Below are 55,000 nucleotides of genomic sequence, written 5' to 3'. Positions count from 1 at the left end.
GACTGCCCGACGGCGCGTCGGGCAGGCTGGGCCTGGGAACCGGGCCTGTGGTCAGGCCGTGGTGGGCCGGTCGGCAGCGCCGGTGACGTGGCCCAGATCGCGAAGCGGATGTTCATACCGGCTCGGTGGGCGACAGCGGTCATCAGGTGTCGGCGGGGCCGGAAGTGGGGCGAGATGCCGCTGAACGCGGACAGGAACCGCTGGGCCCCGCCCACGGAGCGAAAGCCTGTCATCGCCCGTTCACGCTGCCTCGTTGGCTGGCGGCTGTCCTCGGCCCGGTTGTTCAGGTACTTCGACTGACGGTGCTCGACGGAAGGCATGACCTCGCGGCGGGCGGCGCCGTGGGAGCGGAACTTGTCGGTGACGATCACCCGCGGCACCGTGCGGGTCTTCTTCATCAGGCGGCGCAAGAAGCGCCCGGCCGCGGCCTTGTCCCGGCGGTCCTGCACCAGGGTGTCCAGGACGTTGCCGTCCTGGTCGACCGCCCGCCACAGGTACTTCCTCGGCAGGGCGTTGTGACGATGGTTGACCGGGTGGGACGATTTTCGGGTTGATCAAGCTGCGAGGGGTCGTCTGTGGCCGGCGCACCGTCGCGCAGGGGTCACCGGTACCCGGTCGAGATCATTGCCCACTGTGTGTGGTGGTACTTCCGCTTCCCGCTGTCGTTCCGCGAGGTGGAGAAGCTGATGCTTCAGCGTGGTGTGCTCGTCTCGTACGAGACGGTGCGGCGATGGTGTGGGAAGTGGGGCCAGGTCTACGCAAACGGACTACACCGTCGCCGGCCCCGGCCCGGCGGCACACGGCACTTGGACGAGGTCTTCATCAAGGCCAACGGCGAGCGGAAGTACCTGTGTCGGGCCGTCGACCAGGACGGCAACGTGCTGGACATCCTCGTGCAGAACCGGCGGGACACCGCTGCGGCCAGGCGGTTTTTCCGCCGCCTGATGACGAAGACGTGTTCGGGCCCGCGGGTGGTCGTCACCGACAAGCTCCGCTCCTACGGCGCTGCCCACCGCGAGGTCATACCCTCCGTCGAGCACCGGCAGTCGAAGTACCTCAACAACCGGGCGGAGAAAGGCCACCAGCCCACGCGACGGCGTGAACACGCGATGAAGGGCTTTCGAAGCACCGGTGGGGCACAGCGATTCCTGTCCGCGTTCAGCGGCATCTCACCCCACTTCCGGCCCCGACGCCACCTGATGACAGCCTCCGGCTACCGCGCCGAGATGACCATCCGCTTCGCCATCTGGGAACCAGATCACCGGCGCCAGCCGGCCCACCACGGCCTGAACACAGCCCCGAGCCGCAAGCCCTTACGCCCCGCCCCGACACACCTTCAGGCAACGACCCACCCGACAACGTGACAGCGCCGTGCAAAGGTCAGCCTGCTGTCGGGCTCTGCGGGACCTGCGCTCGCGTGAACCCGTGACTCCGCTCCACTTTCGCCACATGCAGCGTGTAGCTCTGGTACCACTCGGCTTGCCCGCGCTTTTGCGCCGCGCGGTGCTCGGCGTTGCTCCGCCACTCGGTGAGGGCATCGGCGTCGCGGAAGTACCCGACGGTAATGCCCAGCCCGCCAGGAGTCTGCGCGTGGTCCATCCCCAGGAACCCAGGGACGTCCTTCACCAGGTCTTCCATGTGTGCGTTGGTCTCGCTGTAGCCGCTCTGGACCTCAGTTCGCACCGTAGTGAAGACAGCCACGTAGTAGGGGGGTTCATAGGCCTCGACAGGTGCGACAGGCGCTTCCGAGTGATCGCTCATGGCGCCACCGTAAGGCTGGATGCGCCCAACGATCCAGCGTCTTTCCTGAACGGGATCAAGGGATCGGGCCTTGTCCAAAGCTATCTGAGCTCTCCTCCAGCTCCTCGGAAACGGCCACGAGCCCACCGGCTCACAGAACGGCGCGAGGGGCGGGGAACACCAGGGCGAACCCTGCCTGATGCGGCGCTAGGGCGCGTATCGAGTCGTGATCAGGCTAGTGCCGCATCAGGCAATGTTCGCCCTGTCCCCGTCCTCCGGTGCCGGCGCGGTTGCGATCAGTCGGTTCCTGATCCCCTCGGCGGTCAGCACGAGTGTGAAGCCTTTGCGCAGGACGGCGAGTTCTGGTTCCTGGCGGGACTCGTCGTCGGTGGCCGTGGTGTCGGATCCGAAGACGACCTTGTAGCCGCGTTCGTATGCCTGCCGGGCCGTGGTGCCGCAGCAGTAGTTGGTGAGGGTGCCTGTGACGATGACCGTGTCGCGGCCGAGGTTGCGCAGCATCGTGTCGAGCGGGGTGTCGTAGAACGCGCCGTAGGAGGGCTTGCGGATCAGGGCCTCGTCGGGGCGGCGGCCCATCGGAGCCCACACCTCGACGGGTCCCGGCTGCTGGCCCTGTGGGAGGACTCACGGCTGGAGGCGCTGGGCCTACCGAGGCCGGACACGGCACTCGCGGAGGCGGTGGACCCGTCCCGCACCGACAGCGGGGCGTAGGGGCTCACGAGCCGGCACGGAAGCCCGCGGCCCGCGGCTCGCGCGGCCAGCCGACCGGCCCGACGACGCCACCACGACCGGCAGCCCCGCCTCCGGGACCGACGCGGCCCGGCCGCTTCCGCCGTCGCGCGCGGGTCCCGGTGGAGGTCTCCGTCTCGCCGCTCCCTCGCGGGCTCCGGAATGCGCGACGGCGCGTGCCGCGGCACGTCGTGGAGGGCCGCGGCGCGGAGCCGGTGAGCGGCGGCCGTATCCCGCTCGTCACACAGGCTCGACGGCAACGGGCATCGCGTGCCCCCCCCGGACTTCCGGCATACCCCCCCAGGGTATATAGTCGATCCTGTCGGGAGGGGCGGATCGAGCCCCTCCGGAAGCGACCCGTGCATCGACAACCGAGGAAGACGCCATGACCGACCTGAAGAACTCCGACTCCTGCTGCTCCACCGACGGCTCGTGCCACTCGGGCGCCGCGACCGGCACCCGGGACGGCGCCGTCACCACCGTCTACCGGGTGTCCGGCATGACCTGCGGACACTGCGAGGGCGCGGTCTCGCGGGAGATCTCCGCACTCGACGGCGTCACCACGGTCACGGCGGTCGCCGGGACCGGTGAGGTCACCGTCACCTCCGCCGCCCCGCTCGACGAGGAAGCCGTCCGCGCCGCCGTCGACGAGGCCGGTTACGAGCTCGCCGGCGCGGCATGAGCCCGTCCGGGGCCCGACGGCCCCGGAGCACGCGCATTCCTCCCCGCCGGGGCGTGCCGCTCCGCTGATACGGACGCCGCACGTCCCGGCCCTCCCCAGGAGTACCTCCATGACCAGCACGGCTCCCGACAAGACGCTTCCCGACCGGGCGCCCTCGCCCGTCTCCGAGGTCGAGCTCTCCATCGGCGGCATGACCTGCGCCTCCTGCGCGGCCCGCATCGAGAAGAAGCTCAACCGGATGGACGGCGTCACGGCGACCGTCAACTACGCCACGGAGAAGGCGAAGATCTCCTATCCGGACGGGATCGAGGTCGCCGACCTCATCACCACGGTCGAGAAGACCGGCTACACGGCAGCGGCGCCGCCCCCGCCCGCTCCCCCGGGCGACGGGGGCGACGCCGGGAGCACCGCGCCCGCCGCCGACCACGAGCTGCTCACCCTGCGGCAGCGCCTGTTCGTGTCGCTGGCCCTCTCGGTGCCCGTGGTGCTGATGGCGATGGTCTCGGCCCTGCAGTTCGAGAACTGGCAGTGGCTGTCGCTGACACTGGCCGCTCCGGTCGTGGTCTGGGGCGCGTCGCCCTTCCACCGGGCCGCCTGGACGAACGCCCGGCACGGCGCGGCGACCATGGACACCCTGGTGTCGATCGGCACGCTCGCCGCCCTCGGCTGGTCGCTGTGGGCCCTGTTCTTCGGCACCGCCGGCATGCCGGGCATGCAGCACGGCTTCGAGTTCGCCGTCTCCCGTTCCGACGGCTCGTCCTCCGTCTACCTGGAGGCCGCGGCCGGCGTGACGACGTTCATCCTCGCCGGGCGCTACCTGGAGGCGAGGTCCAAGCGCAAGGCCGGCGCGGCGCTCAGGGCACTGCTGGAACTGGGCGCGAAGGACGTCTCCGTGCTGCGGGACGGCACCGAAGTACGCATTCCTGTCGCCCAGTTGGTGCCGGGCGACCGCTTCGTCGTCCGCCCGGGCGAGAAGATCGCGACCGACGGGACCGTCGTCGAGGGGATCTCCGCGGTCGACGCCTCCCTGCTGACCGGCGAATCCGTACCGGTGGACGTGGGCGTCGGCGACACCGTGACCGGGGCGACGGTGAACGCCGGCGGCCGACTCGTCGTCGAGGCGACCCGGGTCGGCGCCGATACGCAGCTGGCTCGCATGGCGAAGCTGGTCGAGGACGCCCAGAACGGCAAGGCCGAGGTGCAACGCCTCGCCGACCGGATCTCCGGAGTCTTCGTCCCCGCCGTCCTGCTGATCGCGGCGGCCACCCTCGGCGCCTGGCTCGGTGTCACGGGTGACGCGACCGCCGCCTTCACGGCCGCCGTGGCCGTCCTGATCATCGCCTGCCCCTGCGCCCTCGGTCTCGCGACGCCGACCGCCCTCATGGTCGGCACCGGCCGCGGCGCCCAACTCGGCATCCTGATCAAGGGCCCTGAGGTCCTGGAGTCCACCCGCCGGGTCGACACGGTCGTCCTCGACAAGACCGGCACCGTCACCACCGGCCGGATGAGCCTCCACGACGTGTTCACCGCACCGAATGTGACCGAAGGCGAACTGCTGCGCCTCGCGGGTGCGTTGGAGCACGCCTCCGAGCACCCGATCGCCCGGGCGGTCGCCGCCGGTGCCGCGGACCGGGCGGGAAGCCTGCCGGTCCCCGAGGACTTCCAGAACGTCGCCGGTCTCGGCGTCCAGGGCGTCGTCGACGGACACGCCGTACTCGTCGGCCGCGAGAAGCTCCTCGAGGAGTGGGCGATCGAGCTGCCGCGCGAACTGGCCGACGCCAAGGCCGCCGCGGAGGCCGAGGGGCGCACCGCAGTGGCCGTGGCCTGGGACGGCGAGGCCCGCGGTGTCCTGACCGTCGCGGACGCGATCAAGGCGACCAGCGCCGAGGCCGTGGCCGAGCTGCGCCGACTGGGGCTGACACCGGTCCTGCTGACCGGGGACAACAGGCTCGTCGCCGAGTCGGTCGCTCGGAGCGTCGGCATCGACGAAGTGATCGCCGAGGTGCTGCCGCAGGACAAGGTCGACGTCGTCAAGCGGCTCCAGGCGCAGGGCCGCACGGTCGCCATGGTCGGCGACGGCGTCAACGACGCGGCCGCCCTCGCCACCGCGGACCTCGGTCTGGCGATGGGCACGGGCACGGACGCGGCGATCGAGGCGGGCGACCTGACCCTCGTACGGGGCGACCTGCGGGTGGCGGCGGACGCGATCCGTCTCTCCCGCAAGACCCTGTCCACCATCAAGGGCAACCTGTTCTGGGCCTTCGGCTACAACGTCGCGGCCCTGCCGCTCGCGGCCTTCGGGATGCTCAACCCGATGATCGCGGGCGCCGCGATGGCCTTCTCGTCGGTCTTCGTCGTCACCAACAGCCTGCGGCTGCGCTCCTTCAGGTAGCCGCCCGCGCCGTACGGGCCGCCGCCCGGTCGCCGTCCGCGAGGACAGGGGCCGGGCGGCGGCGCACCGGGACGGGCGCGGGCCGGGCGGCGGGCGCCCCGGTTCGGCGCCCGCACCTCAGCGGCAGGGCGTCAGCGGCGGCAGCAGATGCTCGATCTCCTCGAAGCAGCTGCCCGTGCGGTCCCGCAGCAGCGCGTGGAAGCGCCGCTCCAGCGCCTCGGGAGGGGCGGGGAGGCGCCGCACCACGACCGGCTCCAGCAGCTCCAGCAGACGCGTGTGCCCCGATCGCGCGCGATGTCCACGGCGCGGCGCCCGTCCCGGGTGCGCTGCGTGCGCCAGGCGCCGTGCGCGATCAGCCGGGACACGACCGCGAAGTCCGCGCCGTGCCAGGCCGCCTGGCGCAGCGGGGCGAAGCCGCTCCGGTTGCCGGGCAGCGGGGGATCGACCCACTCCGGACGGCTCCCCGACTCCTCGAAGAGGCCGTTCCAGTCGGCGTCCCGGGCCATGTCCGCGAAGCGGTCCCGCCCCTGGAGGCACCGGTCGCCGAAACGTTCGCGGTCGGTGAGGCCGTCCCGCTCCCTCCTGATCACGCGGACACGGTAGCCGACCGCGCCGGGGCCGGTCCCGGCGCGGAAATCAGCCGTCCCGTCCCGGACCGCGGCAGCCGGGGAACACGTCCGCCCCGCTGACGACGAGGCGGTCCCCGGGGCCGTCGCCGACGGGCGGCGAAAGTCTCCGCCCCACCCTTGCCGCATACCCCCAGGGGGTATACAGTCGACGACTGTGGGGCCCGGGAGGACGGGCCGCACTCGACGGGAATGGGGATGACGGTCATGGACCACACCGCTCACCGCACGACGACCGGGCACCACCCCGCGCCGCACGAGGAGCACCACGGCCACGCGGGGCCGGGAGCGTCCTGGGGCACGGCGGTCAGGGCGACCCTGCACTGCCTCACCGGCTGCGCCGTCGGCGAGATCCTCGGCATGGTCATCGGCACCGCCCTGATGTGGGGCAACGCGGCCACCATGGTCCTGGCGATCGCGCTGGCGTTCCTCTTCGGCTACTCGTTCACCCTTTTCGCCGTCGTCCGGGCCGGACTCGACCTCGGGAGCGCGGTCAGGGTGGCGCTCGCCGCCGACACCGTGTCCATCGCCGTGATGGAGCTCGTCGACAACGGCATCATCGCCCTCGTCCCCGGCGCGATGGACGCCCACCTCTCCGAGGGGCTGTTCTGGTCGTCCCTGCTCGGCGGCTTCGCGGTCGCCTTCCTGATCACCACCCCGGTCAACAAGTGGATGATCGGCCGCGGCAAGGGCCACGCCGTCGTCCACGCCCACCACTGACGATCAGCCGGCGAGGACGTCGGCGCCGACGGTTTCAGCCGTCCGCGCCGACGTCCTCGCCGGCGAGCGCACCCATCCGCAGGTTCCAGCGGCCGCTCCGGCCGGTGAGACGCACCGCGGACAGCGGCGGGACGTCCACGCGCCAGAACGACGACAACGGCGCGTCCAGTGCCCGCAGTACCGCGGCCCGCGCCACGGCCTGTTCCACCACGGCCAGCACCGGTCCCGCGTCCGGCGGCAGCCCGTCCAGCCAGGCGGTGACCCGGCCGCAGGCGTCCGCCACGGATTCCCCGCCGTGGGGAGCGGCTCCGGGATCGGTCATCCAGGCCGCCAGCCCGGCACCGTCACCGGCCGCCACCTCGTCGAGCGTCCGGCCCCGCCAGTCGCCCATGTCCAGGTCCCGCAGAGCCGGTTCGACGACGGCGTCCCAGCCCAGGGCCCGTGCCGTCCGCCGGCATCGCTGCGAGGGCGCCGTACGCCGGGCGGCCGTGGCGGGCAGGACCGCGGCGACGGTCGCCGCCACCGCCCGTGCCCGACGCAGCGCCGGCTCGTCGAGGCGGGTGTCGCCGAAGCGTACGTCGCGGCCCGTGGGGGCGGCGGCGCACAGCAGGGTGAGCCGTACGGTCATGACGGTCCCTTCGCCGGATTCCGCCCGGTGGGCGGTTCATCGTGGGTGGCGTACGCCATGTTGGCCGACGGTCGCGGTGCCCCTACCATCAGGGGCGACAAGGACGACGGCGCCACGGAAGCCGGTGCAAGCCCGGCACGGTCGCGCCACTGTGTGCCGCCCCTCCCCCGAGGTGGCGGTGAGTCAGACCCGACGCCGTCGTCGCGTGCTCCACACGATGCGGGACGCGATGTTCCCGAGGAGGTCTCGCCATGGCGCAGTCCACCGCCGCCCCCACGCCCACCGTCCAGACCCTCACTCCGCTGCCGTTGCGGGCGATCGCCCCCTGGGCGGTCTTCGTCGGCGTCCTGATGCTCGTCCTGCTGTACTTCGTCGGCGCCGAGCAGGGCGCCACCGCACTGGTCTCGGGTGAGGGCGTGCACGAGTGGGTGCACGACGCCCGCCACCTCCTCGGCTTCCCCTGCCACTGACGGGGCGCCGCTGCCATGAACTCCGCCACCGTACGCACCCTGCTGGTACGCGGCATGCTCGCCGGCCTGGGCGCCGGCGTGCTCGCCTTCGTCTTCGCCCGTTTCGTCGGAGAGGGTTCCGTGGACGCGGCCATCGCGTTCGAGGAGTCCCGCTCCCACGAGCACGGTGAGGAACTGGTCGGCAGGTCCCTCCAGTCGACGGCCGGGCTCGCCACGGGCGTGCTCGTCTTCGGCGTCGCCATCGGCGGCATCGCGGCGCTCGCGTTCTGCTTCGCGCTGGGGCGCATCGGCCGGTTCGGCGCGCGGGCGACCGCCGCGCTGACCGCGCTCGCCGGCTTCCTCCTCGTCTATCTGGTACCGATCCTGAAGTACCCGGCGAACCCGCCGGCGGTCGGCGACCCGGACACCATCGGCAGGCGCACCGGCCTGTTCGTGCTGATGATCGCCCTGAGCGTGCTGCTGGGCACGGCCGCCGTCCTGCTGGGCCGCAGGCTCGCCCCGGCCTGGGGCAACTGGAACGCCTCCATCACCGCCGGCGTCGCCTTCGTCACGGTGGTCGGGGTCGCGATGGCGGTCCTGCCGCCGGGGGACAGCATCCCGGCGGGCTTCCCCGCCGCCGGTCTCTGGGAGTTCCGGATGGCCTCGATCGGCATCGAGGCCGTGCTGTGGTCCGCCTTCGGGCTCCTCTTCGGCCACCTGGCCGAACGCGTCCTGGAACCGGGAGCCGTACGCGGCAGGGTGGCCGGCCTGGCCGCCTGAGACGACGACACGGCCCCACTCGACGGGGGCTGCCGGGGGCGCGCCCGGCAGCCCCCGTCGGGCATGGTGCGCGCCGGCTCGCATCGGCCGACTCCGGCGATCGGCTGACGGAGCCCGTCCGGCCGACGGCCGTGAAGGCCTCCAGGAACTTCCGGTGCCTCCGGATCCCGCACGGGGCCCGCTGCTGCATCCGGGTGGTTCCGGCGGCGTACCGCAACCGGGACCCCGGGCCGAGGAGTCACTCCCGGCAACCTCCGCGACCCCTGCACGAGAGGAAACCGCCATGGCCCACCTCACCACGACGCACAGCCGGCCCTCCTGGGCGAGCGAGGACTTCCTCCTCGCGCCGCCGGACCCCGCCCGCCGTTTCGAACCGGCGCTCGACCCCCGGGACGTGCGCCGCCTGGAACTCCACGCGGTCCTCACCACCGCCGGGATCGCCCCGATGCCCGGTGACCGTGAGGCCATCGAGCAGCTCAGCGCCCTCCCCCACGGCGTGCAGTCGACGCTGCACCGCTGGCTCACCCACGCCCTGGCGTGAGCACCCCGCATCCCCGAGGCCGGCGGCCCTTCCCGACACACGGCGCGAGGAGGGCCGCCGGCCTCAGTCCGCCACCCGTACGACGGACCCCTCACCGCCGCGCGCGCACGCGTGAGCCGGCCGGTGGGGCAGGAGCGGTTTGCGGATCAGGATCAGCGCCGCGTCGTCGTGCAGGTGGCCGCCCACATGGGCGAGCAGATCGTCGTGGAGCGCGGTGAGGGTGCGTACCGGCTCGTCGGTCAGCGTCCGCGCCAGCCCGTCGTGGAGGGGATAGAACTCGCGGTCGCCGTCGCGGGCCTCGGTGACGCCGTCGGTGTAGAGCAGCAGCTGGTCGCCGTCGGTGAACGGCAGGACATCGAGGTCGGGGGTCTGGTCCGTGAGGGCGCGCAGGCCGAGCGGCGGGGCCGGACGCGGCGGATCCACCGGGACGACGCCGCCGGACGCGCGGACCAGCAGCGGGGGCGCGTGTCCGCAGTTGACCACCTCCAGCTGCCCGGGACGCGGGTGTCCGGCTACCACGGCGGTCACGAAGTCGTCGGGACCGAGGTTGCGCGCCAGGCTGCGTTCGATCCGGTCGACGACCGCGAGGAGGTCGGGTTCGTCGTGCGCGGCCTCCCGGAAGACACCGAGCACCAGCGCGGCCGTGCCCACGGCCGGCAGCCCCTTGCCCCGCACGTCGCCCACGATCAGGCGGACGCCGTACGGGGTGGACACCAGGGCGTAGAGATCGCCGCCGATCCGGGCCTCGGCCGCGGCGGCGCTGTAGCGGACGGCGACCTGGAACGGGCCGACCGTGGGCGGCACCGGCACGAGCAGCGCGTGCTGGGCGGTCTCCGCGACCGAACGCACGGCGGCGAGGACCCGTTCCCGGCGCCCGCGCAACACGCTGGCCAGGCCGCTCGCCAGGGTGACGGCGACCAGGACGGAGAGCACGGCGGCCAGGTCACCTCCCGGTACGCCGTGCCGCAGGCCGTGGACGACGCCGAACGCCGCGGCGAGCAGGCCGACGCACAGGACACCGCGCGGACCGTTGGTGGTGGCGGCCAGCGCGGGCCCGGCCGCGAGCAGCGGCAGCCAGATCACCCCGGCCCCGCCGGCGAGGTCCAAGGCCAGCACCACGACGGTCACGAGCAGCACCGGCAGCACGGCCGTCGCCGCGGCCGGCCACGCGAGGGCCCGCCGGACCGCCGACGCCCCGGGGACGCGCGCGCGTCGGTGGAAGGGCCGCACGGTCCGGTGGCCGTCACGACGGTCTCGGGCCTGGCTCATGGGGTGTCCGCAGTCCTCGTCTGTGCAGGGGGATCTTGCATGGAGATCCGTGCGTGGGGGATCGCCCCCGGAACTCCTGTTTCCTCCAGGAATACGGGTTCGACCCGCGCGTCACAAGGAGAGGGTTTTCAGATAGTGAGCGACAGGCCCCTGGTCACCCGGCTCGCCGTCGGGATGAGCCGCTCCCTGATCTGCCGCAGCCGGGGCAGCCGGTCCGCCGGCAGGGACACCCCGAGCGAGCCGAGGGTGTCCCCGCTGTAGACGGGGACGGCGACGCAGACCGTGCCGAGGATGTACTCCTCCAGGTCGGTGACGGCCGGGGCCATCGGCGCGGCGTCCAGGCGGCGCAGCAGCTCGGCCGGGCTGGTGATCGTGCGCGGGGTGAGGTCGCGGAGGTGGTGGCGGGAGAGGTACTCGCGGCGGGCCTCGTCGTCGAGCTCGCGCAGGACGGACTTGCCGAGCGCGGTGGCGTGCCCGGCGTCCTCGAAGCCCACCCAGAGGTCGACGCGGGGTGTCCGGGGGCCGTCGACGATCTCGGCGACCCGGATCTCGCCGTCCTCGTAGAAGGTGAGGTAGGCGGCGGTCGTCAGCTCGTCCCGCAGCGCGGCGAGCGCCGGACGGACCCGGTTGAGCAGCTCCTGCCCGCGGCCCGTCGAGTGCAGCGTCCGGAGCCTGTCGCCCAGGACGAAGCCGCCGTCCTCCAGCTTGCGCACGTATCCGTCGTGGACCAGCGTCCGCAGCAGGTGGTAGGCGGTCGCCAGGGGCAGGCCGGTCTCGCGGGCGAGTTGCTTCGCCGGGGCGCCGTTCTCGTGCGCGCCGACCGCCTCCAGCAGGCGGAAGGCCCGCTGGACGGACGTGATCAGCGTCGGCCCGCCCTGCGCACCCATGCGTCCAGCGTGCGTCAGGGGCGGGGAACGGGCAAGGCGGGCGGAGGAAGCGTCGCTTTCGGGGCACCCGGTCCGACGAACGACGTGAAGGACACGAGCGGCGCGTACGACGCGAACGCGATGACGGGCACGAAGGGCGCGGAAGGCGTGAAGGGAATGAGCGGCATGAACCACGCGAGCGGCACGAACGACGCGGACCGTGAGGGCTCGCGGCGGGTCCCCCCGTCCGAGGAGCGCGACACCGTGGAGCGGCTGGTTCCGGCCTGGCTGGCGGAGACCGAGCGGCACGACCCGGCGGCGGCCCGCCGGGCCCGGGCGGAGTGGGAACACGGTTCCCTGTCGGCCCACACGGCGGAGGACCTCGCCACCTGGGTCACCGCCAGGGTCACCGACACCGGCTTCAACGAGGACGAGGGCCCGCGCGTCGACGGGCCGGCCCGCATCACCCCGGCCGACAAGGACGCCGTGCACCGCTGGCTCGCGGGGCAGGGGCACGGCGTCTGAGGCCCGGGCCCGGCGGGCACTCGTGTCGACGGCGTCACGCCGGGTACCCGGAGATCTCGACGTCACGGTCCTCCGGACCCGGCCCGCCGGACGCGCCGGGTGACGGACCGTCCAGGAGAAGGGGGCAGCGATGACGCAGCACGCGGACGACGACGCTCTGGACCAGCCCGCGGGCGTCGCGGAACTGCGGCTGGCGACGGGAGAACCGGATCCCGCCCCGCCGAACGACGTGCCCGCGCAGGAGCTGCCGCTCGACCGCAACCAGGCGATCCTCCAGGCCGCCAAACAGGTCGGTTCCCTCCTGAAGCGCAAGGGCCACCCGTTCGCCCTGGCGGGCAGCGTCGCCGTGTACGCCCACGGCGGCACCCAGAACCTCCAGCACGACGTCGACTTCGCCATCCGCCCCGAGGACGCGGAAGCCGTCGCGGAGACGCTGCGGGAGGCGGGGCTGACGGTGTACGAGCCGCCGGAGGACTGGCTGCTGAAGGCCGGCTGCCTCGGTCAGCAGGTCGACCTCATTTTCGAACTGGCCCACCGGCCGGTCGGCACGGAGCTGCTGGAGCGGGCCGAGCGGCTCTCCGTCGACTCGGTCCTCATGCCGGTCCTGTCGCCGACCGACCTGGTGCACAGCCGGGTGGCCGCCTTCTCCGAGCACCACTGCGACTTCGGGGCGGTCCTGCCGATCGCCCGGGTGCTCCGGGAGAAGGTCGACTGGGACCGGGTGCGCCGGGACTGCGGCGACGAGCCGATGTCCGACGCGTTCTTCTACTTCCTGGAACGGCTGGACGTCATTCCGCCGAGGCCCAGGCCGAAGGAGGACCGGTGATGAAGCCCTTCGCCGAGCCCGCGGGCGGCGGTGCCGACAGCGCCGGCCGGCCTGCCGGGGACGCCGGGAACATCGAGTACCGCGTCGCCCATCTGCACGACCGGCTCGCCGCCGAGGAACTCGCCGAACTGGGCGTGCGCGCCGAGGTGCGCGCCGGGTCGGTGGTGGTGACCGGCACGGTGCCCTCCGTGCAGTGCCGCGAGACGCTGCTGCGGACCGTCCACGAGGAACTGGCCGGACTCGCCGTGCACACCGACGTGGTGGTGGCCGAGACCGCCTCGCCCGACCATGCGGAGGACCTGCCATGATCCGCGTAGCAGCCGTCGGGGACATCCACATGGGTTCCGACAGCCAGGGCCTGCTGCGGCCCGCCTTCGAAACCCTGGACCAGTGCGCCGACCTGCTGCTGCTGGCGGGCGACCTGACCCGGCACGGTACGCCCGAGGAGGCGCGGGTGGTGGCCCGGGAGGTGCGGGGTCTGCCGGTGCCGGTGGTGGCTGTGCTCGGCAACCACGACCATCACGACGAGCAGCCCGAGAAGGTCACCGGGATCCTCCAGGAGGCGGGCGTGACGGTCCTGGAGGGCGAGGGGACCGTCGTGGAGTGCGGCGGCACGCGTGTCGGCGTCGCCGGGACCAAGGGCTTCGGCGGCGGGTTCGTGGGCCGCAGCGCCGGAGAGTTCGGCGAGCCGCTGATGAAGGAGTTCGTCCGCTACACCCGGCGCAGCGCGGACGCGCTGCACGGCGCGCTGGCGGAGCTGGGCCGGGACGGCTGCGACGTCCGGGTCGCGCTCACCCACTTCTCCCCCGTCGCCGACACCCTCGCCGGCGAGCCGCCGGAGATCTACCCGTTCCTCGGCAGCTACCTGCTGGCCGAGGCCATCGACACGGCCGGCGCCGACCTCTCCGTCCACGGCCACGCCCACATGGGCACCGAGCACGGAATGACGGCGGGCGGGGTCCGGGTGCGGAACGTGGCCCAGCCCGTGATCCGGCGGGCGTTCAACGTGTACCAGCTGCACGCCGCCTGACCGGGGGCCCCGTGCCGGCCGTCCGGCGCCGGCCCGCATGTTCGAACACGCTCATCTGTGCGCTGGGCTCCCCTTCGCACGAGGGAGGGGAGCCCCAGGTGCGCCCGGTGTCAGCTCGTGGCGCGGACCGCGGTGCGGATCAGGTCCGCGACCTCCTTCGGCCGGGACACGGCGACGGCGTGCGAGGCGCCCTCGAGTTCCACGACCGTCGCGCCGGCGCGCTTGGCGCCGAACCGCTCGACCTCGGGGTTGATGGCGTTGTCCGCGCCGGCGATCAGCGCCCAGGAGGGCTTGTTCTTCCAGGCGGCCGCGGCGGCGGTCTCCTCGAACGCGGCGGCCGCCAGCGGGCGCTGGGCGGCGGCGAGGACCTCGGTGACCTCGGCCGGCACGTCGGCGGCGAACACGGACGGGAAGGCGTCCTCGGCGATGGTGACCTCGGCGGCGGGCTCGCCGCCCGGCACCGGGTACGTCCACTGCCTGAGGTTGTCGACCAGCGGGGACAGCGGGAAGCGGCCCTGGAGCTCGCCGAGGCTCTCGCCCTCCTCCAGGACGTAGGCGGCGACGTACACGAGGCCGACGACGTTCTCCGTGACGCCGGCGACGGTGATGAGGGCGCCGCCGTAGGAGTGGCCGACGAGGATCACGGGGCCGTCGATCTGGGCGGCGACGGAGGCGACGTACGCCGCGTCGGACGCCAGGCCGCGCAGCGGGTTCGGCGGGGCGATCACGGGGATGCCGTCGCGCTGGAGTTCGGTGATGACACCGGACCAGCTGGTCGCGTCCGCGAACGCGCCGTGGACGAGGAGGACGGTGGGGGTGGTGCTCATGCCGGGTGTCTCCTCGGGTCAGGCGGTGTGCAGGGCGGTGCGGAGGGTGGTGACGGCCTGGGTGATCGCGGCCTCGGCGGCGTGGGTCTCCCGCAGGGCGTTGAGCATGACGAAGTCGTGGACGATGCCCTGGTAGCGGACGGCGGTGACGGGGACGCCGGCCTGGCGCAGCTTGTTGGCGTAGGCCTCGCCCTCGTCGCGCAGGACGTCGGCCTCGCCGGTGATGACCAGGGCCGGGGGCAGGCCGGTGAGCTGGTCGACGGTGGCGCGCAGCGGGGAGGCGGTGATCCGGGCGCGCTCGGACTCGTCGGTGGTGTACTGGTCCCAGAACCACTGCATGCCGTCACGGCGCAGGAAGTAGCCGGTGGCGAACTGGTGGTAGGAGCCGGTGTCGAAGCTCGCGTCGGTCACCGGGTAGAAGAGGACCTGGTGCACCAGCGGCACGTCGCCGCGTTCCTTGGCCATGAGCGTGAGGGCGGCGGTCATGTTGCCGCCGACGGAGTCGCCGGCGGCGGCGATGCGGGTGGCGTCCAGGCCCTTGGTGGCGCCCTGTTCGACGATCCAGCGGGCGACCGTGTAGTTCTGCTCGATGGCGACGGGGTAGCGGGCCTCGGGCGAGAGGTCGTACTCGGGGAAGACGACGGCCGCGCCCGCGCCGACGGCGAGTTCGCGCACCAGGCGGTCGTGGGTGTGGGCGTTGCCGAAGACCCAGCCGGCGCCGTGGATGTAGAGGATGACGGGCAGGGTGCCCCGGCTGCCGGCCGGCTTGACGATCCGGGCGCGGACGCTGCCCGTGGGTCCGCCGGAGACGGTGATCCACTCCTCGTCCACGGCGGGCTTGTCGATCTCGCCGGACTGCACCTCGTCGACGGCCTTGCGTCCCTCCGCCGGCGCCAGGTCGAACAGGTACGGCGGGTTCGCGGTCGCCTCCACGAACGCCTGGGCGGCGGGTTCCAGCACCGGCGCGGCCGGCTCGACGACGTCGGACATGAGATTCTCCTGCTGTCGGGGGTGTGCGTCTGTCCTGCCCGTTCACGCTAGAGGCGCTCCACGGACGGGAGTTGTCCGCAGGTGCAACGGCAGTGTGCTCAGAGCGCACAGCGCGTGACGTCCGGTCGGCCGCGCCGACGGCGGAGCCGTTGACGGAGCCGTCACCGCGCCGGAACGTCGTCAGCCCCGGCCCGCGCGGTCCCGCCACTCGCGGGGGGACATGCCGTAGGCGGTGCGGAACACGCGGCTGAAGTGCGTGGCGCTCGTGAAGCCCCAGCGGCCCGCCACGGCGGCGATGGTGCGGCTTCCGCGGCCGTGGCGCGTCAGATCGCGGCGGCACTCCTCCAGGCGGCGGCGCAGGATCCAGCGGCCGACCGTGGTTCCCTCGTCCTGGAACAGCTTGTGCAGGTAGCGCACGGAGATGTGGTGGGCTCGGGCGAGGGTCTCCGGGGACAGTTCCGGTTCCGTCAGGTGCAGTTCGACGTACTCCATGATGCGGGCCGTCATGGGCGGCGCCTGGGAGCCCGTTCCCGGGGTGACGGTGCCGAGCTGTTCGGCGGCGAGGGTCGCCAGGAGGTTCACGGCGTTCCCGGCGAGCATCTCGCCCACCGGTGGCCGGGCCTTGACCGCGGTGCGGGCCAGGTCGGACAGCAGCGGCGAGAGCAGCGCGCCGAGCCGGGAGGTCCGGGCGACCGGGGTGCGGGTGATCCGTCCCGCGTCGGCGGGGGTGAGGCCCAGCAGGTCGGCCGGCACGAGGAAGACGGTGGCGCGGAACCGTTCGGGGAAGTCCAGGGCGGGCGGGCGGCGGGCGTCGTAGAAGCAGATGTCGCCGGGGGCGAGACGCACGCTCACCGGGTCGGGGGCCGGCAGGCGGGTGGCGGCCCGGAGTCCCACGAAGAGGTACTCGCCGGCCTCCCGTGCGTGCGGCCGGTGCTCCGGCCGGGGTGCCCGCTCGCCCGGCAGCCGGCCGGGGCCGGTCTCGGCGGTCATGATCTCGACGCCCAGGGGCGTCCGGCAGACGGGTGTGTCGATCGTGCTGGTGGTGGACATCTTCCGGCGGTGCCTCCTGAGTGGACGACTGTCTGACGCGTCGTCCGGACGGTAGGCCGGGGGATGTGCAAAAAGAGTGACAACGCAGTGACGGCGGGGGCGCGCGCTCGGCTCGTCAGGTACGTCCGGCGGGTTCGGCGCGCTCGGCGGCGAAGGCGTGCAGCAGGTCGTGCAGGGTGTGGTGGCCGGGGGCGTGTTCGGTGATCAGGTGGGCTTCGGCGAGTTCGCCGAGGAGCCGACGGGTCCCGCGGACCGGCAGCCCGGTGAGCGTCGCCGCCGACGCCGGGGTGATGTCGGTCCCGAGGTGGCGGGGCAGGAGCCGGAACAACCGGGCGGCCTCGGGGCTCAGCAGTCGGTAGGAGCCCAGGAAGGCGGCCCGGACGTCGGCCGTTCCACCGGAATCGGCGAAGGCCTCCAGGGTGCCTCGCGTCGCACGCAGGTGGGCGGCGAGGTCCGCGAGGGGCAGCCGACGGCGGCCGGCCGCCCGTCGGGCGACGGCGGCCAGCGCGAGGGGCAGCCGGCCGCACCGGGCGACGATCTCGTCGGCGGCCAGGGGCTCGGCGGCCGTCCGGCCGTCGCCGATCAACCCGGCCAGCATCGCGCGGGCGTCCTCGGCCGGGAGCGGCTCCACGCGCAGCGGGCGGGCGCCCGAGGCGATGAGGCCGGGCAGGGCGTGGCGGCTGGTGACCAGCGCCAGACAGCCCGGTGCGGCGGGCAGCAGCGGACGCAGTTGTTCCGTGCCGGCCGCGTCGTCGAGGACCACGAGGACGCGCCGGCCGGCCAGCAGGGTGCGGTACAGGCCGGTCAGGGCGGCCGGCCCGGCCGGCATCCGGGCCGCGGGGACGCCGAGGACCGTGAGCACCGTCCGCAGCGCCTCCTCGGGCTGTGCCGCGCGCCCCGCCGGGTCGCTGCCGCGCAGCGGGACGTAGAGGTGTCCGCCGGGGAAGCGGCCGGTGGCCCGGTGGGCCCAGTGCACGGCGAGGGCGGTCTTGCCGACGCCCGCCATGCCCCCGATGAGCACGGCCGCCGGGGCCCCCGCGGTCCCCTCGGCCGCGTCCCACGCCGCCGTCAGCCACTCCAGCTCGGCCGCGCGCCCCGTGAAGCGGGCGGGATCCGGGGGGAGCCGGGCGTGCCCCGCGGACGCCGTCCGGTCCGGTACGGCGGGGGCGGCGCCCGACGTGCCGTCGGCGTCCCGCGGGTCCGGCCCCACCCGTACGACCGGGGCCCGTCGGCCGAGGCGCACGCGCGGCCCCGCCGTCAGCCGGCCCACGTCCTGGCGCAGCACGCGCGTGTGGGCCGCCGCCAGTTCGGCACCGGGAGTGGTGCCGAGATCGGCGGCGAGCCGGCGGCGGACCTCCTCGTGGGCCGCGAGGGCCTCCGCCTGGAGGCCGCAGGCGGCGAGGGACAGGACCAGCCGGGCGTGCAGCGGTTCGTCGAGCGGATCGAGCGCGGCGGCCCGGCGCAGGACGGGCAGGACCTGTGCGGACCGGCCGCAGAGCAGGGCGGCGTCGGCCGCCAGCCGGGCCGCCTCGAGGAGTTCGCGGCCGAGGGCGGTGAACTGGACGTGCTCGCGCGCGGCGGCGGGGATGCCCATCGCCACCGGTCCGCGCCACTCCCCCAGGGCCCCGATCAGGCGCAGGGCCGCCGTCTCGGCCCGGCCGGTGGCGACCGCCCGCTTGCCCTGCCGGGTGAGTTCGCGAAAGCGCAGCAGGTCGACCTCGTCCGGGGCGGCCTCCAGCAGGTAGCCGCCGGGACGGCGCAGCAGGCGCCGGCCGGGGGCGCGGGGCGGCAGTTCCGGCTCCAGCAGGCGCCGTAGCGCGCCGAGGTAACGGCGCACCACGTTCAGCGCGCTGGCGGGCGGTTGCCCCGGCCACAGCAGGGCGAGCAGCTCACCGGTGGGCACCGGCCGGCCCGCGCAGGCCAGGAGCAGGGCGAGCAGGGCGCGCTGCTGGGGGAACCCGAGGTCGAGTTCCGCGTCCTGGCGCCACACCCGCACCGGTCCCAGCACCTCGAACCGCGTCACGGCGGGGTCAGCAGGCACTGGCCTGACCGCCGTCCCGTCCGGCCAGCCGGGCCCGGACCCGCTCGGCGTCGGGGTGGTCCAGGGTTCTCAGGAGCGCGAGGGCCTCGGTCCAGGCGGCGCGGGCGCTGTCCTCGTCTCCCATGGCGCGGTGGGTGTCGCCGGCCCGGGCGAGGATGTCGGCCTCGGCGTAGGGCGCGCCGAGGTCCCCGAGGAGGGCGAGGGCGTTGCGGTAGGCGAGGAGGGCCTGCGGGTGGCGGCCGAGTTGCTGGTGGGCGTAGCCGATGCTGTCCCAGGTGGCCGCCTGGCCGTAGCGGTCGCCGAGGTCCTGGAGGGTGGTCAGGGCCTCGAAGCAGTGCGTCAGCGCCTGCCGGTGCTCGCCCAGCAGCGCGTGGTACCAGCCGACCGAGTTGAGGGCGCTGGCCTGCGCGGCCCGGTCGCCGACCGCCCGGAACAGGGCGAGGGCGAGCTGGTTGTGACGCAGGGCGCCGGGCAGGTCACCGCGCTGCTCGCTCTCCCAGCCGAGGCTGCGGTGGGTGTTGGCACGGCCGGTGTCGTCGCCGAGGCCGGTGAACAGTTCGAGGGCCGCTTCGAGGCGGGGCCGGGACCGGTCGTGCAGGCCGAGCCGGCCCTCGATGCGGGCGAGGCCGCGCAGCCCGCGGGCCTCCATGGCGGGTTCGGCGAGCCGTCGGGCGGCGTCGAGGGCGGTGCGCTGGACGGTGAGCGCGTCGTGCCAGTGGCCCCGGCGGTCGAAGAACGGTTCCAGGGACCAGGCGAGATGGCAGGCGAGACGTTCCTGCCCGGTGGTGGCGGCGTGGTCGACGACGGCGAGGAGCACCGCGTGTTCGGCGGTGAGCCAGGTGAGGGCCCGGTCGTCGTCGGCGAGCGGTTCGGGGTGGACGCCCTCGGGTGCGGGCGGGGGCGGCGGCGGGTCGGCGTTGGGGGCGAGCAACCGGTCGGCGGCGTGGGCGGTGTGCAGGTAGTGGTGGTGCAGCCGGTGCAGGGCCGCCCGCCGTTCGGCGTGGGTGTGCCGCTCCTCGACGAGTTCGCCGGCGTGGGCGCGCAGCAGGTCGTGGAAGGCGTGCCGGCCGGGGCTGTGCTCGGCGACGAGGTGCAGGCCGGTCAGTTCGGCCAGCAGCGGCCGGGTGCGGCGGACCGGCAGTCCGGCCAGGGCGGCGGCGGCCGGCAGGGTGAAGTCGGGGCCGGGGTGCAGGGCGAGCAGCCGGAACAGCCGGGCCGCCGCGTCGGAGATCTGGCGGGAGGACCAGGAGAAGACGGTGCCGACGTCCACGGAGGCGTCGGAGCGGGCGAACGCGTCGAGGCTGCCGTGCGCCTCGCGCAGTTCGGCGGCCACGGCCGACAGCGGGAAGTGCGGGTGTGCGGCGGCGCGCGCGGCGACGCAGGCGAGGGCCAGGGGCAGTCCCGCGCACAGTTCGGTGATCTCGTCGGCGGCGCGCGGTTCGGCCTCGACCCGTTCGGCGCCCAGACGGCGGACGAGGAGGGCCCGCGCCTGCCCGGTGTCGAAGGGCCTCAGTGTCAGGGAGTGGGCGCCGTGCGTGGCGACCAGCCCGGCCAGGGCGTCGCGGCTGGTGACGACGGTGAGGCAGCCGGGCGAGCCGGGCAGCAGGGGCCGTACGTGGTCGCTGTCGCGGGCGTTGTCCAGGACGACGAGGATCCGCCGCCCGGCCAGCACGCTGCGGTAGAGGGCGGCCTGGGCGTCCACGCCGTGCGGTATCCGGTCGGGCGGTACGCCGAGGGCGTCCAGGAAGCCGCGGACGGCCTCGCCGGCCTCCATGACCGCGCCGGAGGGGTCGTAGCCGCGCAGGTTGACGTAGAGCCGGCCGTCGGGGAAGCGGTGGGCGACGCGGTGCGCCCAGTGCACGGCGAGGGTGGTCTTGCCGACGCCGGCCATGCCGCCGATGGCGCTGATCACCACGGTGTCGGGTGCGGTCGCGTCACGGGGCGTGAGGGCGAGGATCTCGTCGAGTTCGCCGCTGCGGCCGGTGAACGCCGGAATGTCGTGCGGGAGCTGGGCGGGGACCGGGAAGGCGGAGAGACCGGCGGGGGTCTCCCCGGGGGCCGGGACGAGGGGTTCGCACGGTCCCGCGGGGGGAGCGCCGGACGCGTCCGCGCCCGGACGCGCGTCGGCAGGTCCGGGCACCGCCGCCCCGCCCGCGCCGGGCCCCGACCGCAGCACGGTCTCGCGGGCCCGGCGCAGTTCCGCACCGGGATCGATCCCCAGTTCGTCGGCGAGCCGGGTCCGTACGGCGTCGTACACGGCGAGGGCCTCGGACCGGCGGCCCGCCGCCGCCAGGGTGAGGATCAGCGCGGCCCGCACGGGTTCGTCCAGGGGATGGGCGGCGGCGGCCCGGTGCAGGTGGGGCAGGACGGCCACGGGACGTCCGGCGCGCAGGGCGGCGTCGGCCGCCTCGCGCACGGCGGCCAGGCGTTCGCGGTCCACCGCGTCGAAGGCCGGATGGGCGCGGGCCGCCGCGGGCAGGCCGGCGGCGACCGGTCCCCGCCACAGGGCGAGCGCCTCGGTGAGCGGGCCGAGGGCCCGCTCGGGCGACTCCCGTGCCGTCCGCTCCGCGGCCCGGCGCAGGGCGCGGAAGCGGGCCAGGTCCAGTGAGTCGGCGTCGGTCGCGAGCCGGTAGCCGCCGGCGTCCCGCAGCAGCCAGCGGCCCTCCGCGCGGGCGGCGAGGCCGGGCTCCAGCAGGCGCCGCAGCGAGCCCACGTGCCGGCGGACCACGTTGACCGCGCTGCGGGGCGGGGCGGTCCCCCACAGGGTGTCGATGATCTCGTCCATGCCGACCGGCTGGCCCGCTCCTGCCGCCCGCCCAGCTCCAGCTCGGTCTCGCCCCGGCGCACGCGCACGGGCCCCAGGACGGCGAACCGCACGGATTCCAGCGGCACGTCTTCCCCCTCCGGTGTCACTCCCCGGAGGCCGACCCTACGTCACGGCCGGGGTTACCGGGAGTTCGTCCGGAAGCCGGGAAACCGCAGGTCGCGGGCGCCGTGCCGGAGGCCCGCCCACAGCGGCCGCACGCGGGCCGACGCGCCTGTCAGCGCCCGGTGGACGCCGACCGCACGCGGGCCAGCACGTCCGTCAGCGCCCGGTGGATCTCGTCGGGGAGCCAGCGGCAGTGGGCGCCCTGCACCACGTACTCGGCCACCTCGCGCAGCTTGGTGTTGGTGCGCTGGGAGACCTCCCGCAGCACCTCCCAGCCCTGCTCGGGCCGCAGCCGTCCCACGGCGACGACCACTCCGATCGCCTGGTCGACCACGGCGTGGGAGGCGACGGCCTGCCGCAGCTGGGCCACCTCCTCCTGCAGGGCGGCGACCCGCGCCTCGACTTCCTCCTCCGCGGCCATGTCGCATTCCACGTGTGTTTCCCCTCGTCAGGAGCCCGCGAAGGCGCGGGCGGCCAGTGCGGCGTCACCGTGCCGTCCCTGTCCAGCCTGCACAGCACGGGCCGGTCCGGCCGCACCGCAGACGAACAACATCACCGGTGCCGATCCGGAAAACGAATGCGCACCGGGATGCGGGGAAAGTGTGCGGAGGGGCGGGAGCCGGCCGGCTGCCGCCCGGCGCACCGCGTGCGGGCCGCTCGACCCGTCGGACGAAGGATTCATGGACACGCTGCTCTTCGACAGTGAGGACCTCGGTCTGACCGAGGACTTCCTCAGCCGGGCCTACGCCAGGATGCGCATCGACAGCGGCGGGTCGGAGACCGGCCGGACGAGGGTCAGCCGCGCCGCGATGCCCTCGGTGACCGTCGACGAGCTCGACCTCGGCTTCGAGATGAGCTACTCCGTCACCCCGCTGGGCCGGATCTGCCTGTGCCTCGTGCACGAGGGCACCATCCGGGACCACACCTACGACGGGGTGGAGGACGCCTTCGGACCGGGCGACGTGGTGTCCTTCGCGCCGCCGGAGCTGCCGTACTCGGGGCGGATCTGCGTGGCCCGATACAACATCACCATGCTCGACACCGATCTGCTCGCCCAGGTGGCCGCCACCGCCCCTGGCCGCAGGCCGGGGCCGGTCCGGCTGACCGGGCACCGGCCGCACTCCCGGGCCGCGGCCCGGCAGCTGCGGCAGACGATCGGTTACGTGCGCGACCACGTGCTGGCCGCGCCCGGCGTCGCCGACCAGCCGCTGGTCGCCGCCACCGCCGCCCAGCACCTCGCGGCGGGCGTCCTCGCCGCGTTCCCCAACACGGCGCTCACCGAGCCGACCGCGACCGACCGCAACGACGCCCGGCCGGCGACGCTGCGCCGCGCGCTGGCCTACATCGACGACCACGCCGCCGAACCGGTCACGGTCGCCGACATCGCGGCGGCCGCGCACGTCACCGTGCGGGCCCTCCAGTACGTCTTCCGGCGGCACCTCGACACCACGCCGCTGGCGCACCTGCGCCGGGTCCGGCTCGCCCACGCGCACGAGGACCTGCGGGCCGCGAACCCGCTCGACGGCACCACGGTCACCGACGTGGCGGCCCGCTGGGGCTTCTTCCATCCGGGCCGCTTCGCCACCCTGTACCGCTCCGCGTACGGCCGCCCGCCGCACCGCACGCTCGCCGGCTGAGGTTCGCCCGGCGTCCGCGGCGGCGACGCTCCCGTCCCCGTCGAGGGGGCGGGTGCTCCGGTGGGTGTCCCCCGCGTCGACGACGTCCTCGGGGACCTTTCCCCCCGGGTGACGGGTGTGGCCCGCCGAGGGCTCCTCACCGTTCGGGACGCGGGAGCCGGCGGGGGTCGCCCAGGAGCGCGACTGCTCGGCCACGCGGGCCCGACTGCCCGACTTCGAGGGCGCGCCGCGGCGGTGTCGTCCCGGGGCGCTTCACGACAGTGCCGCGCGGACGGCCAGGCGGGGAGCGCGGTGGGTCAGCGCGGCGGCGGCCAGGCCGATCAGCGCGCCGACGGCGACGTCGGAGGGGTAGTGGGCTCCGGTGTGGACGCGTTCGCCGGCCACCATCACCGCCGGCACCGCGCACAGGGCGCCGGCCGGCGGCCAGACCGCCGCGACGGCGGCGGTGAAGCCCACGGCGGCCGCCGTGTGCCCGGAGGGGAACGAGGAGGAGTCGGGCCGGTCGTGGACCTCCTCGTGCGGGATCCACTCCTTCGGTGGCCTGCGCCGGTCCCAGAGCTGCTTGACCACGCCGTTGGACACCAGCTCCGCCACGCCCATGCTGACCACGCCCGCCGCGGCGGCCCGGCGTCCCCGCCGGCCCCCGGCCGCGGCCATCACGAAGGCGGCGCCCCACCAGAGTTTGGTGTGCTGCGCCGCCTCCTCCACCGCCGGAAGCAGTTGCCGCGCGGCGGGCGACCGCCACGACGCCACCCTCCGCGTCAGTCGGTGGTCGCCGTCCCTCAGATCCTCCCAAGCACCCATGAGCTGCGACTTCCCGCGTCGGGCGATCCTTAACGGAAGACCGTGGGGCGCCCGTCACTCCATACGGCGCTGGTCCTCCTCGCTCCAGGCACGGGTGTCCCGGGGCGGCACGTACGGCTCCTCGTCCTCCGGCAGTCCGCCGGCGACCGCCCGCTGGCGGGCCATTTCCGCGTCGAACTCGAGGCCGAGCAGGATGGCGATGTTGCTGATCCACAGCCACACCAGGAACACGATGACACCGGCGAGCGTGCCGTAGGTCTTGTTGTACGAGCCGAAGTTGGCCACGTAGAAGGCGAAGCCCGCCGAGGCGACGAGCCAGATCAGCAGGGCCAGCACGCTGCCCGGCGTGATCCACCGGAAGCCGCGGCCCTTGACGTTGGGGGTCGCCCAGTACAGCAGCGCGATCATCATGGTGACCAGGACGACCAGAACCGGCCACTTGGCGATCGACCACACGGTCAGCGCGGTGTCGCCGATGCCCAGCGCCGTGCCGGCCCGTTGGGCGATGCCCCCGGTGAACACCACGATCAGGGCACTGATCACGGCCAGCACGAGGAGCACCACCGTCACGCCGACCCGGACCGGCAGCACCTTCCACACCGGCCGGCCCTCCGGCATGTCGTACACGGCGTTCGCGCTGCGGATGAAGGCGGCGACGTAGCCGGAGGCCGACCACACCGCCAGCACGATGCCGACGAGCGCCATGAGGGAGCCGACGCCGCCCCGTCCCTGGAGCTGGGTGACCGCGTCGCTGATGATGTCCCGGGCCGACCCCGGTGCGAGCTTCTGGAGGTTCTCCAGCACCTGATCGGTCGCCGACTTGCCGGCGACCCCCAGCAGCGAGACCAGGACCAGCAGGGCGGGGAACATCGACAGCACCCCGTAGTAGGTCAGGGCGGCGGCCCGGTCGGTGAGCTCGTCGTCCTTGAACTCCTTCACCGTGCCCTTCAGCACCGCCGACCAGGACCGCTTGGGCAGTCCGCTCGGATCGTCCGGCGCCCGGCGCTCCACCTGCTCGTCCGGTCCCGGGCGGTCCGCCTGCTCGTCCGGCCCCGGGCGCTCCGCCTGCTCGTCGGGTCGGGTTCTCGATGTCCGTGCCATGAGGGACGGAGTAACCCGCGCGGGCCGGTCCATGCCCTCCCCGCCTCCCCCGAGATCTCGGCCACGGCCCGTACAGGTTCGCGGCGGCTCGGGGTAGCAGTGCTCATGTGTGTGCTTTGTGTGCAGGTCCCGGTCGGGGCGCCGCCCCGGATGCCGGCTCCCGGCGCCGGCCGGCGCGGCCACGGTCGCGGTCCGCCGGTCAGGCCGTGCGGCTGCCGGAGTCCGGGAGCCCGTCGTGCGCCCGGGCCGCCGCCGCCTCGCAGAACGCGTCGAGCCCCTCCAGCAGCGCGCTCCGCTTCCCCGCGGGCATCCCCGCCAGCACCGCCCGCAGCTCCCGCTCCCGGCGCTCCCGCAGGTCGGCCAGGAAGGCCCGCCCCCGGCCACTGAGGCGCAGCCGCAGTTCACGCCGGTCGGAGGGGCTCACCACCCGCTCCACCAACCCGGCGGCCTGGAGCCGGTCGCACAGGCGGCTCGTCGACGGCGGGGTGGAGGCCAGCGAGTCGGCGAGGGTGCGCAGGTTGATGCCCTCCTGGTGCTCCAGGACGAACAGCACGCGCAGCTGGGACGCGGACGCGGGCGCCGTCGAGGCCCGCCCCCACAGCACTTCCAGCAGCTCGGCGGCCGTCGCGGTCACCCGTGCGACCTCGTCGGGGTCCGGGCGATGGCGGAAGGCAGTCACGGTCACACTCTCGCAGGCACTGGGACGACCGTCAGCGTACTAGCGGCTCCCCCGCCCCCGGCACCCCTCGAACCCGCCGCGCCGCCCGGGCGCGCGGGACACCTCCGGCCGGCGAACCGGCCCCCGAGCGAAGGATCGGTGTTACTCCCGTCGTGGTATCCCCCGTCACGAACAGATTCGTCACCGCCGAGCGTGCCCTGCGGAAGGCGGCACCTCATGAACTGGTCGAGGCCGTCCGCCGTGCGCTGGTCGAGCAGTACGCGGCCCTCTCCGCCGAGCTGCTCATGGCCGACTACGGCCTGACGTCGCTGCAGCCGGTGGCCGGACCTCGGGACCAGGAGCCCGTGTCGGTGTACGGCAGCGCCGCGGGCCGGGCGTTCGGCGCGCAGGAGCCGTACGTCGAACCGGCCGGGAACGGGCGGGTGCGGGCGCACCTGCCGGTCTCGGTGCGCGGCGACCGGCTCGGGGTGCTGTCGGTGACGCTGCCCGAGGACGGCGGGGTGCCGGACGTGCTGGGCGAGCTGGCGGAGGTCGCGCAGGTGCTCGGGCACGAGGTGGTCGTGGCCGAGCGGGCCACCGACCTGTACCTGCGGGCCCGGCGCAGGGAACGGCTCACCCTGGCCGCGGAGATGCAGTGGCAGCTCCTCCCGGCCCGCTCCGGCACCGGCCCCGGATACGCGCTCGGCGCCCAGATGGAGCCCGCCTACGCCGTCCGCGGCGCCAACTTCGACTGGTCCGCGACGGACGACCGCCTCACCCTGTACGTCAACAACGGCATGGGGGACGGCACGGAGGCGTCGCTGCTGACGAGCCTGGCGGTCAGCGCGCTGCGCAACGCGCGACGGGCCGGCCTCCCGATCGCCGACCAGGCGGCGCTGGCCGACCAGGCGGTGCACGCCCACTACCGGGGCCGCTGCCACCTGCCGGTGCTGATGCTGGAGGTCGAAGTCGCCACGGGCCGGGCCCAGGTGGTGGACGCCGGCTCACCGCGGCTGCTGCGGCTGCGGGCGGGCACCGTCGAACCCGTCGACCTGGAAGCCCAGTTGCCGCTGGGCATGTTCGAGGAGACCGACTACGTGGCGCAGCCGTTCCAGGTGGAGCCCGAGGACCGGCTGGTGTTCGTCAGCGACGGCGTCCACGCGGTCGCTCCGCCCGGCGGAGGGACGTACGGGGACGCCGCCCTGGCCCGCGCGATCACGGCCACCCGGCTGCTGCCGGCGGCCGAGGTCCCGCGTGCCGTGCTGCGCGAACTGGCGGGGCACCGCGGCGGGTCCGTGACGGAGGACGACGCGCTCGTGGTGTGCCTGGACTGGCACGGCCGCTGACCCTCCGGATTCCCGGACCGGCACGGCCGCCGACCGACCGGTGTGTCGGAACCGACACGGCCGCCGAGCGGTGTCCGCGTGACCGCGGTGCGGCCCCGGCGCGGCCGGTGTGCGCCGGGTCGGCACCCCGCGTCCGCCGCCCGTGCGCCCCCGTTCCCGCTTGTCACCGCCCCTGTCCTCGCACTACTGTCACCACGCCTTGGTGAACGGGAAATCCGGTGTGATGCCGGTGCGGCCCTCGCCACTGTGATCGGGAAGTCCGGCTCCGGCCCTCGCGGGCAGCCACTGGGTCCTCACGGACCCGGGAAGGCGGAGCACGGGCGGTGGTACCCGTCAGCCAGGAGACCGGCCAAGGCGCGTCAACCATCCACGAGGTGCTGGAGAGGGTCTGCTGAGCCATGCACATAGCCGAGGGTTTTCTGCCTCCGGCGCACGCGGTCGCCTGGAGCGTCGCGTCGGCGCCGTTCGTCGTCCACGGAGCCCGGTCGCTCACCCGTGAAGTCAGGGAGCATCCCGAGAGCACGCTGCTGCTCGGCGCCTCCGGCGCCTTCACGTTCGTCCTGTCCGCACTCAAGCTCCCTTCGGTGACCGGGAGTTGCTCGCATCCCACCGGCACCGGCCTGGGCGCCGTCCTGTTCCGGCCGCCGATCATGGCCGTGCTGGGCACGATCACCCTGCTCTTCCAGGCCCTGCTGCTCGCGCACGGTGGCCTGACCACGCTCGGCGCCAACGTGTTCTCGATGGCGATCGTCGGACCGTGGGCCGGATACGGCGTCTACCGCCTGCTGCGGCGCTACGGCGTGCCGTTGATGGTCACGGTGTTCGCCGGCGCGTTCGTCGCCGACCTGTCCACCTACTGCGTGACCAGCGTGCAACTGGCGCTGGCGTTCCCCGACCCGAGCAGCGGGTTCCTGGGCGCGCTCGGCAAGTTCGGGTCCATCTTCGCCGTCACGCAGATCCCGCTGGCCGTGAGCGAGGGGCTCCTCACCGTCCTGGTGATGCGTCTCCTCGTGCAGTCCAGCAAGGGCGAACTGACCCGGCTGGGCGTGCTGGTGACCGGGGGCCGGAACCGGAAGCCGGACACGACCGGGGCGGTGGCCCGGTGAAGCGGAACACCAAGATCAACCTCCTGCTGCTGCTCGCCGTGCTCGCGCTCGCGGTGCTGCCGCTGGCCCTGGGTCTCGGCGACCACAAGGAGCAGCCGTTCACCGGCTCCGACAGCGAGGCGGAGACGGCGATCACCGAGCTGGAGCCGGACTACGAACCGTGGTTCTCGCCCCTGTACGAGCCTCCGTCCGGGGAGATCGAGTCGGCGCTGTTCTCCCTCCAGGCGGCCCTGGGCGCGGGCGTCCTCGCCTACTACTTCGGGGTGCGCCGTGGCCGCCGCCAGGGCGAACTGCGGGCGCTGGCCCGCCTGGAGGAGAAACAGGACGGGGCCGAGGCGCGGGACGACGTGAGCACGCCCGACGCCGGGAAGTCTCCGCAGGAACGGGTCTGATCGGACGTGCTGCCGATCGACGCGGCGGCGCACGGCAGTCGCTGGCGCCACCGTCATCCCGTGGACAAGGCCGTGCTGGGGCTCGGCCTCACCCTGCTCGCGATCTCCCTGCCGCCCTGGCCGGGCGCGGCCCTGGTGCTGGTGACGGCACTCGCCCTGCTGCTGGGTCCGGCGGGGGTGCCGCCCCGCCGGCTGTGGCGCGCCTACCGGGTCCCGCTGGGCTTCTGCGCGACGGGCGCGCTCACCCTCCTCGTCCAGGTGGGCGGGCCCGACGGGTTCGTGTCCCCGGCCGACGGTGGCCCGGTGCGGGCCGGGGAGCTGATGCTGCGCACCTCGGCCGCCTCACTCGGCGTGCTGCTGTTCGCGTTCACCACGCCCATGTCGGATCTGCTGCCCCGCCTGGTGAGGGCAGGCGTGCCCGCGCCGGTCGTCGACGTCGCCCTGGTGACGTACCGCATGAGCTTCCTGCTGCTGGACTCGATGCGCCGGATCCGGGAGGCGCAGGCGGCCCGGCTCGGGCACACCGGCCGGGCCGCCGAGTGGCGTTCGCTCGCCGGGCTCGGCGCCACCGCGTTCGTGCGGGCCTTCGACCGGGCGGCGCGGCTGCAGGCCGGGCTCGCCGGGCGCGGTTACGACGGCACCCTGCGCGTCCTGGTGCCCGAGGCCCGTGTCTCCGCCCGCTTCACGGCGGCCGCGGCCGCCCTCCTGGTGGCTCTGGCCGCCCTCACCCTCGTCCTGGAAAGGCCCCTGTCATGAGCGAGCTGGTCGCCCTGCGGGGTGTCTGCTTCGGGTACGAGGACGGCCCGGCCGTGCTCGAGGACCTCGACTTCACGGTGCGCGCGGGGCGCGCCCTCGCCCTGCTCGGCCGCAACGGCAGCGGGAAGACGACCCTGATGCGACTGCTCAGCGGCGGACTGCGCCCGCGCACCGGCACGTTGACGGTCGAGGGACGGCCGGTGGGGTACGACCGCAAGGGGTTGACCCGGCTGCGGACGACCGTGCAGCTGGTGGTGCAGGACCCCGACGACCAGCTGTTCGCCGCGTCCGTCGCCCAGGACGTGTCGTTCGGGCCGCTGAACCTGGGGCTGCCCGACGCCGAGGTGCGGGTCCGGGTGGACGAGGCGCTCGCCGCGCTGGACATCACCGCCCTGGCCGACCGGCCCACTCACCTGCTGTCCTACGGGCAGCGCAAGCGGACCGCGATCGCGGGCGCCGTCGCGATGCGGCCACGCGTGCTGATCCTCGACGAGCCGACCGCCGGGCTCGACCCGGACGGCCAGGAACGGCTGCTCACCACGCTGGACGGGCTGCGCGCGTCCGGTACGACGGTGGTGATGGCCACCCACGACGTCGATCTCGCCCTGCGCTGGGCCGACGACGCGGCCCTGCTCACCCCGTCCGGCGTGCACACCGGTCCGGCGGACATCTCGCTGGCCCGCACGGACCTGCTCCGCGAGGCGGGCCTGCGCCTGCCCTGGGGCATCGCGGTCGCCCGACTGCTCGCCGGTCAGGGCCTGTTGTCCGAAGGGAAGGCCGGACCGCGCAGCCCGGAGGAACTGGCGGCGCTGCTGGCCGGGGGCTGAGTCCGCGACAGAGTGCCTCAGCCCTCGACGCCGGTGGCGTCGTGCGCCGCGCCGACCGGCTTGGACTCCGGTGAGCCCCGCTGGCGCAGGTAGATCGACAGCACCGCCATGGAGGCGACGGCCAGCAGTTCGGACTGCCAGTTCTGGAGCGTGCGGTTCCAGAAGTCGGCGGCGCCCAGGTACTGGGACCAGCTCAAGGGTGCCTGCAGCTGACGCAGCCGCTGCTCGTTGTAGGCGGCCACGCCGGTGATCGACTGCACCAGCCAGCACAGGACGAAGATGGTGCCCATGACCAGCAGCAGGGAGTGCGAGTACAGCGTGCGCCGCCAGCCGGAGGCCGCCGCCCACTTGGGCGAGGTCGCCACCGCGTGCTCGCCGACCATCTGGTCATCGTCGGACTCGGTGCCGGACTTTCCCGGTTCCTTGGACTCCGGGGAGCCCCGCTGGAGCAGCCAGATCGTCGCCCCGATGTAGAGGAAGAACTGGAGGTACTCCGACTGCCAGTTCTCCGCCACGTCGACCGCGAAGTCGGACGAGGTGACGTAGGTGAGGAAACCGACGGTCTGGAGCTGGTCTGCGGCCAGCTGGTCGTTGAAGTCGGCCTGTCCGGCGAACGCCTGCCCGACCAGGGTCAGCAGGAACCCGAGGGTGAAGAACAGCCCCAGGCCGTTGTCCTTGACGAAGCCCCGGATGCCGCCGCGTCCGTGGGAACGGGCCCCTGAGTCGCGCCCGCTCACCGGTGCATCAGCCCCAGTGTCACAAGGTAGGCGAGGCCGGCCCCGACGATCAGCAGGACGGTGACGAACATGGTTCTCACGGGCTCACCCACCTTTGATCTCGCACTGGTACGGGGTTCCCGGGCGTGGCGTGCAGCCGGCGGCCACGACCTTCCACCCGGTGGAGAAGTGGGAGAGGAACAGGGTGTCCTCGGCGAGCACCGCCCGCGCCTGGTTGCCGTACACGTCGACCACCCGCACGGCACCGCCGGGCTCCAGTGACTCCTCACCGAGCGCCCGCGCGCAGGGGGCGCCGGCCGACTGCTCCAGTTCGTCGACGGTCGCCGGCGCGAGCACCTCGCACACACGGGCGTAGGCGCCCTCGCCGAGCGCCTCCTCGAAGGCGACCGTCGCGGCCCGTGTGTCGTCGCGCCGCTCCGACACCGCGCCGCACCCGCTGACGGCGACGGCCAGCGCGAGGACGACCGCCGTGCCGCGCGCCCGTCCGGCCATTCGCCCACCTCCGCATACACGTCCACGGCCTGCCCCGGCATTACACAGCACGAGTGCTCCCCCGGACGGATTCCACGCCCGCGATTCGCCCTGTCGGTTCACCGCGTCGCGTGGGGTCCGGCGGGCGGCGCGCGATCGCCCCGGCCGGTGGGCGCCTGCCTCGCTTCCCCGGAACGAGGGACGTGCCCCCGGCAGTCGGTCCGTGGGCGGACTCTGGCATTCTGGCGCCGTGCCGCACCCCGCCTCCGTGACGCCCGACGCCCCTCATCCCGTGGGGGTGCCGCTGCTGACCCAGCAGTGGCTCGATCTCTGCTTCGTCCACTGGGCGGTGGCGCCGGAGACGGTGGCGGGACTGCTGCCGCCGGGCACCGTCGCCGACGTCCACGACGGGTCGACGTACGTCGGTCTGGTCGCCTTCCGGATGCACCGCGTGGGTTGGCTGGGACTGCCGGGGGTGCCGTACCTGGGATCGTTCCCGGAGACGAACGTGCGGCTGTACTCGGTGGACGGGCACGGACGGCGCGGGGTCGTGTTCCGGTCGATGGACGCGGCGAGGCTGATACCGGTGGTGATGGGACGCGTCGGCTTCCGGCTGCCGTACCTGTGGTCGCGGATGCGGGTGCGCGCGGACGGCGACACCGTCACCTACACCAGTTCGCGCCGGTGGCCGGGGCCGCGCGGCGCATCGAGCCGGCTGGTGGTGCGCCGGGGCGAGCGCATCGAGGAGCCCACGGAGCTGGAGCACTTCCTCACCGCGCGCTGGGGCATGCACAACGCCTTCTTCGGCGGCGCCGCCTACCTCGCCAACGAGCATCCGCGCTGGCCCCTGCACCGGGCGGAACTGCTCACCTGCGAGGAGGATCTGGTCGCCGCGGCCGGACTGCCGGCGCCGCCGGGGGCGCCGGTCAGCGTCCTGTACTCGCCGGGCGTGCCGGTACGCCTGGGCCGGCCGGCACGCCACCCGGCGGGCATCCCGACCCCCTGACCCCCGTCACGGACGCGTTCCCGCCCCCGGACGTGCCGCGGCCTCCGCCAGCGAGACGGTGAACGGATGCCGGGGAGTCGTCAGGACCCGCTGTGCCGGCCCCTGTTCGACCAGCTCTCCCGCCTCCAGTACGGCGATGCGGTCGGCGAGGCGCGCGGTGTCCAGGTCGTGCGTGACGAGGACCAGGGCGAGGCCGTCACCGCCGTGCACGAGGCCGGCCAGGAGGTCGAGGATGCCGCGCCGGGTGACCGGGTCGAGGCCGGAGGTGATCTCGTCGCAGACGAGGACCCGGGGCCGGGCGAGCAGGGCGCGGGCGAGGGCGGCCCGCTGGAGTTCGCCGCCGGACAGGGCGCCGGGCGGGCGGTGGGCGAGGTCCGCCGGCAGGCCGAGACGGGCAAGAGTCGCCGACGCCTCCGCGTCGGCGGTGCCTTCGTCGGTGCCGCGCAGCCGGACCGCCGTGCGGGCGACCTGCGGGAGGACGGGCCGGAACTCGTCGAACGCGGCGCGGGCGTCCTGGAACACGTACTGCACGGCGGCGAGCCGGTCCCGGTCGCGGCGCCGCAGGCTGTGCGGGAGCCGTGTCCCGTCGAGCAGGATCTCGCCGGTGCGGTCGCGGTGCAGCCCGGCCAGGCAGCGGGCGAGCGTGGTCTTGCCGCTGCCCGACCGGCCGACGACGGCCAGGCACTCGCCGGCTCCCAGCGTGAGCCGTGGGACGCGCAGCACCGTGGTGGCGCCGTGGACGGCGGTCAGGCCGCGCACCGTCAGGACGGGCCGGGCGGCCTCGGCGCCGGTGTCCCTCGGTGGTCGCGCCCGGTTCTCGTCGAGAAGCCGGCGGGTCCACTCGTGCCGGGGGGCGAGCCACAGCCGTTCGGCCGGGCCCGACTCCACGACCCGGCCCTCCCGCATCACCAGGACCTCGTCGGCGAGGGCGCGCACCACGTCCAGGTCGTGACTGAGCAGCACGACCGCGATGCCCCGGGCCGCGACCGCCGCCAGTTGCGCGACGATCCGTTCCTTGGTCAACGCGTCCTGGCCGGTGGTGGGTTCGTCGGCGACGACGACGCGGGCGCCGAGCAGGAGGGCCTGGGCGAGCACGACCCGTTGCTGCTGGCCGCCGGAGAGCTGGTGCGGGTAGCGCCGCAGCAGCTCTCCGCCGTCCGGGAGCTGGGCGTCGTCCAGAGCGCGCACGACCAGCTCGCGGGCCGCCGTGCGGCGTTCGGCGCGCGGCAGGTGCCGGACGCGGGAGCGGGCGATGTCGTGGAGGAGGGCGCTGATACGACGGGCCGGGTTGAGGACGGCCGCGGGGTGCTGGGGCACGTATCCGACGGGTCCGTCCGCGGGGCGGAGCACCTCGCCCGTGACGCGGGCGCCGGGCGGGTACTCCCCCAGCAGCGCGAGACCGGTGGTGGTCTTGCCGCTGCCGGAGGCCCCGACCAGCGCGGTCACCCGGCCGGGCGGCACCCGCAGGCTGACGCCGTCGACGACGGCCCGTCCGTCGATCTCGACGCGCAGGTCCCGGATCTCCGCCGCGGCGGCGGTGTCGTGGCTCACGGACGTCGTCCCTTCCGTCGCGGGGTCTTCTCCAGGGCGGCGTCGAAGAGCAGGTTCGTGCCCGTCGTCAGCGCCACGATCAGCAGGGCGGGCACCACGACCGCCCAGGGCTGCACGAACAGTCCGGTCCGGTTGCGGTCGACCATGACCGCCCAGTCGGCGGCGTCCGGTGCGACGCCCACACCGAGGAAGGCAGCCGTGGACACCAGGTACAGCACACCGGTCAGCCGGATCCCGGCGTCGGCGGCGAGAGTGCGCAGGGCGGCCCGGCCGACGTAGCCCACGGCGATGCGCCACCGGGTCTCGCCCTGCATGCGCAGCGCCTCGACCGCCGGACGGGCGGCGGCCTCGCCCGCCGCCGCCCGCACGATCCGGGCCGCGTCGGGCACGTTCACCAGCGCGACGAGCAGCGCGAGCCCGGCCGCGCCCGGCGAGAACACGGACGCCACGAGCAGGATCAGCAGCAGGGACGGTACGGCGAGCAGCACGTCCAGCGGCCGCATCAGCAGTTCCTCCAGGCGCCGCACATGGGTGAGCGCGGCGGCCAGTCCGACGGGCAGGGCGACCAGGTAGGCCAGGGCGGTCGCGGCGAGCGCGGTCAGGACGACCGTACGGCCGCCGAGCAGGACCTGCCGCCACACGTCGCGGCCGACGAAGTCGGTGCCGAGGAGGTGACCGTCGCCCGGGGCGAAGGACAGGGAGCGGGGGCCCGGTTCGCCGGCGAGGGCGGGACCCAGGAGGGCGAGGCCGAGCGGGACGGCGACGACGGCGAGGCCGAGGGCGAAGCGGCCGCGGGTCACGCCGCCACCTCCCCGCGGGGCGTCAGCCGGTGGGCCACCAGGTCCGCGCCCAGGTTGAGCAGGACGGTCAGCACTCCGAAGACCACGGCCAGCCCCTGCACCACCGGTACGTCCCGTTCGGCGACGGCGTTGAGCAGGACCGTGCCGAGGCCCGGGATGACGAACAGCGCCTCGACGACGACGACCCCGCACAGCAGCCAGTCGGCGGTACGGGCCAGTTGCTGCACGGCCGGGGCGAGGGCGTTGGGCAGGGCGTGGCCGTAGCGGACCCGGGCGCCGGAGACGCCGCAGCGGCGGGCGTGGGCGGCGTACGGCGAGGCGAGGGCGTCGGCCATGCCGGCGCGGACCAGGCGGGACAGGGAGCAGACCGGCCGGGCGAGCAGGACGAGCACCGGCAGGACCAGGGCGGCCGGGTGGGCGAGCAGGTCGGTGCCGTAGCCGACGGCGGTCGGTGGCAGCCAGGCCAGTTCCAGCGCGACGACCGTCACCAGCAGGACGCCGAGGGCGAACTCGGGGACCGCGTACACGGCGAGCGTGACGGAGCTGACCAGGCGGTCCACGAACCGGCCCTCGTGGCGGGCGGCGAGCACGCCCAGGCCGAGGCCGAGCGGGACGAGCAGGGCCAGGGTGAGGCAGGCCAGCAGCAGCGTCGGGCCGGAGCCGTCGGCGAGGTAGCCGGACACCGGGCGGCCGGAGGTCAGGGAGGTGCCGAGGTCGCCGTGCGGCAGGCCGGCCGCCCAGTCCGCGAGGCGCGCGTACGCCGGCCGGTCCAGGTCCATGGCCTCGCGGATCGCGGCGATGCGCGCGGGGTCGGGCTGGTCGCCGGCGAGGGCGACGGCCGCGTCGCCCGGCAGCGCCTCGGTGAGCGCGAAGACCAGCAGCACGACGGCCACCGTCTGTGCGACGCCGAGGAGCAGCCGCCGGGCGACGAACGAGCGCGGGCCGCTCGCCTTCGGGCTTCTCGTCACGCCAGCCAGACCTTGTCGAAGCGGGCCCAGTCGAGCGTGTTGGCGGGTGCCGCGGTCTCGACGCCCTTGACGTTGCGGGCGGTTGCGATGATCCAGTCGGCGAACCCCCAGATGAGGAAACCGCCCTCGGCGTGCAGACGGCGCTGCATGCGCTCGTAGACGGCGGCCCGTTCGGTCTTGTCGCGGGTGGCCTGCGCCTGCTGGTAGAGGGCGTCGAAGTCCTTGTGGTGCCACTTGGTGGCGTTGGTGGTGGAGCCGGTGAGCAGGCGCTGCGAGATGTGGGCCTCGATGGGCATGGCGCCGGAGCGGTAGCAGCACAGGGTGCCGTTGTCGAGGATGTCGCTCCAGTAGGAGTCCTTGCTGCCCGTCCGCACGTCGACGGTGACTCCGGCCCGGGCGGCCTGGTCGCGGAAGATGCCGGCGGCCTCGGTGAATCCGGCGGCCACGGCCGAGGTGTCCAGGGTGACCTTGAGCTTCTCGGCGCCGGCCTGTTTCAGCAGGGCGCGGGCCCGGTCGAGGTCCTGGGTGCGCTGCGGGAGGCCGTCGGCGTAGTACTCGTAGCCCTTGCCGAACAGGTCGTTGCCGACGACGCCCGCGCCGGACAGGGCGCCGTCGACGAGTTCCTGGCGGTCGGCGATCAGGAAGAACGCCTCGCGCACCCGCCTGTCGTCGAAGGGGGCGCGGTCGGTCTTCATGCAGAAGCCCTGCATGGCGCTGCCCCGCAGCCGCACGATGTCGATCCGCCCCTTGCCCTCGTGGGCGCGGGCGGTGGTGGGGCTGAGTTCGTGGGCGTACTCGACCTGGCCGCCGAGCAGGGCGTTGACGCGGGCCGACTCCTCGTTGGCGACGACGAGTTCCAGCTCGTCGAGGTGCGGGGCACCGTCCCAGTAGGCGTCGTTGCGGCGGAAGACGGCCGAGCGGCCCGGCGCGAAGGAGACGAACCGGAAGGGCCCGGAGCCGACCGGTTTCGTGTCGAAGTCGCCGGCGTTCGCGGGGACGATGTACGCGCCGAACGAGGCGAGCACGTTGGGGAATTCGGCCGTCGGCCGTTTGAGGACGAACTCGATGCCGCGGGCGCCGGTGGCGCGGCTCGCGTCGAGGTCGAGGGGTTCCAGGGACGCCTTCGCCCGGTACGCCTGCTTCGGGTCGGCGATACGGCGGTAGCTGTACAGGACGTCCTCGGCGGTGACCGGCCTGCCGTCGTGGAAGGTGGCCTCGCGCAGGGTGACCCGCCAGCGGGCGAGCGTCCTGTCGGGTTCCCAGGACGCGGCGAGGCGGGGCCGTGCGGAGAGGTCGGGGCCGTAGTCGGCGAGCTTGTCGTAGAGGGCCTTGGCGCGGGCGACGTCGGCGAACAGGTTGGCCAGGTGCGGGTCGAGGGTCTCGCTCGCGCCGCCGCCGGCGAACGCGGCGCGCAGCCGCCCGCCCTTGCGGGGTTTGCCGTCACCGCTGTCGGCCCGGTCGTCGCCGGTGCCGTTGCCGCAGCCGACGAGGGCGAGGGCGGCGGCCCCCGTCCCGGCGGCGAGGAAGCCGCGTCGGCGCAGGCCGGGGAGACGTTCGTCATGCATGGCTGTTCCTTGGAGTGAGATCGGGTGGGGACGAGCGGACGTGGGCGGAGCCGAACGGAGCGCGGGCGGCTCAGGGAGCGCTGCTCAGGCGGGCCACGAGGTGCAGCCGGTCCCCGTCGGCCGTGGTGCCGGGCGGGGCGCCCTCGCGCCACGGGGGTTCGGTGCGCGGGCCCGGACCGTCGTGGAGTTCGAGGACCTCGAAGCCGTGCGCGGCGAGGAGGTGCCGCAGCTCCTGCGGGAACAGGAGCCGCCAGGCGGAGTGCTGTTCGACGGGCGGTGTGCCGTCGCCTGCGTCCCACACCCGCACCCGGCGCAGGAGTTGGGCGTGCCGGTCGACGGACAGGGTCGTGACGGAGCGGTGGGTGACGCCTCGCCAGGTGAAGGCGTCGGTCCTGGGGGTGTCGAGGAGGTCCGTGCGGCCCAGGAGGTACGCGCCGTTGCGCATCTCCGCGACCAGCAGCCCGCCGGGCCCGAGGGAGTGCCGGCAGGAGGCGAGGAAGCCGTCGAGCTGCTCGTTGGTGTGGCAGTACAGCAGGGAGCTGTCCAGGCAGATCACCGCGTCGAAGGCGGCCCGGCCGAGGTCGAAGCCGTGCAGGTCGGCCCGCAGGTAGGCCGGACCAGGGTGGTGGGCGCGGGCATGGCCGAGCATCGCCTCCGAGAGGTCGGCGCCGGTCACGGTGCGGCCGGCCCGGTGCAGATGGGCGGCGTCGCGGCCGGTGCCGCAGCCGATGTCGAGGACCCGCGGACCGGCGTGGTGGCGGCGCAGGCGGTCCTCGGCCCAGCGCCCGGCCAGCCGGTCGGGGTCGGGGAAACGGGCCTCGTAGAGCGCGGGACGGTCGGTGAGGAGGTTCGTGCCCGTGGGAACCGTCACGCGTTGCTCCTCTCCTCGGCCGGACCCGCCGGGTCCGCGGAAGCCACCGGGGCAGCCGCCGGCGCCGAGGCAGCCGTCGCAGCAGCCGACACCGCGGCAACGGCTCCGGGGCTTCCGGGGCTTCCGGGGCTTCCGGGGCTTCCGGGGCTTCCGGGCAGCGCGCCACGCCGGTACAGGCGTGCCACCCCGGCCGCCGACGCCGGGCCGAGAAGGGCGCAGCACACCCACGGCAGCCACCCGGCGCCGGTCCGCCCGCCCGCGTCCATGGCCCAGCCGACGAGCGTGTTGCCGAGGGCGGCGGCGACACCCGAGACGGCGTAGAAGATCCCGAAGTAGGTACCGGTCAGCTCGGGGCGGCCGAAGCCGGGTATCAGCTCCATGACGAACGGCGAGGCGATCATGATGCCGAGGTGGAGCAGGAGGGCGCCGAGCAGGACGGGCACGGCGTCGAGCCACCCGCCGGACGACGAGCCGGACACCGCTGCGGGGGGCAGGAACGCCAGACCCATCAGGGCCAGCCCGACGGCGATCCAACGGCCGCCGGGGCCGCGCGACTTGAGGGCACGGGTGACGCGCAGCTGGAGGGTGAGGTTGGTGAGCGTGCCGACGAGGAGGACGAGGCCCGCGGCGCCGTCCCAGCCGGTGGCCTGCCGGGCGCCGTCGGGCAGCAGCAGGTAGAGCTGGTTCTCCAGGGTGAACATGCCGACCATGGCGAGGGCGAAGCCGAGGAAGGCCCGGTTGCCGGCCGCCTCGCGCCAGTCCGCGAGGACGCCGCCCCCGCTGGGCGGCACCGTCCGCGCGGGCAGCACGAGTGCCTGCGCCAGGGTGAGGACGGCGAAGATGCCGGCGGCGGTCAGCGCGCAGGTGCGGAAGTCGACGAGGAGCAGCGCGCTGCCCAGCAGCGGGCCGATCAGGGCGCCGGTGGTGGCGAACACGTTGAACAGGGCGAACGCCTCCGCCTTGCGCTCCCCCGCCTCCTGTGCGAGGTAGGTGCGCACGGCCGGGTTGAACAGGGCGCCGGCGAGTCCGCTGAGCACCGACGCGGCGAGCAGCACCGGCAGTCCGTCGCCCAGTGCGAACAGCGCGAACCCGGCCGTGCGCAGAGCGCACCCGGCGATGATGACGCCCCGCGCGCCGAGCCGGTCGGCCGCGGAGCCGCCGATGAGGAACAGGCCCTGCTGGCTGAGGTTGCGCACGCCCAGGACGATGCCGACGACGGCCGCCGACAGGCCCAGGTTCTCTCCGAGGTGGACGGCGAGATAGGGGACGAGGAGGTAGAAGCCGGTGTTCACACCGAGCTGGTTGACCAGCAGGAGCCGGACGGCGAAGGGGAGGCGACGTATCTCACGCCAGGTCTGCACGGGTCACCCCCAGTCCCGGCCGGTCGCTCGCGCGGACGAAGCCGTCCGCGCCGCCGATGCCGCTCCACGGGTCGTGGGCGAGCAGCAGGTGCCCGTCGAGGTCGGCCCAGCGGGCCCGGTCGGCGAGGTGGACGGCGGGCGCGAGGCCGAGGCTGCTGGCGGTGAGGCAGCCCAGCATCAGCGCGGTGCCGCTGCCCTCGACGGCCTCGGCGACGCGCAGGGCCGCGCGGACGCCGCCGCACTTGGCGAGCTTGACGTTGACGCCGTGCACGCGTCCGGCGAGGCGGCGGGCGTCCTCGACGCCGACGGCGTCCTCGTCGGCGATGACGGGCAGGGGTGAGCGTTCGGCGAGGGCTGCCAGGGTCTCGGGGTCGCCGGGAGCGAGGGGCTGTTCGACGGCCTCGACACCGAGGTCGGCGAAGCGGGGCAGGAGCGCCTCGGCCTGGCGGAGTGTCCAGGCCCCGTTGGGGTCGAGGAGCAGCCGCACGCCGGGCGCCGCGTCGCGGACGACGCGGACGCGTTCGACGTCGTCCTCGGGATCGGGGGCGCCGGCCTTGACCTTGATGATCCGGAAGCCGCTCGCGGCGAGCCGCCGGGCCCCGGCCGCCGCGTGCGGGAGGGAGGTGATGCCGAGGGTGCGGGCGGTGGCGGCCACGGGTGGCGCGGGCGCCCCGAGGAGCCGGTGGACGGGAGTGTCCGCGCGCTTGCCCACGAGGTCGAGAAGCGCGGCCTCGACGGCGGCGGTCACCGCCGGCGGCGAGTCGGGTACGACGAGGGGCAGGGCTTCCAGGGCGCTCTCCGGGTCGGGGAAGCGGTCCAGGTCGACGGCGGCGAGGAGGCGCAGCAGGGTGTCGGTGTCGAGGCCGTAGTACACGCTGGTGACGGCCTCGCCGTGGCCGTGCGCTCCGTCGTGCTCCACGGTCAGCCACACGGCGTCGCGGGCGGCCATCGTGGAGCGGGAGATCCGCAGCGGCTCGGCGAGCACGAGGCGTACGGTCCGCAGGTCGGTCTTCACCGGGCCCCTTCCCGGGCGGGGAGGGCGCCGAGGGGGTCGGTGACCCGGGTGCAGCGGGCCCAGCCGGTCGCCTCGGCGGTGTGCGGGTGCGGTATCTCCACGGGCCGGGTGGCGGCGGTGGCGGGGTCGAGGCCGTGCGCGGCGGTGAAGTCGTCGTCGTAGACGGTGCCGAGGTAGCGGTGCGGTCCGTCGGGGAAGACGGTCGCGACGACCGCGCCGGGGTGCACCCGGGCCGCCCAGGCGGCGACGCGGGCGACCGCGCCGGTGCTCCAGCCGCCGGTGACGAAGCTGCCCCGGGCGAGCCTGCGGCAGCTGTCGACGGCCTCGGCGGGGCCGATCCAGTGGACCTCGTCGAAGGCGTCGTAGGCGACGTTGCGCGGGTGGATGCTGCTGCCGAGGCCGCGCATCAGGCGGGGGCGGGCGGGCTGGCCGAAGATGGTGGAGCCGGTGGCGTCGACGCCGATCAGCCGTAGTGCGGGCCAGTGGCGGCGCAGCGGTCCGACGACACCCGCGCTGTGACCGCCGGTGCCGACGCTGCACACCAGGATGTCCAGATGGTCGAGCTGGGTGGCGAGTTCGGCGGCGAGAGAGGCGTAACCGGCGGTGTTGTCGGGGTTGTTGTACTGGTCCGGCCAGTAGGCGCCGGGCAGTTCGGCGAGGAGTTCGCGCAGCCGTGCCAGGCGGGCGGCCTGCCAGCCGCCCCGGGGTGCGGGCCGGTCGGCGATCTCCAGGCGGACGCCGTGGGCGCGCAGCAACTGCCGCATGGACGGCTCCAGTTCGCGGTCGCCGACCAGGACGACGGGATGGCCGAGGGCCTGTCCGGCGAAGGCGAGGCCGATGCCGAGCGTGCCGGAGGTGGACTCCACCACCGGTGCCCCGGGGCGCAGTTCGCCGCGTTCGCGGGCGCCGAGAAGCATGGACACCGCGGCCCGCGCCTTCATCCCGCCCGCCGAGAGGGCCTCCAGCTTGGCCCAGAAGCCGGGGTGGGCGCCGGGCAGGTCGGCGGTGACGCGCACCACGGGTGTACGGCCGAGCAGCGCCAGGAGTTCCCGACGCGCGTCGGGCAGGACGGCGGTCGTCGTCATCGCACGCCTCCCGGACAGCCGTAGCGGTGGACGGTGCCCGGCCCGCCGTCGAGCCAGAAGAAGGGGTAGGGCTCGGCGCACACCGCGCTCACCCCGTGGCCGAGGAAGCGGGGCAGGACGGCGCTGCCGGTCTGGGCGAACGCCACCAGTTGCTTGCCGTGCGTCAGCGCGTGCCGGCGCAGGGGGTCGAAGGTGCCGTTGCCCAGGGTCATGCCGGAGACGAGCAGGGCGTCGCCGCGGCCGGCCGCGGCGAGCGCGTCGGTGAGGACAGGCTCGCCCCACTCGGTGGTGCCGCCCTTGAGGTCGCTCGGGAGGTACCGGAGTCCGCGGGAACGGAGCGCTTCGAGCAGGGAGTTGACGACGCCGACGACGAGGACCGTCGCCCCGGAGGGCAGGTCGAGCAGTTCGACGACGGCGCGGGCACGGGCGCGGGACTTCTCCAGGGAGGATCCGGCGGGCAGCGGGACCGGCCGGGCGCCGTGCTCGGGGGTGTGCGGGGTGACCCGCATGAGGTAGGCGTCGAGGGCGGCGACCCGCACCGACGGCAGGGGGTGACGCAGGAGCCGGGCCACGTCGGCGCCGACGCAGTCGTCGAGGACGCTGTCCGGCAGTTCTCCCGGCTCGACGGCGCAGGAGCCGACGGCTTCGCCGAGACGGAGGCTGAGCACCTCGTTGCGGTAGCCGGTGCCGCGCCCGTCGTGGCGTACCGCCTGCCGGGTGGTGAAGGCGACGGCGATCCGCAGCGTGGCCGGGTCGGGGCCGAGGGCGCCGTCGCGGACGCGGGCGACGAGGTCGTCGTAGGTGTCGCAGGTGGGGAAGGCCACGGTGGTCATCGGACCACCAGTCCCGTGCGCAGCCCGGTCAGCAGGTCCTCGACGCGGGCGCGGGCGCCGGGGCCGCGGGTGTCGGCGGCCATGACGTGTCCCAGGTACTCGTTGTTGCTGCCCGCCGCCCGCACCGTCCGGCCGGGCGCGGCGAGTTCCACCTCGAGCACGCCGTCCGCGTCCCGGACGCCGGTGTCGTCGAGCGCCTCCAGGGTGCCGGCGCGGTCCGGCACCAGGAAGCCGATGGCGGCGCTGCGCACTCCGGTGTCGGTCGGCCGCAGGTCGGGGGCGCGGCCGAGGGCGACGTCCACGAACGCGGCGGCGAGGTCGACGCCGGTGACGTGGCGGACGAGTTCGGTGATGCGGTTGCCGGCCGGGCGCGGGTTGACCTCGACGACGCGGGGTCCGTCGGGGGTCAGCTTGATCTCGGTGTGCGCCACGACCCCGTCGGTCAGGCCGAGGGCCTTGAGCGCGCCCAGGGCGGTCTGTTCGGCGGCCTCGGTGTCGGCGGGCGGCAGGTCGGCCGGGAACATGTGGCCGGTCTCGATGAAGGCGGGTGCCCCGCCGACGCTCTTGTCGGTGACGCCGACCACCTGGACCGCGCCCGCGTGCGACACCGTCTCGACGCTCACCTCGGGTCCGTCCATCAGTTCCTCCAGCAGGACGGCGGGCGACCGCCGCTGCCCGCGGGCGTTCACCGGGAATCCGGCCAGCGCCCGTACGGCGTCGGCGAGTTCGCGTTCGTCGTCCACGCGGCGCACGTACATGCCGGCGCACAGGTCGACCGGCTTGACGACCAGCGGGTAGCCGATCTCCCGCGCCGACCGGGCGAGGTCGGCCCACTCCTCGTGCAGGGCGAAGCGCGGGCCGGGCACCGCGGCCTCGGCGAGGACGCGACGGGTGGCGTCCTTGCGGCAGGCGTTGCCGACCGCTTCGGGGCCGGGGCCGGGCAGGCCGAGGCGGTCGGCGATGCGGGCCACGGCCGGCAGGTAGTAGTCGCAGGAGGTGAGGACGCCGTCGAAGCGCAGGGCCGTGTGAAGTCGTTCGGCCTCGGGGAGCAGGGCCTCGACGTCGTTGGTGTCCGCCGTGATGACGTTGCGGGCGCCGAGCAGCGGGTGTGCCGCGCCCTCGGGGGCCGAGCGCAGGTAGTGGTGCAGGTCGCGGGTGAGGAAGGTGAAGGTGTGCCCGCCCTCCCCGATCGCCCGGGGCAACAGCCTGCTCATCGATCCGACCCAGCTCTCGACCATCAGCAGATGAGCCACAGTTCCCCTTTTCCCACGGCGGGTTCAGACGTCGGGGCAGCCCGGCGAAGCCCCACCGGAGGGTGAGGACGCCGAGCCGCGCACACCCACACGCTATCGATAACCATTTTCATTTGCTAGTCCCGTCGACGCGCGGTCCCCCGCGCCGGGCCGGACGTCGTGCGGATGCCCCCCATCCGTTCCAGCACGTCGGTCCCTCCGGACGGAGAGGGCGCCGGTCACCTCTGTCAGCAGGGCAACGGCACCCGTAGACTGACAAGTCACCGAAGTCCGGACGCTGTTGATGGGGGAGGACAGCCATGTCCGCAGATCAGTACGGCATGCACGACCACGGTTTCCACGTGCCGCCCATGCCGTCGGCGCCGCCACCGGCACCGCCCGCGCCACCGGACGGCGCGCGCGCCGTCGCGGTCGCGGTGCTCAACCTCAGCGGCCTGGGACTCGGGTACGCGCTGCTGCGCCGCTGGGTGCTCATGCTGCTGTGCTGGACCGCCACCGCCGTGCTGCTGCTCGTGGCCCTCCCGGCCGACCCGGACGGCGTCCCGGTGGCGGCCCTCCTGCTGTACGCCGTGTTCCTCGCCGGGGTCGCGGCGCACGGCGCGCTCGTCGGCCTGCGCTCCCGCACGGCGATCGTGCAACGGGCACCCCTCGCCCTGCTGCTGGGCCTGGTCCTGCTCGCCGTACCGGCCGGCGGCGTCGTGCTGTACGACGACGCGCGGGAGGAGGCGACGGAGCAGATGCTCCTCGACCGGCTCGACGAGGCCGACAGGCTGGTCACGGCGTCCGGCAAGGAGGACTTCGGCAGCGGCCGGGCCGGCTACCGCAAGGCGCTGAAGGCCTACGAGGACCTCAGATCCGACCACCCCGACTCGCGCGCCGCCCAGCGGGTGCCCACCCGGATGAAGACCTTCTACACCACGGTCGCCGCCCCGTACGAGGACGCCGACTACTGCACCGCGATAGCGCCCCTGACCTACCTGCGCACGGTCCCCGAGGCCATGCCCTCCACCGACCTCGGCACCCTGGAGAAGTGGCCCGACGACCGGCTGGCCACCTCGCTGTACGAATGCGCCTCGCGGGGCCTGGCCTCCGACCAGTCCACCTGGGCGTCCCAGTTCGGCGAACTGCTGACCACCTTCCCCGACTCCGACCAGGCCGCCAAGGTCCAGCCGGCCGTGGCCGCCGCCGTCACCCGCGAGGTCAAGGGCCTCTCCGGCGCCGAACCCTGCACGGCGGTCGAGCGGCTGCGCGACCTCGGCTCCAGCATCGCGGACCTGCCGGGCGACGAGGCGGGCATCGAGGCCGCCCTCACCAAGGACGCCGGACGCGCCACGAGCAGCGCCGACTCGGGCACGTACACCTGCGGTGTGGACCAGTATCGGGACGGTGACTTCGAAGCCGCGCAGACGACGATGAACGAGTACGTCTCGGCGCACCGGACCGCCAAGAACACGCCCCGGGCGAAGAAGATAGCGATCGCGGCGGAGATCGCCCAGACCCTGCCGGCCGCGGGCAAGACCCTGCCCACGACACGGTCCGGCGGCAGCATCTCGGTCACGGTGAAGAACGACAGCCCCGACGAGGTCACCGTCCTCTACACCGGCCCGGTGACGGGCAGCCTCACCCTCAAGGCCTGCGGCGGCTGCAAGGCGTACTCCCTGGGCAGTACCCTCACCCCCGGCTTCGAGCCGTGCAGCGGCGGCAAGAACTACCCTCAGCGCACGATCAGCCTGCCCCCCGGCACCACCTACTTCGTGCACAAGTCGACGTCGAGCAGCTCCTCCACCTCCTCCACGCCCGCCACGGACACCGCGAAGCTGGAGTCCGGCTACATCTACACGGAGTGCGCCTACACGACGAACTCCCTCGGATCGGGCATCTGAGCGACCCGTACCAGTCTCCGGAAGGCCGTCGTGAACGGCCCGGACGGACCCCGCGAGGGCCGTCGCCGCCGCCGGAACCGTCTCCCCGGCGCGTGCGGCGGCCCTCGCGCACGCCGGGGCTCCGGCCACCGCGGCCACGCACCGTCAGGCGGGTGAAGCCTGGGCCGCCGTTCGCCGGGCGGGGCATGCATGACAGTCCCGGCCGTCCGGCCGCAAACGGCCGTGTCGGCGGACACGACGTGCTGGAGACACATCATGAAACACAGAACCGACCAACCGGGCGGCCCGATCCACCGGGTTCCCGTCCTGATCGTCGGCGGCTCCCTCGTGGGCCTGTCGACCTCACTGTTCCTGGGCCGGCTGGGGGTGCGCCACACCCTGGTGGAGCGCCATTCCGGCACCTCCCGCCACCCCCGCGGACGCGGCAACAACGTCCGCACGATGGAGCTGTTCCGGGTGGCAGGCGTCGAGCCGGCGATCCACCGGGCCGCGGCCACCCTGGCCGACAACCATGGCATCCTCCAGGCGCGCGACCTGGTCGACGACGCGGGCGAGTGGCTGGTCAAGGACATCGACCCGGGTGGCGGACTGGCCCGCTTCAGCCCGAGTTCCTGGTGCCTGTGCAGCCAGAACGACCTCGAGCCGGTCCTGCTCGACCACGCCACGACGCTCGGCGGCGACCTGCGGTACTCCACCGAACTGCTGTCGTTCGACGCCGACTCCGACGGGGTCACCGCGCTGGTCAAGAACCGGGAGACCGGTGAGCACACCGGGATCCGCGCCGACTACCTGGTCGCCGCGGACGGCCCCCGCAGCCCCGTCCGCGAGCAGCTCGGCATCGGCCAGAGCGGCCCCGGCGAGCTGTTCAGCAACGTCAGCATCACCTTCCGGTCCCGTCTCCTCGCCGACGTGGTGGGCGAGCGCCGGTTCATCGTCTGCTACCTCACCAGCCCGGACGGCGACGGCGCGCTGCTGCCGGTGGACAACCGGGAGAACTGGGTCTTCCACGCCCCCTGGCACCCCGAACGCGGCGAGACGCTGGAGGACTTCACCGACGAGCGCTGCGCCGAGCACATCCGGCGCGCGGTCGGCCGGGCGGACCTCGACATCGAGGTCACCGGGCGGGCGCCCTGGCACGCCGCCCAGCGCGTGGCCCGCGGCTACCGCTCGGGCCGCGTCCTGCTGGCGGGCGACTCGGCCCACGAGATGTCCCCCACCGGGGCCTTCGGCTCCAACACCGGCATCCAGGACGCGCACAACCTGGCCTGGAAGCTGGCGGCGGTGCTCGGCGGCTGGGCGGGTCACCGCCTGCTGGACTCCTACGACCTCGAGCGCCGCCCCGTGGCGGAGGCGACCAGTGCCCGCGCCGCGGTCCGGTCGGCCGAGCACAGCCACCCCGGTTTCGCCCCGCCGGCCGGCGCGGGCGGAGGCGGGCCGCAGCGCGGCATCCTCAACGTGGCCCTCGGCTACCGCTACCCGCAGGGCGCCGTCGTCGGCACCGACCCCACCTCGCCGGTGGTCCCGGAGAAGCTCGCCCTCGACGGCGCCCCCGGCACCCGGGCGCCCCACCTGTGGGTCCGGCACGAGGGCAGACGGCTGTCCACGCTCGACCTGTACGAGCGGTCCCTGGTCCTGCTGAGCGACGGCGACGCCGGGGCCGACGGGCCGAACGGCTGGCACGAGGCAGCCGTCCGGCTGGCCGACGAACTGTCCGTCCCCCTCGTGTCGTACCGCGTGGGAGCGGGACCCGACGCCGCGCTGGTGCCCGAGGACGGCGCGGACTGGCGGGAACGGCACGGCACGGCGGGCGGAGGTGCCGTCCTGGTGCGGCCGGACGGGTTCGTCGCCTGGCGCTCGCCCGGCCCGGTCCCGGAGCCCGAACAGGTGCTGCGGCGCGTCCTGACCACGGTGCTGGGCCTCGCCTGACCGGTCGTCGGATGCCGTAGCGGCGTCCGCGGGGCCTGTGCCGGTTCTCCCCCGGGAGGCCGGCACAGGCCCTTCGTCGTTCCCCCGAGTGCCGCCCGCCCTCACCCGGCTGAGCGCCTCGAGTGGTGGGACCCGGCGAAGTGACTGACGGTGGATCACGTCGGGGCCGGGTTGTCTCAGCTGACGAACTGCCAGCTGCCCGGCCGACGGAAGGACCCTCATATGCGCTCAGCACGCATGATCCTGGCCACCGCGGCGGCTTCGGCCGCCCTCGCCATCGCCACGCCCGGCGTGTACGCGGCGGGCGGTGACTGGGAGCAGGACGACTCCTCCTACAGCAAGGAGCAGGACCACGGGAGCAAGGACGACTCCTCGTACGGCAAGGAAGAGGACCAGGGGAGCAAGGACGACGCCTCGTCCAGCAAGGAAGAGGACCACGGCAGCAAGGACGACGCCTCGTCCAGCAAGGAAGAGGACCACGGCAGCAAGGACGACGCCTCGTCCAGCAAGGAGGAAGAGCACGGCAGCAAGCACGACGCGCCGCGCGGCGGCATGCACACGGGTGGCGGTGCGCTGACCGCGATCACGGCCGACGACTGGGACACCGCGCGCGACCCGAAGCAGGACTCGGAGACGTCCAAGGAGGACAGCGAGCACGGCAAGGACTCCTCCTGGACCAAGGACGACGAGGAGAAGGAGTCCTGGACCAAGGACGACGAGGAGAAGCCGCGCGGCGGCATGCACACCGGCGGCGGCGCGCTGAACACGATCAAGGCCGACGACTGGGGCACCGCACGCGACCCGAAGCACGACCCGGAGACGTCCAAGAAGGACAGCGAGCACGGCAAGGACTCCTCCTGGACCAAGGACGGCGAGGAGAAGGGGTCCTGGAGCGGTGAGGAGAAGCCGCGCGGCGGCATGCACACCGGTGGCGGCGCCCTCGACGCGCCCGCCGCGACCGCGGGCGGCCTGGCCGTCCTGGCCGTCGCCGCGACCGGCCTGTACGCCGCGCGCCGTAAGAAGTCGGCCGCCGGCCTGGCCTGACCCGTGCCGGGCGACATAGCAGCCGTGGCCGCCACCTGAGCTGGACGTGGCGGCCCGGCTCGCTTTCCGCCCCCCGCCCGTCCCGCTGCCGTGAACCAGCTAGTGAGGTCACCTCAGATGGCCGTCCACTCCTCCGCCTCCTCCTCCGACAGGTCGGCATCGGCCCGGCAGCCCCGTCGGGGCCTGACCATGCTGTGCGCCGGGGGCCTGCTGCTGCTGGCGGTGCGCCTGCTCGGCAACGACACCCCGCAGGCGGACGCGCCCAGTCCGCCGTCCGACCCGCGGGCCGCCGCACCGGCCTCGCCCGGCGCCGGGCCGGTGGGAAAGCACCTGCCGCGGTCCAGCCCCGTGCGGCTGCTCATCCCGAAGATCTCCGTCGACGCCCCTTTCACCGACCTCGCCATCGGCGCAGGCGGGCAGCTCCAGGCCCCGCCGCCGCACGACACCAACCTGGTCGGGTGGTACGCCAAGGGCGCCTCGCCCGGTGAGACGGGCACCGCGATCATCGCCGGGCACGTCGACACCGCCACCTCCGCCGCCGTCTTCGCCGAACTGAGCGCACTCAAGAAGGGTGACGTCTTCCGCGTGCGGCGGGCCGACGGACGTACGCCCGTCTTCGTGGTCGACAGCGTCGAGAAGTTCGACAAGGACCGCTTCCCCAGCCAACGGGTCTACGGGGACACCCCCGACGCCCAGGTGCGGCTCATCACCTGCGCGGGCGACTACGACCGCACGATCAAGGACTACACGGAGAACCTCGTCGTCTTCGCGCACCTCAGGTGACGGAACCTCACACGGACGAGGGGAGCCGGTCACCCACCCAGTCCCTCCCGGTCGCGCACCGGTCCGGACCGCCACAGGATCAAGACACGCTCACGTCGCCTCACCGCAGCCGAGGTTCCGCCCCGCTCCCCGAAGGAGATCCCCACCATGACCACCACGTCCGCCCCCGCTTCCGAACACCTGACGCGCCAGGTGTCGCAGCGCGTCTCCCAGTCCGTCTTCGACGGCTCCCACCTCCGGGTCGTCCTGCTGGTGGACGTCTACGACGGGGCCCAGCAGCAGTTCCTGGAGGCGTACGAGCAGCTCTGCAACCAGGTCGCGTCGGTCCCCGGTCACGTCAGCGACCAGTTGTGCCAGTCGATCGAGAACCCCTCCCAGTGGCTCATCACCAGTGAGTGGGAGAGTGCCCCGCCGTTCCTCACCTGGGTCAACAGCGAGGAGCACGTCCGGATGGTGGAGCCGCTGCACAGCTGCGTGCGGGACACCAGGTCGCTGCGGTTCCACGTCGTCCGCGAGACGGGCGGCCCGGCCGCACTGGCCGAGCCCGGCGAGCGCCGGCTCCAGTCCTCGCCCCGGATCGGCGACGGCGTGATCCGTCACGCGCTCACCTTCACGGTGAAGCCGGGCAGCGAGGAGGCCGTCGCGAAGATCCTCAGCGACTACGCCTCGCCCGAGCCGCAGGTCGACGACACCACCCGCCTGATCCGCACCTCCCTCTTCATGCACGGCAACCGGGTGGTGCGGGCCATCGAGGTGCGGGGCGACCTGCTCGCCGCGCTGCGGCACGTCGCCCGGCAGCCCGAGGTGCGGGCCGTCGAGGAGGCCATCAACCCCTACCTGGAGCAGGACCGGGACCTCGACGACCCCGAGTCGGCCCGGGTCTTCTTCACCCGCGCGGCACTGCCGGCCGTCCACCACGTGACGGCGGGCGAGGCGGGGCGGGACGCCGTACGGCACGCGCTGTACTACCCGGCGCGCGAAGGCGGCGGTCTGCGGCTGGCCGAACTCCTCGCCCAGCAGGACGAGAAGGCGGCGGACGACCCGCGGAGCCCGGTGCTGCGCAGCACGATCTTCCAGCGCGACGACGTCGTGGTGCGCCTGGTCGACGTACGCGGCGGAGAAACCGACGCCGGTCACGTGCTCGGCCTGACGGACCGGGCCCGCACGGCCGAGCTGACGGCCCTGCTGGACGCCGACGCGCTCGGCGTGGACGCCTCCGCGCTGCGGGACGGGGCCGCCGACCGTCTCCTCCCCCTCGCCCGCATGGAACTCGTCACCGACCGCCGCTCGCCCGACGCCTGAGCCGTCCGGCAGGCGGGGCGCCGGTCGCCCCCGCCGACACAGCACACGAAACGGAGCAACGTCGTGATCACATCCCGTCCCAGAATCGTGGACCTCAGCGAGGTCGAGCCCAACACCCGGCGCGGCGGTGACCTGCGCGCCATGCTCACGCCCACCACGTCCGGCGCCACCAGCGGTTTCATGGGCGTGGCCATCGTCCAGCCGGGTGACCGCATCGGCGAGCACTACCACCCGTACTCCGAGGAGTTCGTGTACGTGGTGTGCGGGCAGCTGGAGGTCGACCTCGACGGCGAACCGCACCCGCTCCAGCCCGAGCAGGGGCTGATGATCCCGATGCACATGCGGCACCGCTTCCGCAATGTGGGCAAGGTCGAGGCGCGCCTGGTCTTCCACCTGGGCCCGCTGGCGCCGAGCCCGCCGCTCGGTCACGTCGACACGGAGGAGACCGAGCCCGTCACCGCGGCGGCGGACGGCGCCCACGGCGGTGCGGTCCGCACGGCAGGACGACGGCAGGTCGGTTCATGAACCGGCGGGTGGCCGTCACCGGCATAGGCGTCGTCGCTCCGGGCGGCATCGGGGTGCCGGCGTTCTGGGACCTGCTGTCCCACGGACGCACCGCGACGCGGGGCATCACCTTCTTCGACCCGACGGGCCTGCGGTCGCGCATCGCGGCCGAGTGCGACTTCGACCCGGCGGCACACGGGCTGGACGCGGAGCAGGTCGCCCGGTGCGACCGCTACATCCAGTTCGCCCTGGTCGCCGGGGAGGAGGCGGTGCGGGACTCCGGTCTCGACCTGGGCCGGGAGAACCCCTGGCGGGTGGGTGTCTCGCTGGGCACCGCGGTCGGCGGCACCACCCGCCTGGAACACGACTACGTGCTGGTCAGCCACGGCGGACAGCGCTGGGACGTGGACCACAGCCGGGCCCAGCCGCACCTGCACCGCGCGTTCTCGCCCAGCACGCTGGCCTCCACGGTGGCGGAGCGGTTCGAGGCGCGCGGGCCGGTGCAGACGGTGTCGACGGGCTGCACCTCCGGGCTCGACGCGGTCGGGTACGCCTTCCACACGATCGAGGAGGGCCGGGCCGACATCTGCATCGCCGGCGCCTCGGACTCGCCGATCTCCCCGATCACCATGGCCTGCTTCGACGCCATCAAGGCCACGTCGTGCAACAACGACGACCCGGCGCACGCCTCGCGTCCCTTCGACGCCCACCGTGACGGCTTCGTCATGGGCGAGGGCGGTGCGGTGCTCGTCCTGGAGGAACTGGAGCACGCCAGGGCCCGCGGTGCGCATGTCTACTGCGAGCTGGGCGGCTACGCGACCTTCGGCAACGCGTACCACATGACCGGCCTGACCAGCGAGGGCCTGGAGATGGCGCGGGCCATCGAGGACGCCCTCGACCACGCCCGGGTCGACCCCACCGAGGTCGACTACGTCAACGCGCACGGCTCGGGGACCAAGCAGAACGACCGGCACGAGACCGCCGCCGTGAAGCGGACTCTGGGCGAGCACGCCTACGGCACCCCCATGAGTTCCATCAAGTCGATGGTGGGGCACTCCCTGGGCGCGATCGGCGCGATCGAGGTCGTCGCCTGTGTGCTGGCCCTGGCCCATCAGGTGGTGCCGCCCACCGCGAACTACGAGACCCCGGACCCCGAGTGCGATCTGGACTACGTGCCGCGTGACGCGCGCGAGCGGAAGCTGAACAGCGTGCTCTCCGTGGGCAGCGGGTTCGGCGGTTTCCAGTCGGCGGTGGTCCTCAACCGGCCGAGGGAGAGGGAGAGGGAACGATGACCGAACCCCGTCCGCGGCGTGCCGCCGTCACCGGTATCGGTGTGGTCGCGCCCAACGGAGCCAGCACCGAGTCCTTCTGGAAATCCACCCAGGAGGGCATCAGCGCCCTCGGCCGGGTCACCCGCGAGGGCTGTGAACACCTCCCGCTGCGCGTGGCGGGCGAGGTACGGGAGTTCGAGCCGACGGCGGCGGTCGAGGGGCGCTACCTCGTCCAGACCGACCGGTTCACGCACTTCGCGCTGGCCGCGGCCGACCTCGCGCTGGAGGACGCCCGCCTCGGCCAGGCCGACACCGGTGACGCGCCGTACTCGGTGGGCGTGGTCACCGCGGCCGGTTCGGGCGGCGGCGAGTTCGGCCAGCGCGAGCTCCAGCAACTGTGGGGCAAGGGCAGCCGCTTCGTCGGGCCGTACCAGTCGATCGCCTGGTTCTACGCCGCCAGCACCGGCCAGGTCTCCATCCGGCGCGGCTTCAAGGGGCCGTGCTCGGTCGTCGCCTCCGACGAGGCCGGCGGGCTGGACGCCCTGGCGCACGCGGCACGGGCGGTGCGACGTGGCACCGGGGTGATCGTGGCCGGCGCGACCGAGGCGCCGCTCGCCCCGTACTCGGTGGTGTGTCAGCTCGGTTACGAGGAGCTGAGCACCGGCGACGACCCCGAGCGGGCCTACCGTCCGTTCACGGAGGGGGCCTGCGGGTTCGTGCCGGCCGAGGGCGGCGCCATGTTCGTCGTCGAGGAGGAGTCCGCGGCCCGGGAACGCGGGGCGCGGGTGCGGGCCGTCCTCGCGGGGCACGCGGCGACGTTCACCGGCGCCTCCCGGTGGGCGCAGTCCCGGGAGGGCCTCGCGGAAGCCGTCCGCGCGGCCCTGGCGGACGCCGGGTGCGCGCCGGAGGAGATCGACGTGGTCTTCGCCGACGCGCTCGGCGTGCCGGAGGCGGACCGTGCCGAGGCGCTGGCCATCGCCGACGCCCTCGGCGCGCACGGCAGGCGGGTGCCGGTCACCGCGCCGAAGACCGGGACCGGCCGCGGCTACTGCGCGGCGCCGGTGCTGGACACCGCGGCGGCGGTGCTCGCCATGGAGCACGGCCTGATCCCGCCCACCCCGCACGTCTTCGACGTCTGTCACGACCTCGACCTGGTGACCGGCCGGGCCCGCCCCGCCGAACTGCGCACGGCGCTGGTCCTCAGCCGGGGCCTGATGGGGTCGAACTCGGCGCTGGTGCTGCGGCACGGCGCCACCGACGCCTCGTGACGAGGCGCGTCCAGGAAGCACAGAGCAGAAGGAGAGGAACCGCATGAGTGACCGCATCACGGTCGAGGAACTGGCCGAACTGATGAAGAAGTCCGTCGGCGTCACCGTCGCCCCGGACGACCTCCAGCGGCAGTACGACGTCGGCTTCGACGCCCTCGGCATCGACTCGCTCGGCCTGCTCGGCATCGTGGGCGAGCTGGAGAACCGCTACGGCACGCCGATGCCCCAGGACGCGGAGCGCAGCAAGACGCCCCGGCAGTTCCTCGACCAGGTCAACAGTGCTCTGCTGGCAGGGGCGTGACATGTCCGGACACACCGAGAACGAGATCGTCATCGCCGCTCCGCTGGACCTGGTCTGGGACATGACCAACGACGTGGCGAACTGGCCGCAGCTGTTCAGCGAGTACGCCTCGGCCGAGATCCTGAAGCAGGAGGGCGAGAAGACCACCTTCCGGCTCACCATGCACCCCGACGAGAACGGCAAGGTGTGGAGCTGGGTCTCCGAGCGGGAGGCGGACCGCGGCACGCTCACCGTGCGGGCCCGCCGCGTCGAGACCGGACCGTTCGCCTACATGAACATCCGGTGGCGCTACGAGGAGGTGCCGCAGGGCACCCGGATGGTGTGGACCCAGGACTTCGAGATGAAGCCCGAGGCCCCCGTCGACGACGCCTGGATGACGGACAACATCAACCGGAACTCCAAGGTCCAGATGGCGCTGATCCGGGACCGCATCGAGCAGGCGGCCACGGAGCACCGGCCCGTGCCGAGCCTGGCCGACTGAGCCGGACGGAGGACAGGATGACGCACCAGGCCCTGATCGTCGCCCGGATGGCCCCGGGGTCCGCCCCGGACATCGCCAAGCTGTTCGCGGAGTCGGACCGCGGGGAGCTGCCGCACCTCGTGGGCGTCTCGCGGCGCAGTCTCTTCCAGTTCGACGACGTGTACCTGCACCTCATCGAGTCCGAGCAGGACCCGGGGCCCGCCATCGCCAAGGTGGCCGGGCACCCCGAGTTCCGGGACATCAGTGAGCGGCTGAGCGCGTACGTCAGCGCCTACGACCCCGCGACCTGGCGTTCGCCGAAGGACGCGATGGCGCACTGCTTCTACCGCTGGGAGCGCGACTCCACGGCGTGAGCCCGCTCACCGGTGCATCAGCCCCAGTGTCACAAGGTAGGCGAGGCCGGCCCCGACGATCAGCAGGACGGTGACGAACATGG

General features: G+C 74.0%; 55 protein-coding genes, 2 pseudogenes and 2 riboswitches. Of the genes and pseudogenes, 29 read left to right on the top strand and 28 right to left on the bottom strand.

The features are described from left to right. Positions 1-173: 173 nt before the first annotated feature. A pseudogene (locus AB0N31_RS29780) lies at positions 174-503 on the bottom strand (DDE-type integrase/transposase/recombinase); the annotation flags it as partial. A gap of 72 nt (positions 504-575) precedes the next feature. Between AB0N31_RS29780 and AB0N31_RS29775 the strand changes: the two are divergent. Beyond that, a pseudogene (locus AB0N31_RS29775) lies at positions 576-1,220 on the top strand (IS6 family transposase); the annotation flags it as partial. Between the two features lie 160 nt (positions 1,221-1,380). On the opposite strand, the gene AB0N31_RS29770 reads toward AB0N31_RS29775, so the two are convergent. After that, positions 1,381-1,761, bottom strand: a complete 381-nt coding sequence (locus AB0N31_RS29770; RefSeq protein WP_366061548.1) for an antibiotic biosynthesis monooxygenase — start codon at positions 1,759-1,761, stop codon at positions 1,381-1,383. A 225-nt stretch (positions 1,762-1,986) separates the two neighbouring features. Beyond that, positions 1,987-2,334, bottom strand: a complete 348-nt coding sequence (locus AB0N31_RS29765) for an isochorismatase family cysteine hydrolase (RefSeq protein ID WP_366061547.1) — start codon at positions 2,332-2,334, stop codon at positions 1,987-1,989. A 538-nt stretch (positions 2,335-2,872) separates the two neighbouring features. On the opposite strand from AB0N31_RS29765, the gene AB0N31_RS29760 reads away from it, so the two are divergent. Then, positions 2,873-3,169: a heavy-metal-associated domain-containing protein gene (locus AB0N31_RS29760; RefSeq protein ID WP_366061546.1), complete on the top strand. Its 297-nt coding sequence runs from the start codon at positions 2,873-2,875 to the stop codon at positions 3,167-3,169. 109 nt (positions 3,170-3,278) lie between these two features. Continuing rightward, on the top strand, positions 3,279-5,561 hold the full coding sequence (locus AB0N31_RS29755) for a heavy metal translocating P-type ATPase (protein WP_366061545.1): 2,283 nt from the start codon (positions 3,279-3,281) through the stop codon (positions 5,559-5,561). Between the two features lie 131 nt (positions 5,562-5,692). Here AB0N31_RS29755 and AB0N31_RS29750 read toward each other — a convergent pair whose 3' ends face one another. Beyond that, positions 5,693-6,151: a hypothetical protein gene (locus AB0N31_RS29750; RefSeq protein WP_366061544.1), complete on the bottom strand. Its 459-nt coding sequence runs from the start codon at positions 6,149-6,151 to the stop codon at positions 5,693-5,695. Between the two features lie 243 nt (positions 6,152-6,394). Between AB0N31_RS29750 and AB0N31_RS29745 the strand changes: the two genes are divergently transcribed. Next, positions 6,395-6,907: a DUF4396 domain-containing protein gene (locus tag AB0N31_RS29745; RefSeq protein ID WP_366061543.1), complete on the top strand. Its 513-nt coding sequence runs from the start codon at positions 6,395-6,397 to the stop codon at positions 6,905-6,907. Between the two features lie 34 nt (positions 6,908-6,941). On the opposite strand, the gene AB0N31_RS29740 is transcribed toward AB0N31_RS29745, so the two are convergent. Beyond that, a complete protein-coding gene (locus AB0N31_RS29740) occupies positions 6,942-7,535 on the bottom strand; it encodes a histidine phosphatase family protein (protein WP_366061542.1) in 594 nt (197 codons plus the stop codon). A 116-nt stretch (positions 7,536-7,651) separates the two neighbouring features. Beyond that, a riboswitch (cobalamin riboswitch) is annotated at positions 7,652-7,724 on the top strand. 62 nt (positions 7,725-7,786) lie between these two features. Here AB0N31_RS29740 and AB0N31_RS29735 point away from each other — a divergent pair. The 3 genes from AB0N31_RS29735 to AB0N31_RS29725 all read left to right on the top strand — a co-directional run bounded on the left by AB0N31_RS29735 (position 7,787) and on the right by AB0N31_RS29725 (position 9,305). Next, positions 7,787-8,005: a CbtB-domain containing protein gene (locus AB0N31_RS29735; RefSeq protein ID WP_366061541.1), complete on the top strand. Its 219-nt coding sequence runs from the start codon at positions 7,787-7,789 to the stop codon at positions 8,003-8,005. Between the two features lie 15 nt (positions 8,006-8,020). Beyond that, positions 8,021-8,764, top strand: coding sequence for a CbtA family protein (locus tag AB0N31_RS29730; RefSeq protein WP_366061540.1), 744 nt, complete (start codon positions 8,021-8,023; stop codon positions 8,762-8,764). 283 nt (positions 8,765-9,047) lie between these two features. Beyond that, the gene (locus AB0N31_RS29725; protein WP_366061539.1) at positions 9,048-9,305 is read left to right on the top strand and encodes a hypothetical protein; all 258 of its coding nucleotides are present in this window, start codon (positions 9,048-9,050) and stop codon (positions 9,303-9,305) included. Positions 9,306-9,368: 63 nt separating this feature from the next. Here AB0N31_RS29725 and AB0N31_RS29720 read toward each other — a convergent pair whose 3' ends face one another. Together AB0N31_RS29720 and AB0N31_RS29715 are read right to left on the bottom strand one after the other, a co-directional pair. After that, a complete protein-coding gene (locus tag AB0N31_RS29720; protein ID WP_366061538.1) occupies positions 9,369-10,574 on the bottom strand; it encodes a PP2C family protein-serine/threonine phosphatase in 1,206 nt (401 codons plus the stop codon). Positions 10,575-10,702: 128 nt separating this feature from the next. Continuing rightward, positions 10,703-11,461 (bottom strand): IclR family transcriptional regulator, encoded by a 759-nt coding sequence (locus tag AB0N31_RS29715; RefSeq protein WP_366061537.1) that lies wholly within the window; start codon positions 11,459-11,461, stop codon positions 10,703-10,705. 84 nt (positions 11,462-11,545) lie between these two features. Here AB0N31_RS29715 and AB0N31_RS29710 point away from each other — a divergent pair, with 84 nt between their 5' ends. From AB0N31_RS29710 to AB0N31_RS29695, 4 genes are all read left to right on the top strand, one after another. Further along, on the top strand, positions 11,546-11,965 hold the full coding sequence (locus tag AB0N31_RS29710) for a hypothetical protein (protein WP_366061536.1): 420 nt from the start codon (positions 11,546-11,548) through the stop codon (positions 11,963-11,965). A 130-nt stretch (positions 11,966-12,095) separates the two neighbouring features. Next, complete coding sequence (locus AB0N31_RS29705; RefSeq protein ID WP_366061535.1) at positions 12,096-12,791, top strand: nucleotidyltransferase family protein; 696 nt, start codon at positions 12,096-12,098, stop codon at positions 12,789-12,791. Next, entirely contained in the window at positions 12,791-13,099 is a 309-nt protein-coding gene (locus AB0N31_RS29700; protein ID WP_366061534.1) for a hypothetical protein, read from the top strand. Before AB0N31_RS29705 ends, AB0N31_RS29700 begins: the two co-directional genes overlap by 1 nt. Continuing rightward, complete coding sequence (locus AB0N31_RS29695; RefSeq protein ID WP_366061533.1) at positions 13,096-13,821, top strand: metallophosphoesterase; 726 nt, start codon at positions 13,096-13,098, stop codon at positions 13,819-13,821. Before AB0N31_RS29700 ends, AB0N31_RS29695 begins: the two co-directional genes overlap by 4 nt. A 110-nt stretch (positions 13,822-13,931) precedes the next feature. On the opposite strand, the gene AB0N31_RS29690 is transcribed toward AB0N31_RS29695, so the two are convergent. The 6 genes from AB0N31_RS29690 to AB0N31_RS29665 all read right to left on the bottom strand — a co-directional run bounded on the left by AB0N31_RS29690 (position 13,932) and on the right by AB0N31_RS29665 (position 22,079). Beyond that, a complete protein-coding gene (locus AB0N31_RS29690; protein ID WP_366061532.1) occupies positions 13,932-14,648 on the bottom strand; it encodes an alpha/beta hydrolase in 717 nt (238 codons plus the stop codon). Between the two features lie 18 nt (positions 14,649-14,666). Further along, on the bottom strand, positions 14,667-15,638 hold the full coding sequence (locus tag AB0N31_RS29685) for an alpha/beta hydrolase (RefSeq protein WP_366061531.1): 972 nt from the start codon (positions 15,636-15,638) through the stop codon (positions 14,667-14,669). A gap of 180 nt (positions 15,639-15,818) precedes the next feature. Then, on the bottom strand, positions 15,819-16,688 hold the full coding sequence (locus tag AB0N31_RS29680; protein WP_366061530.1) for a helix-turn-helix domain-containing protein: 870 nt from the start codon (positions 16,686-16,688) through the stop codon (positions 15,819-15,821). A 115-nt stretch (positions 16,689-16,803) separates the two neighbouring features. Further along, positions 16,804-18,729, bottom strand: a complete 1,926-nt coding sequence (locus AB0N31_RS29675; RefSeq protein WP_366061529.1) for a BTAD domain-containing putative transcriptional regulator — start codon at positions 18,727-18,729, stop codon at positions 16,804-16,806. Further along, positions 18,719-21,514 carry a BTAD domain-containing putative transcriptional regulator gene (locus tag AB0N31_RS29670; protein ID WP_366061528.1) on the bottom strand — a complete coding sequence of 932 codons (2,796 nt, stop codon included), beginning with the start codon at positions 21,512-21,514 and terminating at the stop codon, positions 18,719-18,721. Before AB0N31_RS29670 ends, AB0N31_RS29675 begins: the two co-directional genes overlap by 11 nt. 256 nt (positions 21,515-21,770) lie before the next feature. Next, positions 21,771-22,079, bottom strand: coding sequence for an ANTAR domain-containing protein (locus AB0N31_RS29665; protein ID WP_366061527.1), 309 nt, complete (start codon positions 22,077-22,079; stop codon positions 21,771-21,773). A gap of 259 nt (positions 22,080-22,338) precedes the next feature. Here AB0N31_RS29665 and AB0N31_RS29660 point away from each other — a divergent pair, with 259 nt between their 5' ends. Beyond that, positions 22,339-23,295 (top strand): helix-turn-helix transcriptional regulator, encoded by a 957-nt coding sequence (locus AB0N31_RS29660; RefSeq protein ID WP_366061526.1) that lies wholly within the window; start codon positions 22,339-22,341, stop codon positions 23,293-23,295. Between the two features lie 252 nt (positions 23,296-23,547). Here AB0N31_RS29660 and AB0N31_RS29655 read toward each other — a convergent pair whose 3' ends face one another. The 3 genes from AB0N31_RS29655 to AB0N31_RS29645 form a co-directional block, all read right to left on the bottom strand. After that, a complete protein-coding gene (locus AB0N31_RS29655) occupies positions 23,548-24,099 on the bottom strand; it encodes a phosphatase PAP2 family protein (RefSeq protein ID WP_366061525.1) in 552 nt (183 codons plus the stop codon). Positions 24,100-24,153: 54 nt separating this feature from the next. Then, positions 24,154-25,200 (bottom strand): YihY/virulence factor BrkB family protein, encoded by a 1,047-nt coding sequence (locus AB0N31_RS29650; RefSeq protein ID WP_366061524.1) that lies wholly within the window; start codon positions 25,198-25,200, stop codon positions 24,154-24,156. Between the two features lie 199 nt (positions 25,201-25,399). After that, complete coding sequence (locus tag AB0N31_RS29645) at positions 25,400-25,885, bottom strand: MarR family transcriptional regulator (protein WP_366061523.1); 486 nt, start codon at positions 25,883-25,885, stop codon at positions 25,400-25,402. Between the two features lie 146 nt (positions 25,886-26,031). Between AB0N31_RS29645 and AB0N31_RS29640 the strand changes: the two genes are divergently transcribed. The 5 genes from AB0N31_RS29640 (at position 26,032) to AB0N31_RS29620 (ending at position 30,285) form a co-directional block, all read left to right on the top strand. After that, positions 26,032-27,204: a PP2C family protein-serine/threonine phosphatase gene (locus tag AB0N31_RS29640; RefSeq protein WP_366061522.1), complete on the top strand. Its 1,173-nt coding sequence runs from the start codon at positions 26,032-26,034 to the stop codon at positions 27,202-27,204. A 183-nt stretch (positions 27,205-27,387) separates the two neighbouring features. Then, positions 27,388-27,573, top strand: a riboswitch (cobalamin riboswitch). Positions 27,574-27,602: 29 nt separating this feature from the next. After that, complete coding sequence (locus tag AB0N31_RS29635) at positions 27,603-28,310, top strand: energy-coupling factor ABC transporter permease (protein ID WP_366061521.1); 708 nt, start codon at positions 27,603-27,605, stop codon at positions 28,308-28,310. Continuing rightward, positions 28,307-28,702 (top strand): energy-coupling factor ABC transporter substrate-binding protein, encoded by a 396-nt coding sequence (locus AB0N31_RS29630; RefSeq protein WP_366061520.1) that lies wholly within the window; start codon positions 28,307-28,309, stop codon positions 28,700-28,702. The genes AB0N31_RS29635 and AB0N31_RS29630 overlap by 4 nt, the downstream gene beginning before the upstream one ends. Before the next feature lie 6 nt (positions 28,703-28,708). Then, on the top strand, positions 28,709-29,458 hold the full coding sequence (cbiQ, locus tag AB0N31_RS29625; protein WP_366061519.1) for a cobalt ECF transporter T component CbiQ: 750 nt from the start codon (positions 28,709-28,711) through the stop codon (positions 29,456-29,458). Further along, positions 29,455-30,285, top strand: coding sequence for an ATP-binding cassette domain-containing protein (locus AB0N31_RS29620; RefSeq protein WP_366061518.1), 831 nt, complete (start codon positions 29,455-29,457; stop codon positions 30,283-30,285). Before cbiQ ends, AB0N31_RS29620 begins: the two co-directional genes overlap by 4 nt. Before the next feature lie 17 nt (positions 30,286-30,302). Here the strand turns inward: AB0N31_RS29620 and AB0N31_RS29615 are convergent, their stop codons facing one another. Next, the gene (locus AB0N31_RS29615; protein WP_366061517.1) at positions 30,303-31,022 is read right to left on the bottom strand and encodes a DUF6766 family protein; all 720 of its coding nucleotides are present in this window, start codon (positions 31,020-31,022) and stop codon (positions 30,303-30,305) included. Between the two features lie 84 nt (positions 31,023-31,106). Further along, positions 31,107-31,514 (bottom strand): hypothetical protein, encoded by a 408-nt coding sequence (locus tag AB0N31_RS29610; RefSeq protein WP_366061516.1) that lies wholly within the window; start codon positions 31,512-31,514, stop codon positions 31,107-31,109. 229 nt (positions 31,515-31,743) lie between these two features. Between AB0N31_RS29610 and AB0N31_RS29605 the strand changes: the two genes are divergently transcribed. Further along, complete coding sequence (locus AB0N31_RS29605) at positions 31,744-32,499, top strand: DUF2071 domain-containing protein (RefSeq protein WP_366061515.1); 756 nt, start codon at positions 31,744-31,746, stop codon at positions 32,497-32,499. A gap of 6 nt (positions 32,500-32,505) precedes the next feature. Here the strand turns inward: AB0N31_RS29605 and AB0N31_RS29600 are convergent, their stop codons facing one another. The 10 genes from AB0N31_RS29600 to AB0N31_RS29555 form a co-directional block, all read right to left on the bottom strand. Further along, positions 32,506-34,050 (bottom strand): ATP-binding cassette domain-containing protein, encoded by a 1,545-nt coding sequence (locus tag AB0N31_RS29600; protein ID WP_366061514.1) that lies wholly within the window; start codon positions 34,048-34,050, stop codon positions 32,506-32,508. After that, entirely contained in the window at positions 34,047-34,850 is an 804-nt protein-coding gene (locus AB0N31_RS29595; protein ID WP_366061513.1) for an ABC transporter permease subunit, read from the bottom strand. Before AB0N31_RS29595 ends, AB0N31_RS29600 begins: the two co-directional genes overlap by 4 nt. Beyond that, a complete protein-coding gene (locus AB0N31_RS29590; RefSeq protein ID WP_366061512.1) occupies positions 34,847-35,818 on the bottom strand; it encodes an ABC transporter permease in 972 nt (323 codons plus the stop codon). Before AB0N31_RS29590 ends, AB0N31_RS29595 begins: the two co-directional genes overlap by 4 nt. After that, positions 35,815-37,383 (bottom strand): ABC transporter substrate-binding protein, encoded by a 1,569-nt coding sequence (locus tag AB0N31_RS29585; RefSeq protein ID WP_366061511.1) that lies wholly within the window; start codon positions 37,381-37,383, stop codon positions 35,815-35,817. Before AB0N31_RS29585 ends, AB0N31_RS29590 begins: the two co-directional genes overlap by 4 nt. A 70-nt stretch (positions 37,384-37,453) precedes the next feature. Then, positions 37,454-38,254 (bottom strand): class I SAM-dependent methyltransferase, encoded by an 801-nt coding sequence (locus AB0N31_RS29580; RefSeq protein WP_366061510.1) that lies wholly within the window; start codon positions 38,252-38,254, stop codon positions 37,454-37,456. Continuing rightward, the gene (locus AB0N31_RS29575) at positions 38,251-39,615 is read right to left on the bottom strand and encodes an MFS transporter (RefSeq protein ID WP_366061509.1); all 1,365 of its coding nucleotides are present in this window, start codon (positions 39,613-39,615) and stop codon (positions 38,251-38,253) included. The genes AB0N31_RS29580 and AB0N31_RS29575 overlap by 4 nt, the downstream gene beginning before the upstream one ends. Further along, positions 39,599-40,630, bottom strand: a complete 1,032-nt coding sequence (locus AB0N31_RS29570) for an enolase C-terminal domain-like protein (RefSeq protein WP_366061508.1) — start codon at positions 40,628-40,630, stop codon at positions 39,599-39,601. Before AB0N31_RS29570 ends, AB0N31_RS29575 begins: the two co-directional genes overlap by 17 nt. Further along, positions 40,627-41,715, bottom strand: a complete 1,089-nt coding sequence (locus tag AB0N31_RS29565) for a pyridoxal-phosphate dependent enzyme (RefSeq protein WP_366061507.1) — start codon at positions 41,713-41,715, stop codon at positions 40,627-40,629. The genes AB0N31_RS29570 and AB0N31_RS29565 overlap by 4 nt, the downstream gene beginning before the upstream one ends. Then, on the bottom strand, positions 41,712-42,548 hold the full coding sequence (locus AB0N31_RS29560; protein WP_366061506.1) for a hypothetical protein: 837 nt from the start codon (positions 42,546-42,548) through the stop codon (positions 41,712-41,714). Before AB0N31_RS29560 ends, AB0N31_RS29565 begins: the two co-directional genes overlap by 4 nt. Beyond that, positions 42,545-43,801, bottom strand: a complete 1,257-nt coding sequence (locus tag AB0N31_RS29555) for an ATP-grasp domain-containing protein (protein ID WP_366061505.1) — start codon at positions 43,799-43,801, stop codon at positions 42,545-42,547. Before AB0N31_RS29555 ends, AB0N31_RS29560 begins: the two co-directional genes overlap by 4 nt. 299 nt (positions 43,802-44,100) lie before the next feature. Between AB0N31_RS29555 and AB0N31_RS29550 the strand changes: the two genes are divergently transcribed. From AB0N31_RS29550 to AB0N31_RS29500, 11 genes are all read left to right on the top strand, one after another. Continuing rightward, entirely contained in the window at positions 44,101-45,684 is a 1,584-nt protein-coding gene (locus AB0N31_RS29550; protein ID WP_366061504.1) for a hypothetical protein, read from the top strand. A 255-nt stretch (positions 45,685-45,939) separates the two neighbouring features. Then, a complete protein-coding gene (locus tag AB0N31_RS29545; RefSeq protein ID WP_366061503.1) occupies positions 45,940-47,610 on the top strand; it encodes an FAD-dependent monooxygenase in 1,671 nt (556 codons plus the stop codon). A 222-nt stretch (positions 47,611-47,832) separates the two neighbouring features. Next, complete coding sequence (locus AB0N31_RS29540) at positions 47,833-48,654, top strand: hypothetical protein (RefSeq protein ID WP_366061502.1); 822 nt, start codon at positions 47,833-47,835, stop codon at positions 48,652-48,654. A gap of 189 nt (positions 48,655-48,843) precedes the next feature. Continuing rightward, the gene (locus AB0N31_RS29535; protein WP_366061551.1) at positions 48,844-49,437 is read left to right on the top strand and encodes a class F sortase; all 594 of its coding nucleotides are present in this window, start codon (positions 48,844-48,846) and stop codon (positions 49,435-49,437) included. A gap of 147 nt (positions 49,438-49,584) precedes the next feature. Continuing rightward, complete coding sequence (locus AB0N31_RS29530) at positions 49,585-50,739, top strand: SchA/CurD-like domain-containing protein (RefSeq protein WP_366061501.1); 1,155 nt, start codon at positions 49,585-49,587, stop codon at positions 50,737-50,739. Positions 50,740-50,802: 63 nt separating this feature from the next. Continuing rightward, positions 50,803-51,264 (top strand): cupin domain-containing protein, encoded by a 462-nt coding sequence (locus tag AB0N31_RS29525; RefSeq protein ID WP_366061500.1) that lies wholly within the window; start codon positions 50,803-50,805, stop codon positions 51,262-51,264. Then, positions 51,261-52,535, top strand: a complete 1,275-nt coding sequence (locus AB0N31_RS29520; RefSeq protein WP_366061499.1) for a beta-ketoacyl-[acyl-carrier-protein] synthase family protein — start codon at positions 51,261-51,263, stop codon at positions 52,533-52,535. Before AB0N31_RS29525 ends, AB0N31_RS29520 begins: the two co-directional genes overlap by 4 nt. Further along, positions 52,532-53,782, top strand: coding sequence for a ketosynthase chain-length factor (locus tag AB0N31_RS29515; protein ID WP_366061498.1), 1,251 nt, complete (start codon positions 52,532-52,534; stop codon positions 53,780-53,782). The genes AB0N31_RS29520 and AB0N31_RS29515 overlap by 4 nt, the downstream gene beginning before the upstream one ends. Before the next feature lie 43 nt (positions 53,783-53,825). Beyond that, positions 53,826-54,083, top strand: a complete 258-nt coding sequence (locus AB0N31_RS29510; RefSeq protein ID WP_366061497.1) for an acyl carrier protein — start codon at positions 53,826-53,828, stop codon at positions 54,081-54,083. A 1-nt stretch (position 54,084) separates the two neighbouring features. After that, complete coding sequence (locus AB0N31_RS29505) at positions 54,085-54,564, top strand: SRPBCC family protein (RefSeq protein ID WP_366061496.1); 480 nt, start codon at positions 54,085-54,087, stop codon at positions 54,562-54,564. Between the two features lie 17 nt (positions 54,565-54,581). Further along, entirely contained in the window at positions 54,582-54,917 is a 336-nt protein-coding gene (locus AB0N31_RS29500) for a TcmI family type II polyketide cyclase (RefSeq protein WP_366061495.1), read from the top strand. The last annotated feature ends 83 nt before the right edge of the window (positions 54,918-55,000 follow it).

Source organism: Streptomyces sp. NPDC051051 (assembly GCF_040682975.1).
GTDB lineage: Bacteria > Actinomycetota > Actinomycetes > Streptomycetales > Streptomycetaceae > Streptomyces.
Note: the sequence above shows the minus strand (reverse complement) of the source record. Positions and strands in the feature narration are given on the sequence as shown.

Coding starts and splice junctions, on each gene's coding strand:
- AB0N31_RS29520 (WP_366061499.1), top strand. CDS start 51,261: ATGAACCGGCGGGTGGCCGTCACCGGCATAGGCGTCGTCGCTCCGGGC.
- AB0N31_RS29715 (WP_366061537.1), bottom strand. CDS start 11,461: ATGGGTGCGCAGGGCGGGCCGACGCTGATCACGTCCGTCCAGCGGGCC.
- AB0N31_RS29740 (WP_366061542.1), bottom strand. CDS start 7,535: ATGACCGTACGGCTCACCCTGCTGTGCGCCGCCGCCCCCACGGGCCGC.
- AB0N31_RS29505 (WP_366061496.1), top strand. CDS start 54,085: ATGTCCGGACACACCGAGAACGAGATCGTCATCGCCGCTCCGCTGGAC.
- AB0N31_RS29635 (WP_366061521.1), top strand. CDS start 27,603: ATGCACATAGCCGAGGGTTTTCTGCCTCCGGCGCACGCGGTCGCCTGG.
- AB0N31_RS29560 (WP_366061506.1), bottom strand. CDS start 42,548: ATGACCACCGTGGCCTTCCCCACCTGCGACACCTACGACGACCTCGTC.
- AB0N31_RS29695 (WP_366061533.1), top strand. CDS start 13,096: ATGATCCGCGTAGCAGCCGTCGGGGACATCCACATGGGTTCCGACAGC.
- AB0N31_RS29755 (WP_366061545.1), top strand. CDS start 3,279: ATGACCAGCACGGCTCCCGACAAGACGCTTCCCGACCGGGCGCCCTCG.
- AB0N31_RS29685 (WP_366061531.1), bottom strand. CDS start 15,638: ATGTCCGACGTCGTCGAGCCGGCCGCGCCGGTGCTGGAACCCGCCGCC.
- AB0N31_RS29530 (WP_366061501.1), top strand. CDS start 49,585: ATGACCACCACGTCCGCCCCCGCTTCCGAACACCTGACGCGCCAGGTG.
- AB0N31_RS29770 (WP_366061548.1), bottom strand. CDS start 1,761: ATGAGCGATCACTCGGAAGCGCCTGTCGCACCTGTCGAGGCCTATGAA.
- AB0N31_RS29510 (WP_366061497.1), top strand. CDS start 53,826: ATGAGTGACCGCATCACGGTCGAGGAACTGGCCGAACTGATGAAGAAG.
- AB0N31_RS29620 (WP_366061518.1), top strand. CDS start 29,455: ATGAGCGAGCTGGTCGCCCTGCGGGGTGTCTGCTTCGGGTACGAGGAC.
- AB0N31_RS29500 (WP_366061495.1), top strand. CDS start 54,582: ATGACGCACCAGGCCCTGATCGTCGCCCGGATGGCCCCGGGGTCCGCC.
- AB0N31_RS29660 (WP_366061526.1), top strand. CDS start 22,339: ATGGACACGCTGCTCTTCGACAGTGAGGACCTCGGTCTGACCGAGGAC.
- AB0N31_RS29585 (WP_366061511.1), bottom strand. CDS start 37,383: ATGCATGACGAACGTCTCCCCGGCCTGCGCCGACGCGGCTTCCTCGCC.
- AB0N31_RS29545 (WP_366061503.1), top strand. CDS start 45,940: ATGAAACACAGAACCGACCAACCGGGCGGCCCGATCCACCGGGTTCCC.
- AB0N31_RS29565 (WP_366061507.1), bottom strand. CDS start 41,715: ATGACGACGACCGCCGTCCTGCCCGACGCGCGTCGGGAACTCCTGGCG.
- AB0N31_RS29705 (WP_366061535.1), top strand. CDS start 12,096: ATGACGCAGCACGCGGACGACGACGCTCTGGACCAGCCCGCGGGCGTC.
- AB0N31_RS29610 (WP_366061516.1), bottom strand. CDS start 31,514: ATGGCCGGACGGGCGCGCGGCACGGCGGTCGTCCTCGCGCTGGCCGTC.
- AB0N31_RS29550 (WP_366061504.1), top strand. CDS start 44,101: ATGTCCGCAGATCAGTACGGCATGCACGACCACGGTTTCCACGTGCCG.
- AB0N31_RS29540 (WP_366061502.1), top strand. CDS start 47,833: ATGCGCTCAGCACGCATGATCCTGGCCACCGCGGCGGCTTCGGCCGCC.
- AB0N31_RS29720 (WP_366061538.1), bottom strand. CDS start 10,574: ATGAGCCAGGCCCGAGACCGTCGTGACGGCCACCGGACCGTGCGGCCC.
- AB0N31_RS29670 (WP_366061528.1), bottom strand. CDS start 21,514: ATGGACGAGATCATCGACACCCTGTGGGGGACCGCCCCGCCCCGCAGC.
- AB0N31_RS29725 (WP_366061539.1), top strand. CDS start 9,048: ATGGCCCACCTCACCACGACGCACAGCCGGCCCTCCTGGGCGAGCGAG.
- AB0N31_RS29680 (WP_366061530.1), bottom strand. CDS start 16,688: ATGTCCACCACCAGCACGATCGACACACCCGTCTGCCGGACGCCCCTG.
- AB0N31_RS29690 (WP_366061532.1), bottom strand. CDS start 14,648: ATGAGCACCACCCCCACCGTCCTCCTCGTCCACGGCGCGTTCGCGGAC.
- AB0N31_RS29515 (WP_366061498.1), top strand. CDS start 52,532: ATGACCGAACCCCGTCCGCGGCGTGCCGCCGTCACCGGTATCGGTGTG.
- AB0N31_RS29535 (WP_366061551.1), top strand. CDS start 48,844: ATGCTGTGCGCCGGGGGCCTGCTGCTGCTGGCGGTGCGCCTGCTCGGC.
- AB0N31_RS29655 (WP_366061525.1), bottom strand. CDS start 24,099: ATGGGTGCTTGGGAGGATCTGAGGGACGGCGACCACCGACTGACGCGG.
- AB0N31_RS29760 (WP_366061546.1), top strand. CDS start 2,873: ATGACCGACCTGAAGAACTCCGACTCCTGCTGCTCCACCGACGGCTCG.
- AB0N31_RS29650 (WP_366061524.1), bottom strand. CDS start 25,200: ATGGCACGGACATCGAGAACCCGACCCGACGAGCAGGCGGAGCGCCCG.
- AB0N31_RS29765 (WP_366061547.1), bottom strand. CDS start 2,334: ATGGGCCGCCGCCCCGACGAGGCCCTGATCCGCAAGCCCTCCTACGGC.
- AB0N31_RS29730 (WP_366061540.1), top strand. CDS start 8,021: ATGAACTCCGCCACCGTACGCACCCTGCTGGTACGCGGCATGCTCGCC.
- AB0N31_RS29665 (WP_366061527.1), bottom strand. CDS start 22,079: ATGGCCGCGGAGGAGGAAGTCGAGGCGCGGGTCGCCGCCCTGCAGGAG.
- AB0N31_RS29745 (WP_366061543.1), top strand. CDS start 6,395: ATGGACCACACCGCTCACCGCACGACGACCGGGCACCACCCCGCGCCG.
- AB0N31_RS29700 (WP_366061534.1), top strand. CDS start 12,791: ATGAAGCCCTTCGCCGAGCCCGCGGGCGGCGGTGCCGACAGCGCCGGC.
- AB0N31_RS29735 (WP_366061541.1), top strand. CDS start 7,787: ATGGCGCAGTCCACCGCCGCCCCCACGCCCACCGTCCAGACCCTCACT.